This window comes from Clostridia bacterium, from assembly GCA_017410375.1.
Lineage (GTDB): Bacteria > Bacillota > Clostridia > RGIG6154 > RGIG6154 > RGIG6154.
This window is the reverse complement of sequence record JAFQQW010000021.1, coordinates 1-57,671: the sequence shown is the minus strand read 5'-3', so window position 1 is coordinate 57,671 and position 57,671 is coordinate 1. Positions and strand designations below refer to the sequence as shown.

General features: G+C 41.6%; 52 protein-coding genes (1 of these 52 running past the window's edge). 10 read left to right on the top strand and 42 right to left on the bottom strand.

What is annotated here, in order from left to right; genetic code table 11:
* From IJE10_03135 to IJE10_03025, 23 genes are all read right to left on the bottom strand, one after another.
* Nucleotides 1-874, bottom strand: the 5' portion of a protein-coding gene (locus IJE10_03135; GenBank protein MBQ2967103.1) for a stage III sporulation protein AE. It extends 248 nt beyond the left edge of the window; 874 of the gene's 1,122 nt are visible here — the first part of the coding sequence; it begins with the start codon at nucleotides 872-874; the stop codon falls past the left edge of the window.
* A 12-nt stretch (nucleotides 875-886) separates the two neighbouring features.
* Nucleotides 887-1,270 carry a hypothetical protein gene (locus tag IJE10_03130; protein ID MBQ2967102.1) on the bottom strand — a complete coding sequence of 128 codons (384 nt, stop codon included), beginning with the start codon at nucleotides 1,268-1,270 and terminating at the stop codon, nucleotides 887-889.
* Nucleotides 1,267-1,461 carry a stage III sporulation protein AC gene (gene spoIIIAC, locus IJE10_03125; GenBank protein MBQ2967101.1) on the bottom strand — a complete coding sequence of 65 codons (195 nt, stop codon included), beginning with the start codon at nucleotides 1,459-1,461 and terminating at the stop codon, nucleotides 1,267-1,269. The genes IJE10_03130 and spoIIIAC overlap by 4 nt, the downstream gene beginning before the upstream one ends.
* Before the next feature lie 8 nt (nucleotides 1,462-1,469).
* Complete coding sequence (locus IJE10_03120) at nucleotides 1,470-1,970, bottom strand: stage III sporulation protein AB (protein ID MBQ2967100.1); 501 nt, start codon at nucleotides 1,968-1,970, stop codon at nucleotides 1,470-1,472.
* Nucleotides 1,955-2,779, bottom strand: coding sequence for a stage III sporulation protein AA (locus IJE10_03115; GenBank protein ID MBQ2967099.1), 825 nt, complete (start codon nucleotides 2,777-2,779; stop codon nucleotides 1,955-1,957). Before IJE10_03115 ends, IJE10_03120 begins: the two co-directional genes overlap by 16 nt.
* Nucleotides 2,780-2,934: 155 nt before the next feature.
* Nucleotides 2,935-3,135, bottom strand: a complete 201-nt coding sequence (locus IJE10_03110) for a cold-shock protein (GenBank protein MBQ2967098.1) — start codon at nucleotides 3,133-3,135, stop codon at nucleotides 2,935-2,937.
* A 96-nt stretch (nucleotides 3,136-3,231) separates the two neighbouring features.
* Nucleotides 3,232-3,987 (bottom strand): class I SAM-dependent methyltransferase, encoded by a 756-nt coding sequence (locus tag IJE10_03105; protein MBQ2967097.1) that lies wholly within the window; start codon nucleotides 3,985-3,987, stop codon nucleotides 3,232-3,234.
* Between the two features lie 13 nt (nucleotides 3,988-4,000).
* A complete protein-coding gene (locus IJE10_03100) occupies nucleotides 4,001-6,211 on the bottom strand; it encodes a UvrD-helicase domain-containing protein (protein MBQ2967096.1) in 2,211 nt (736 codons plus the stop codon).
* A 41-nt stretch (nucleotides 6,212-6,252) separates the two neighbouring features.
* Nucleotides 6,253-7,710 carry a rhamnulokinase gene (locus tag IJE10_03095; protein MBQ2967095.1) on the bottom strand — a complete coding sequence of 486 codons (1,458 nt, stop codon included), beginning with the start codon at nucleotides 7,708-7,710 and terminating at the stop codon, nucleotides 6,253-6,255.
* A 22-nt stretch (nucleotides 7,711-7,732) separates the two neighbouring features.
* A complete protein-coding gene (locus IJE10_03090; GenBank protein MBQ2967094.1) occupies nucleotides 7,733-9,565 on the bottom strand; it encodes an L-fucose isomerase in 1,833 nt (610 codons plus the stop codon).
* A gap of 32 nt (nucleotides 9,566-9,597) precedes the next feature.
* The gene (locus tag IJE10_03085; protein ID MBQ2967093.1) at nucleotides 9,598-10,539 is read right to left on the bottom strand and encodes a transketolase family protein; all 942 of its coding nucleotides are present in this window, start codon (nucleotides 10,537-10,539) and stop codon (nucleotides 9,598-9,600) included.
* Complete coding sequence (locus IJE10_03080) at nucleotides 10,532-11,386, bottom strand: transketolase (protein ID MBQ2967092.1); 855 nt, start codon at nucleotides 11,384-11,386, stop codon at nucleotides 10,532-10,534. Before IJE10_03080 ends, IJE10_03085 begins: the two co-directional genes overlap by 8 nt.
* A 15-nt stretch (nucleotides 11,387-11,401) precedes the next feature.
* Nucleotides 11,402-12,229: a YitT family protein gene (locus IJE10_03075; GenBank protein ID MBQ2967091.1), complete on the bottom strand. Its 828-nt coding sequence runs from the start codon at nucleotides 12,227-12,229 to the stop codon at nucleotides 11,402-11,404.
* A gap of 46 nt (nucleotides 12,230-12,275) precedes the next feature.
* Nucleotides 12,276-12,692 carry a ribonuclease III gene (locus IJE10_03070; GenBank protein MBQ2967090.1) on the bottom strand — a complete coding sequence of 139 codons (417 nt, stop codon included), beginning with the start codon at nucleotides 12,690-12,692 and terminating at the stop codon, nucleotides 12,276-12,278.
* Nucleotides 12,677-14,062 carry a cysteine--tRNA ligase gene (gene cysS / locus IJE10_03065; GenBank protein ID MBQ2967089.1) on the bottom strand — a complete coding sequence of 462 codons (1,386 nt, stop codon included), beginning with the start codon at nucleotides 14,060-14,062 and terminating at the stop codon, nucleotides 12,677-12,679. Before cysS ends, IJE10_03070 begins: the two co-directional genes overlap by 16 nt.
* On the bottom strand, nucleotides 14,049-14,696 hold the full coding sequence (gene cysE, locus IJE10_03060) for a serine O-acetyltransferase (GenBank protein MBQ2967088.1): 648 nt from the start codon (nucleotides 14,694-14,696) through the stop codon (nucleotides 14,049-14,051). The genes cysS and cysE overlap by 14 nt, the downstream gene beginning before the upstream one ends.
* Before the next feature lie 123 nt (nucleotides 14,697-14,819).
* On the bottom strand, nucleotides 14,820-15,458 hold the full coding sequence (gene trmB, locus IJE10_03055; GenBank protein MBQ2967087.1) for a tRNA (guanosine(46)-N7)-methyltransferase TrmB: 639 nt from the start codon (nucleotides 15,456-15,458) through the stop codon (nucleotides 14,820-14,822).
* A 3-nt stretch (nucleotides 15,459-15,461) separates the two neighbouring features.
* Nucleotides 15,462-17,282 carry a translational GTPase TypA gene (gene typA / locus IJE10_03050; protein MBQ2967086.1) on the bottom strand — a complete coding sequence of 607 codons (1,821 nt, stop codon included), beginning with the start codon at nucleotides 17,280-17,282 and terminating at the stop codon, nucleotides 15,462-15,464.
* Nucleotides 17,282-18,595: a methylenetetrahydrofolate--tRNA-(uracil(54)-C(5))-methyltransferase (FADH(2)-oxidizing) TrmFO gene (gene trmFO, locus IJE10_03045; protein MBQ2967085.1), complete on the bottom strand. Its 1,314-nt coding sequence runs from the start codon at nucleotides 18,593-18,595 to the stop codon at nucleotides 17,282-17,284. Before trmFO ends, typA begins: the two co-directional genes overlap by 1 nt.
* Nucleotides 18,595-20,673, bottom strand: a complete 2,079-nt coding sequence (gene topA / locus IJE10_03040) for a type I DNA topoisomerase (protein MBQ2967084.1) — start codon at nucleotides 20,671-20,673, stop codon at nucleotides 18,595-18,597. Before topA ends, trmFO begins: the two co-directional genes overlap by 1 nt.
* 13 nt (nucleotides 20,674-20,686) lie before the next feature.
* Nucleotides 20,687-21,805, bottom strand: coding sequence for a DNA-processing protein DprA (locus tag IJE10_03035; protein ID MBQ2967083.1), 1,119 nt, complete (start codon nucleotides 21,803-21,805; stop codon nucleotides 20,687-20,689).
* The gene (locus IJE10_03030) at nucleotides 21,798-22,565 is read right to left on the bottom strand and encodes an RNA methyltransferase (GenBank protein ID MBQ2967082.1); all 768 of its coding nucleotides are present in this window, start codon (nucleotides 22,563-22,565) and stop codon (nucleotides 21,798-21,800) included. The genes IJE10_03035 and IJE10_03030 overlap by 8 nt, the downstream gene beginning before the upstream one ends.
* A 204-nt stretch (nucleotides 22,566-22,769) precedes the next feature.
* Nucleotides 22,770-23,591, bottom strand: coding sequence for an AraC family transcriptional regulator (locus tag IJE10_03025; GenBank protein ID MBQ2967081.1), 822 nt, complete (start codon nucleotides 23,589-23,591; stop codon nucleotides 22,770-22,772).
* A 132-nt stretch (nucleotides 23,592-23,723) separates the two neighbouring features.
* Here IJE10_03025 and IJE10_03020 point away from each other — a divergent pair, with 132 nt between their 5' ends.
* The 3 genes from IJE10_03020 to nagB are packed head-to-tail and all read left to right on the top strand — an operon-like array spanning nucleotide 23,724 to nucleotide 26,394.
* Nucleotides 23,724-24,590, top strand: coding sequence for a nucleotidyltransferase (locus tag IJE10_03020; protein MBQ2967080.1), 867 nt, complete (start codon nucleotides 23,724-23,726; stop codon nucleotides 24,588-24,590).
* A complete protein-coding gene (locus IJE10_03015; GenBank protein MBQ2967079.1) occupies nucleotides 24,574-25,644 on the top strand; it encodes an aminoglycoside phosphotransferase family protein in 1,071 nt (356 codons plus the stop codon). Before IJE10_03020 ends, IJE10_03015 begins: the two co-directional genes overlap by 17 nt.
* Before the next feature lie 27 nt (nucleotides 25,645-25,671).
* Nucleotides 25,672-26,394: a glucosamine-6-phosphate deaminase gene (gene nagB, locus IJE10_03010; protein MBQ2967078.1), complete on the top strand. Its 723-nt coding sequence runs from the start codon at nucleotides 25,672-25,674 to the stop codon at nucleotides 26,392-26,394.
* A 44-nt stretch (nucleotides 26,395-26,438) separates the two neighbouring features.
* Here the strand turns inward: nagB and IJE10_03005 are convergent, their stop codons facing one another.
* Both IJE10_03005 and IJE10_03000 read right to left on the bottom strand, forming a co-directional pair.
* Nucleotides 26,439-26,918, bottom strand: a complete 480-nt coding sequence (locus IJE10_03005) for a hypothetical protein (GenBank protein MBQ2967077.1) — start codon at nucleotides 26,916-26,918, stop codon at nucleotides 26,439-26,441.
* A gap of 22 nt (nucleotides 26,919-26,940) precedes the next feature.
* On the bottom strand, nucleotides 26,941-28,707 hold the full coding sequence (locus IJE10_03000; GenBank protein MBQ2967076.1) for an S-layer homology domain-containing protein: 1,767 nt from the start codon (nucleotides 28,705-28,707) through the stop codon (nucleotides 26,941-26,943).
* A gap of 170 nt (nucleotides 28,708-28,877) precedes the next feature.
* On the opposite strand from IJE10_03000, the gene IJE10_02995 reads away from it, so the two are divergent.
* From IJE10_02995 to IJE10_02985, 3 genes are all read left to right on the top strand, one after another.
* Nucleotides 28,878-29,801 carry a LysR family transcriptional regulator gene (locus IJE10_02995; protein MBQ2967075.1) on the top strand — a complete coding sequence of 308 codons (924 nt, stop codon included), beginning with the start codon at nucleotides 28,878-28,880 and terminating at the stop codon, nucleotides 29,799-29,801.
* Nucleotides 29,802-30,028: 227 nt separating this feature from the next.
* The gene (adhE, locus tag IJE10_02990; GenBank protein MBQ2967074.1) at nucleotides 30,029-32,641 is read left to right on the top strand and encodes a bifunctional acetaldehyde-CoA/alcohol dehydrogenase; all 2,613 of its coding nucleotides are present in this window, start codon (nucleotides 30,029-30,031) and stop codon (nucleotides 32,639-32,641) included.
* Nucleotides 32,638-33,387: a phosphotransferase gene (locus tag IJE10_02985; protein MBQ2967073.1), complete on the top strand. Its 750-nt coding sequence runs from the start codon at nucleotides 32,638-32,640 to the stop codon at nucleotides 33,385-33,387. Before adhE ends, IJE10_02985 begins: the two co-directional genes overlap by 4 nt.
* Nucleotides 33,388-33,569: 182 nt before the next feature.
* On the opposite strand, the gene IJE10_02980 is transcribed toward IJE10_02985, so the two are convergent.
* Complete coding sequence (locus IJE10_02980) at nucleotides 33,570-34,343, bottom strand: AraC family transcriptional regulator (protein MBQ2967072.1); 774 nt, start codon at nucleotides 34,341-34,343, stop codon at nucleotides 33,570-33,572.
* Between the two features lie 112 nt (nucleotides 34,344-34,455).
* Here IJE10_02980 and IJE10_02975 point away from each other — a divergent pair, with 112 nt between their 5' ends.
* Nucleotides 34,456-39,753, top strand: coding sequence for a copper amine oxidase N-terminal domain-containing protein (locus tag IJE10_02975; GenBank protein ID MBQ2967071.1), 5,298 nt, complete (start codon nucleotides 34,456-34,458; stop codon nucleotides 39,751-39,753).
* A gap of 37 nt (nucleotides 39,754-39,790) precedes the next feature.
* Here the strand turns inward: IJE10_02975 and IJE10_02970 are convergent, their stop codons facing one another.
* The 12 genes from IJE10_02970 to ruvC form a co-directional block, all read right to left on the bottom strand.
* Nucleotides 39,791-40,201 carry a hypothetical protein gene (locus IJE10_02970; protein MBQ2967070.1) on the bottom strand — a complete coding sequence of 137 codons (411 nt, stop codon included), beginning with the start codon at nucleotides 40,199-40,201 and terminating at the stop codon, nucleotides 39,791-39,793.
* Nucleotides 40,202-40,203: 2 nt separating this feature from the next.
* Complete coding sequence (locus tag IJE10_02965; protein MBQ2967069.1) at nucleotides 40,204-40,575, bottom strand: type II toxin-antitoxin system PemK/MazF family toxin; 372 nt, start codon at nucleotides 40,573-40,575, stop codon at nucleotides 40,204-40,206.
* Between the two features lie 3 nt (nucleotides 40,576-40,578).
* Entirely contained in the window at nucleotides 40,579-40,755 is a 177-nt protein-coding gene (locus tag IJE10_02960) for a hypothetical protein (GenBank protein ID MBQ2967068.1), read from the bottom strand.
* 174 nt (nucleotides 40,756-40,929) lie between these two features.
* Nucleotides 40,930-41,796, bottom strand: a complete 867-nt coding sequence (locus IJE10_02955; GenBank protein ID MBQ2967067.1) for an NAD(P)H-hydrate dehydratase — start codon at nucleotides 41,794-41,796, stop codon at nucleotides 40,930-40,932.
* 1 nt (nucleotide 41,797) lies between these two features.
* A complete protein-coding gene (locus tag IJE10_02950; protein ID MBQ2967066.1) occupies nucleotides 41,798-42,286 on the bottom strand; it encodes a hypothetical protein in 489 nt (162 codons plus the stop codon).
* Nucleotides 42,287-42,663: 377 nt separating this feature from the next.
* Nucleotides 42,664-44,298 carry a chaperonin GroEL gene (gene groL / locus IJE10_02945; protein MBQ2967065.1) on the bottom strand — a complete coding sequence of 545 codons (1,635 nt, stop codon included), beginning with the start codon at nucleotides 44,296-44,298 and terminating at the stop codon, nucleotides 42,664-42,666.
* Between the two features lie 24 nt (nucleotides 44,299-44,322).
* Nucleotides 44,323-44,607, bottom strand: a complete 285-nt coding sequence (gene groES / locus IJE10_02940; protein MBQ2967064.1) for a co-chaperone GroES — start codon at nucleotides 44,605-44,607, stop codon at nucleotides 44,323-44,325.
* A gap of 160 nt (nucleotides 44,608-44,767) precedes the next feature.
* Nucleotides 44,768-46,240 carry a response regulator gene (locus IJE10_02935; protein ID MBQ2967063.1) on the bottom strand — a complete coding sequence of 491 codons (1,473 nt, stop codon included), beginning with the start codon at nucleotides 46,238-46,240 and terminating at the stop codon, nucleotides 44,768-44,770.
* Nucleotides 46,218-48,011, bottom strand: coding sequence for a sensor histidine kinase (locus IJE10_02930; GenBank protein ID MBQ2967062.1), 1,794 nt, complete (start codon nucleotides 48,009-48,011; stop codon nucleotides 46,218-46,220). The genes IJE10_02935 and IJE10_02930 overlap by 23 nt, the downstream gene beginning before the upstream one ends.
* 3 nt (nucleotides 48,012-48,014) lie before the next feature.
* Nucleotides 48,015-49,016, bottom strand: a complete 1,002-nt coding sequence (gene ruvB / locus IJE10_02925; protein MBQ2967061.1) for a Holliday junction branch migration DNA helicase RuvB — start codon at nucleotides 49,014-49,016, stop codon at nucleotides 48,015-48,017.
* Between the two features lie 12 nt (nucleotides 49,017-49,028).
* Nucleotides 49,029-49,616, bottom strand: a complete 588-nt coding sequence (gene ruvA / locus IJE10_02920; GenBank protein MBQ2967060.1) for a Holliday junction branch migration protein RuvA — start codon at nucleotides 49,614-49,616, stop codon at nucleotides 49,029-49,031.
* A gap of 16 nt (nucleotides 49,617-49,632) precedes the next feature.
* Complete coding sequence (ruvC, locus tag IJE10_02915; protein ID MBQ2967059.1) at nucleotides 49,633-50,124, bottom strand: crossover junction endodeoxyribonuclease RuvC; 492 nt, start codon at nucleotides 50,122-50,124, stop codon at nucleotides 49,633-49,635.
* Nucleotides 50,125-50,299: 175 nt separating this feature from the next.
* On the opposite strand from ruvC, the gene IJE10_02910 reads away from it, so the two are divergent.
* Together IJE10_02910 and argH are read left to right on the top strand one after the other, a co-directional pair.
* A complete protein-coding gene (locus tag IJE10_02910; protein MBQ2967058.1) occupies nucleotides 50,300-51,514 on the top strand; it encodes an argininosuccinate synthase in 1,215 nt (404 codons plus the stop codon).
* Nucleotides 51,515-51,571: 57 nt separating this feature from the next.
* On the top strand, nucleotides 51,572-52,948 hold the full coding sequence (gene argH / locus IJE10_02905) for an argininosuccinate lyase (protein ID MBQ2967057.1): 1,377 nt from the start codon (nucleotides 51,572-51,574) through the stop codon (nucleotides 52,946-52,948).
* A gap of 52 nt (nucleotides 52,949-53,000) precedes the next feature.
* Here argH and IJE10_02900 read toward each other — a convergent pair whose 3' ends face one another.
* The 3 genes from IJE10_02900 to dgoD are packed head-to-tail and all read right to left on the bottom strand — an operon-like array spanning nucleotide 53,001 to nucleotide 55,216.
* Nucleotides 53,001-53,231 carry a DUF896 domain-containing protein gene (locus tag IJE10_02900; protein ID MBQ2967056.1) on the bottom strand — a complete coding sequence of 77 codons (231 nt, stop codon included), beginning with the start codon at nucleotides 53,229-53,231 and terminating at the stop codon, nucleotides 53,001-53,003.
* Nucleotides 53,232-53,289: 58 nt separating this feature from the next.
* The gene (locus tag IJE10_02895) at nucleotides 53,290-54,054 is read right to left on the bottom strand and encodes an SDR family oxidoreductase (GenBank protein MBQ2967055.1); all 765 of its coding nucleotides are present in this window, start codon (nucleotides 54,052-54,054) and stop codon (nucleotides 53,290-53,292) included.
* Between the two features lie 10 nt (nucleotides 54,055-54,064).
* A complete protein-coding gene (gene dgoD, locus IJE10_02890; protein MBQ2967054.1) occupies nucleotides 54,065-55,216 on the bottom strand; it encodes a galactonate dehydratase in 1,152 nt (383 codons plus the stop codon).
* Between the two features lie 146 nt (nucleotides 55,217-55,362).
* Between dgoD and IJE10_02885 the strand changes: the two genes are divergently transcribed.
* A complete protein-coding gene (locus IJE10_02885) occupies nucleotides 55,363-56,391 on the top strand; it encodes a hypothetical protein (GenBank protein MBQ2967053.1) in 1,029 nt (342 codons plus the stop codon).
* Nucleotides 56,392-56,418: 27 nt separating this feature from the next.
* Here the strand turns inward: IJE10_02885 and cysK are convergent, their stop codons facing one another.
* The gene (gene cysK, locus IJE10_02880; GenBank protein MBQ2967052.1) at nucleotides 56,419-57,348 is read right to left on the bottom strand and encodes a cysteine synthase A; all 930 of its coding nucleotides are present in this window, start codon (nucleotides 57,346-57,348) and stop codon (nucleotides 56,419-56,421) included.
* Nucleotides 57,349-57,671: the final 323 nt, after the last annotated feature.

Genomic DNA, 57,671 nt, shown 5'->3' with positions numbered 1-57,671 from the left:
CAATCAGATTTTTACTCACGACCAGAGTCGCTAATACAGACTCAAAGGAGTCTGCGGCAATGCCACCGACCAAAGGAACACCGGAGCCGATTGCAAAACGAACAAGCTTTCCTGTGGTCGCATCCATAGTTGTCCCCGATAATCCGTAAATTCCAAACAAACTCCCAAATGCCGCCATAACAAACAGCAAAACCCATTTTATAATTTTATGCAAAAACGAAACAGATTTTGTAAGTCTGATTTTGTCAGACATGTTTCCTGCAACAGACATTCCAAAAGAGCAGTAAATCAAAGGTGCAACAAGATTTTCAACAACCAGAAGAACAACATTTGCAATCCCGATCAGCACAGATGACAGTAATGAACCTGACACAACACCGCCTGACGTTATCAGAAGTGAAATCAGAATCGGCATCAGCGATTTAACCATCACTGACAGATTTTCTGTTATTTCCAACGCTGTGTCTGAAATTCCTGAAAACGCTATTGTCAGAATGCCTGCAAAGACACAATAAGATATAATAAAGCCACATTCCGAAACACCTTTTCCACCGACTCCGCTTTGAATGTTTGAATACAAGCCCACGATGTAGCCTGTTGCAATAACAGTAAAACATAGTCCGACGTTTCTTTTAAGAGTCTTTAACAAAAAAGCGACTATCTCATCGAATACGGACGAAACCGCAAAGCCCTCTCCGGTTGAAAGCTTTTCAATAATTTTATCGGGCGCATTTGATTCAAAAAACGAATTGTCTACGCTTAAAATTTCCTGTGCCCCGGATGCATCATACATTTCCTGCACATTCTCCGGCAAGGCATATACATTGTTGCCGGACAAAAGAAGCATTACTAAAATCATAAGTATTTTTTTCATAAATCCGCCTCATCAAAACGGAAAGATATCCTGAATAATTTTTAACAAATCCGTAAAAATCGGCAAAGATTGACTTAAAATTAAAAGCTTTGCCGATAAATCAATTTTCATTGCAAGCGATGCGTTCCCTGAATCTCTGCAGACCGAGGACGCAAATTCACACAAATAAGAGATGCCGATTACCTTCAGTAACATTTTAATATAAACAGAATGTATCCCTATCCGCTCTGAAATGGATTCAAGCTGAAAAACTGTATCCTCAAGCATCTCAAATACAAATAAGAAGACGATGCATCCCGCACAAACAACAAAGGGAATGACTAAAACATTTTGATATGTATGCAACAAGGATGCCAGCACTGCACAACAAAGCAGAAATGCAACAATTTTTATCATAAGCCAAATGTAGAGCGAACGGCATCAAACAGCTTGTCAATCTGATCAATCATCAGAAGCATAGCAAGTATCAGGCCCGAAATCACAACAATCAGCCCCTGCTCATCCCTGCCTGATTTAACAAGAAGCTGATTAATTATTGCAACCAAAAGTCCGATTGCTGCAAGCTTAAAAATCACATCTGTATCCATTGCTCCTCCTAGAAAAGTAAAATTGCAACTAAAATCCCGATACTAAATCCGATTTTCGGATAAAAAGTTCCTCTTGTCTTCAGAGTCTTTTCCTGATCCTCTTTTATGCTTTGTATTTGTTCCACCGTGCGGCAAATCAGGTTCTTTTGCGAGTCCAAATCGGTGTTTCCAAGAATATTCCCCATTTCCAGTAGTTCACCTTTAACAGCAGAATTGAGATTTTCCAAATCATTTACCGACTCATCCCATAGATTTTTAAACGCACCTTCCTGCTGTAATCCCGTAGCGATTTTTTGAAAAAAATCGGCGGATTCGGTTGTAACATGCACACATTTCTCTAAAACCGCGTCCAGGTATGCTTTGGAATATTGCATTTCATCTTTCATAAAAGTCAGAACTTTTAAAAAAGCTTCTGTTAATTCAAGTTCTTTCTTTTGTTTTTTGTACAAATCAACGCCACTTAAGCCCATTCCTGCCACAATCAGCATCGCACCTATCCATTTAAACATATGAAGGCCTCCGGTTTTTTCTCGCGATTTAAAAGAACAGCATACTTAAAAACGTGCCACATTTCAAACCGCCTTTTAAAATCATCTAAATTTGCTCCATGAAAGGTTGCAATAATCCGTACACCGCATTTAGCGATTTCAGCTACCGCATGTCCCTCCCCGTCACTTCCAATTTCGTCTGTTGCAACAATGTGCGGATTCATTGTTCGAAGTGCCAGCATCATCCCTTGGGCTTTCGGGGCATATTGTAACACGTCAACCCCTTTACCGAATGAAAAAACAGATTTTCCTTTTACTTGCGGTGCAAGTTCGCCTCTTTCATCTACAATCGCAACCATAAATCCGCGCAAAGCATATAAGCGGCATAAATCTCTTAAGTAAGTCGTTTTTCCGCTGTTCGGAGGTGAAATAATCACTATATTTTCCGCCATATTATTCACTTTTTTCAAAATAGGTGCCGCGCAATTCAACACCTCTCTGGCAACACGAAAATTCAGGCTTGAAATATCTGTTATGGTCTCGATTTCTCCTTTATCACAAACGCATCTGCCGCATATTCCAACACGATGGCCTCCTGGTATGGTAATAAACCCCTGCTTAATCTGTTCTTTCAGGGCATATACGGAATTTGAGCAAACTGAAGTGAAAATTTTCTGTACCAATTCGCAGGAAGTTTTATGTTGTGTCACATGTGTTTTTTGTGAATCCGTCACTAAAACTGCACAATCCGCACGCACGCGTATCTCCTGAATCGAATCAAATTTGCTGAATTCATCCAGCATTTCCCTTGGAAAATATCTCTCGAACATTCTTATCTTGCACTCCTTGTCCTTAAACCTAATACAAGATATGTACGAAAAACAAAAATATGCAAAAAAGAGACCGAAATCGGTCTCTTTTTTTAAGTTTCATTCAATTAAAGACAGCTTATATATAATCATATAGAGCTTTTCAAGAGCACGCCTTACGCTTTAACAACGTTGGATGCCTGCGGTCCTTTAGCTCCTTCGCTAACATCAAATGTTACTTCTGCGCCTTCTTCTAAAGTTTTATAGCCGTCCATTGCGATTGCGGAAAAATGTACAAATACATCAGTACCGTCTTCGCTTTCGATAAAGCCATAACCCTTTTCGGCATTAAACCATTTAACCTTACCTTTAGCCATTTTTTTCAGTCCTTTCCTACAGTAAAAACGTACTGCTATTCGTGCTTCAAGCACGATTTCATCATATCATAAACTTTGCACAATGTCAAGGGAATTTTAATTTATTTCCAGTTTTTTTCCTTTTTTATTTGCAACGAAATAAATACGTTCAGTTTTTGCATCCGGAGCATGAAAAGTGTTTTCCGCATAGCAGGTTATATTTATAAATCCCGCTTTCTCCAGCAAGAAAACTATTTTGTCAATTTCGTATACATATTCAGTGTGTTCCTCATAAAAACGTCTGTACATTCCGTTATCGGTTTCCAGAAAAAAATTCAAGTAAAAATGCACACAACCTTCATCCTGCTCATTTTCCCAGACAGATACAACCTTTTCGGTTTCGCGTACAAATGTGTTATTTGACAGTACCTCTCTTAATTTGTAGCCCGAATTAATATCAAAAACAAATGCACCGCCGAATTCCAGATAGTTTTCAACCAAACGGAACATTTTTAAAAGCTTTTCTTCGCTTTCTATGTAGTTTACGCTGTCTAGAAGACATAAAACCGCATCAACAGTTCCGTAAAGTTCAAAATCAGTCATATCCTGATTTAAAAGCAAAACAGAGTCGTCACATTTTTCTCGCGCAACATTGAGCATGTCTTCTGCAAGATCAATACCAATCACATCATACCCTTTGTCTGCCAATCGCTTTGTTATATTACCCGTTCCACAGGCAAGCTCTGCAATCAAATGCGGTTTAAACGCAAGATGCTTTTCTAAAATGTGCTCTAAATACTTTACATTTGAATCATAGTCCACATCCTCGGTCAGAACATCATACACAGATGCAAACTCCTGATAAATATCCAAAATATCACCTCAATCAAAGTTTGGTTAAGCCTGCCAAAGCAGCCATTAAGTTTTTGGTACCGACACTGTCAAACGAAATGGTAACCTTTGCATCCTGTCCTACAGGCAGTACCGAAAGGACAGTACCTTCACCGAATTTTTTGTGCGAAACCCGATCTCCCGGTTTAAAATTTGTATCCCCCGTTTTGCGCAGCGGAGATGTGTTTTTTGCACCCCCAAAAAGTGTGCTAGAGATTTTTGGCATTTCGCTGTCCTTCTTTTTGGATGCAAAATCTGTGCCGGAAAAACTTATTTTGGCAGGTTCTTCAATATGAAGCAACTCTTCCGGAATTTCTTCTAAAAAGCGGGATTTGGGGTTGTGTGTTGTAGAACCAAACAGTGTCCTGCTATTGGTACGAAGCAAGTACAGCTTTTCTTTTGCACGGGTAACACCAACATAGCAAAGTCTACGCTCCTCTTCCACGCCCCCCGGCTCTGTAATAGACATAAACGAAGGAAAAATGCTCTCTTCCATGCCGGTCATGAACACAACCGGAAATTCAAGACCTTTAGAGCTATGCAACGTCATCATAACCACTGCATCCTGCTCTTCATCGTAATTATCAATATCAGATACAAGTGAAACACCATCTAAAAACTCTGCCAAAGTACCGTCCGGATTGTTATCTTCAAATTCTTTGATTAAACCTGAAAATTCCTTTAAGTTTTCGATGCGTGTCTCGGATTCTACGGTATTTTCAGCTTTTAAAGCATCTAAATACCCGGATTCGGAAAGAATTTTTGCTGTAAGCTCCAGAACCGACATATTCTCGGATGCAACCTTAAAATCACGCATCATTTTGCCGAATTTAATCAGTTTTTCAGCTGCTGAACGCAAGTTATCATACTGAATAATGTTGTTGATAACATACAAAATCGAACTGTCTTCGGTCGCTGCAATTGCAGAAAGTTTATCGACTGTTGTAGCACCAATGCCTCGTTTCGGCTCGTTAATAATTCTACGGACACTCACATCATCGCTCGGATTGTTAATGCAACGCAAATAAGCGATAATATCTTTGATTTCTTTGCGATCATAGAATTTAACCCCCGAAAGCAAACGATAAGGAATCGCTCTTTGCAGGAACACTTCTTCCAGTACACGGGATTGGGCATTTGTGCGGAACAGAACTGCCATATCCCCATAATTCTTTCCTGACTCGCGCAAACGCTCTGCAATATCCGCTATGCGATGCGCCTCAATATGCTGATGCTCAACCGTAATCAACTGAACAGGCGAACCATCTGTTTTTCCTGACCACAGTCTTTTTTGCTTGCGTTCTTTGTTGTTTTTTATAATTTCGTTAGCAACATCTAAAATCTGTGTTGTAGAACGGTAATTTTGTTCAAGCTTAATAACCTTTGCATCTTTGAATTGCTTTTCAAATTCAAGAATATTGGTTACATCCGCACCTCTGAAACGGTAAATAGACTGGTCGTCGTCGCCCACAACACAGATATTCTGATGCTTTTCCGCAAGAGCAGAAACCAGTCTGTACTGGCTGTGTGAGGTATCCTGATACTCATCCACCATTACATACAAAAACTTACGTTGGTAAAAATCCAGCACTTCGGGACATTTTTCGAACAAATGCACCGTTTCGGTAATCAAATCGTCGAAATCCACCGCGTTATTTTTACGAAGCTTCTTTTGATACAGACTGTAAATTTTCGACATCTGTTGCGCGTGATAGCCTGCACTTCCCGCTGTTTTTTCATACTGCTCGGGTGATATCATTTTATCTTTAGCTCCGCTGATGTGACTGATAATGCTGTTTACCGGGAACATTTTTTCGTCGTAATTTAATTCTTTCAAAACCTCTTTCACGAGTGTTTTCTGGTCGGCAGTATCATAAATGGTAAACCCAGAACCGATTCCGATTTCTGCGCCAAACTTCATTAAAATACGCATGCCCAAAGAATGGAACGTGCTTGCCCAAACCCCCTCACCGTCTGCACCTAAGGATGCAGAAAGTCGGTCGTTAATTTCTTTTGCTGCCTTATTTGTAAATGTAATTGCCAAAATATTCCAGGGATGAATTCCGTTTGCAATCATATTGGCAATTCTGTTTATTAAAACGGTTGTCTTACCACTGCCCGCACCTGCTAAAATTAAAACAGGGCCTTTTATGGTTTGTACCGCCTCTAACTGTTCTTTGTTTAAAGTACTCACTTTTTCACCTATTAAATCAAAACTGTGGGGAGGATTTCTCCTCCCCTTTTCTTTTATTTCATGAATTTTTTAAATGCATCGTACGCATTATTCCATGCGTCAACATCTTCAGGCAAATATTCTGTGATATTTTCCGAATTGCGGATTACATCACGGATTTCCTGTAAATTCTTCACTTCACCCAATGCATACGCCTGCATCATTAAGTTACCGTAACCGGTAGCCTCGGTAGGACCTGTAACAACCTTTCTGCCGGTTGCATTTGCAGTAAACTGACAAAGCATTTTATCCTTAATACCGCCGCCTACCATATTTACGGTAGAAATCTTCTTGCCGGTTGCTTTTTCAAGACCTTCAATTGCATAGCGATATTTAAAGGCTAAGCTCTGCATAATGCAACGTACAAACTGTCCGTGATTTTCAGGAACAGGCTGACCGCTCTCTTCACAGAATTTTGCAATTCTGCCGGGCATATCTTTCGGAGCCATGAAGCGGTCGTCATCAGGGTCGATAAACGACAAGAAAGGCTTTTCTGCACGAGCCAGGGTTTCAAGCTCAGCAAAGGATTTGCCAACACCTCGTCTGTCCCAATGACGTTTGCACTCCTGCACCAACCAAAGTCCCATGATATTTTTAAGGTATCTGATGTTGCCTTCTGTACCGCCCTCGTTGGTAAATTCCATATCGGATAAAATCGGTTCTTTGGTTTCTACGCCCAAAAGCGACCATGTACCGCAGCTGATGTAAACATAATCGTCACCTTCAGCCGGGACAGAAACAACCGCAGAAGCTGTGTCGTGCGAAGCAACTGCAACAACCGGAATCTCCGCACAGCCAAGCTCATCTGCCAGTTCTTTGGTAAGTTTACCGATAATGGTACCGGGCTTTACAATATCACAAAGAATAGCAGGATTAATCTCAAAGCTATTCAAAATATCTTCAGACCAATCGCGCTTTGCAGGGTCTAAAAGCATAGACGTACTCGCAATGGTATACTCTGCTTTCTTTTCACCAGTTAAGAGATAGTTCATCAAATCCGGCACAAACAGCATTTTTGTTGCATTTTTGTAAGGAATGTAGTTCTGTTTATTAAACGCGTGCAACTGGAAAAGTGTATTGAACTTGCAGAACTGAATACCTGTTTTTGCATAGATTTCTTCTTTGGACAAAACATCAAATGCTTCTTCCGGCATATTATCGGTCATAGAATCTCTGTAATGTACAGGATTGCCGATTAATCTGCCTTTGTCATCTAAGAAACCCACATCAACGCCCCAGGTATCGATACCAATGGAATCAATATCCTTTTCGCCGTTGTTTACGCAATTTAAGATGCCCTGCTTGATTTCAAAAAACAAACGCAGGATATCCCATTGGAAAACGCCTGCCGCTTCAACGGGGTCGTTGCTGAAGCGGTGCATTTCTTTAGTGGTTAATTTTCCGTTTTCAATGGTACCCAAAATCGCTCTGCCTGAGCTTGCACCAAAGTCAAACGCTAACATTTTTTTCATAAACGAAAATCACCTTTCGATATTATTTCTTATAGAGCGGACCGTAAGCGGAGCAAGCACGATAATCCTGACCTTCTTTATCCATACCAAAAGCATTCCATGCTGCAGGACGGAAAATCTGATCTTCGGGAACGTTGTGCATGCAAACCGGAATTCTGAGCATAGAGCACATGGTGATAAGGTCGGCACCAATGTGACCGTAACTGATTGCACCGTGATTTGCGCCCCAGTTCTGCATTACTTCGTAAGCGGTCTTGAACGGGCTGCCTTCTTTGCCGTCACATCTGGGAGCAAACCAGGTGCAGGGCCAGGTAGGATTGGTTCTTTCCATCAGGGTGTCGGATACTTCATCCGGCAGGTTCACAGTCCAACCTTCAGCAATCTGAAGCACAGGACCTAAGCCTTTTACAAGATTCAATCTGATCATTGTGCAGGGCATTTCCGCTTTTGTGGTGTAATGGCTGGAGAAACCACCGCCTCTGAAGTTATCAAAGCCTGCTTCGCACCATACGGTCGCATCGGTCATCTTCTTGATATCTTCATCGGTAACTTCCCACCATTTCTTCATGATTGCATTACCGTTTTCATCCTTGCATTCACCGCAAGCATCTAAGCATGCTGCACCGGAATTCAACAGATGGATAATACCGTCGCTTTCTTTCGCTTTGCCTTCCAGCTTATAGCCGGTAACTCTTTCGGTTGCATCGCCGGACCAATATGTACGAACGTCAGCAAAAATCTGTGCTCTGTGGGTAAGCAATCTCATAAACAGCATACCCAAACCGTTCAAAACGTCATTTTCTGTAGCTAAAGTATAGGGTTCACGCGCGCCTTCATAGTCAAAGGTAGAGCTGAGTAATGCTTCGGGATAGTCGCAGTTCGGCCAATGGTCTGTCCATTGTCTCTGACCCTGGAAACCGCCTGCGATTGCGTTATGACCAACCATCTCTTCTTCAAAGCCTGCAGGAAGGTTTTTGTTGCCTGCCATAAGATCTTTGATGATGCAATACATCTTAACAGTAAACTCCCACTGTTTTTCTTTTTCTTCGGGAGTAAACTTAATTCTGCGTTCTTCACCGAGGAATTCAACAGATTCGGGGTTGTCGTCTCTGCCTTCCTTGCAGTGTTCTTTTGTCCACTTGAGAGCCTTCTGATATTCTTCTTCGTTATAGATACCTTCTTCCATTCGACGGAGAATTTCCACCTCGTCAACAGATTCAACACGCATACCAAGGTAAGATTCCATGAAATCCTGATCCATGATAGAGCCGGCAATACCCATGCACTGCGAACCAATCTGCAGATAGCTCTTACCACGCATGGTTGCAACAGCAAGTGCCGCTCTACCGAATCTTAACAGCTTTTCCTTAACGTCCTCGGGAATTTCAGAAACCTGGTCTCTGTCCTGTACTTCGTGGCCATAGATGCCAAATGCAGGCAAACCTTTTTGTGCATGTCCGGCTAAAACTGCAGCAAGATAAACCGCACCGGGTCTTTCTGTACCGTTAAAGCCCCAAACACCTTTGATGGTATTTGGATCCATGTCCATGGTTTCGGAGCCGTAGCACCAGCAAGGTGTTACAGACAATGTGATGTCAACGCCTTCCTTTTTGAATTTATCAGCGCATGCTGCAGCTTCGGGCACACGACCGATGCTGGAATCTGCAATGATAACCTTTACCGGGTCACCGTTTGAATAAAAAAGATTTTCTTCAAATAATTTCTTTGCAGCCTTTGCCATGGTCATAACCTGGTCTTCAAGGCTTTCACGAAGTCTCATGGGTCCGCGACGACCGTCTACAATCGGACGAATACCGATTACCGGATAATCACCGACATATCTGTTCTTTGCCATAATAAATCCCTCTTTCTTTTTTAAAAATTTGTTTATTTTTTAAGTGCAATTGCACATTTCGCCTTGTTTACAATGTTTTCCGCGGTCAGGCCGTAAAGCTCAAACAATTCAGCAGGCTTACCGGATTTGCCAAACTTATCTTCGGTACCCACACGCAATACCGGAACCGGTGTGCCTTCGCAAACAACCTCAGCAACAGCACTGCCCAAACCACCGTAAATATTGTGTTCTTCCGCAGTAACTATTGCACCGGTTTCTTTTGCCGCTTTCAGTACCAGTTCTTTGTCAATCGGTTTAACGGTATGCATATCCAAAACTCCGGCAGAAATGCCCTCTGCTTCCAGAAGCTTAGCTGCTTCAACCGCCTTTTCAACCATCAGACCATTTGCAATCAACGTTACGTCAGTACCCTCTTTTAAAGTGATACCCTTGCCGATTTCGAACTCAAAGTTTTCTTTATCGTACATAACCTCTGTTGCGAGTCTGCAGAATCTTAAGTACACAGGACCGTCATGCTTGATTGCCGCTTCCACAGCTGCTCTCGCTTCCACATCGTCAGCGGGATTGATGACAACCATATTCGGAATGGTACGCATGATACCGATATCTTCTAAGCACTGATGTGTAGCACCGTCTTCACCAACAGAAATACCGCCATGGGTTGCACCGATTTTAACATTTAAATTCGGATAGCAGATGGAATTTCGGATTTGTTCAAAAGAACGACCCGCTGCAAACATCGCAAAGGAGCTTGCAAACACAGTCTTACCGCAGGTTGCAAGACCTGCTGCCGTGGACATCATGTTACCTTCTGCGATACCGCAGTCGAAAAAACGATCGGGACATGCCTTTTTAAATATGCCTGTTTTAGTCGCTGCCGCAAGGTCAGCATCCAAAACAATAATATCATACTTATCGGAGAATTCAGCTAAAGCTTTGCCGTAAGATTCTCTTGTTGCGATTTTGTCAGCCATTGCATATTTCCTCCAATTCCTTGATTTTTGCATCCAGTTCTGCTTCTGCTACCGCATACTGTTCCGCATTCGGTGCTGCACCGTGCCAGGATACATTATTTTCCATAAAAGATACGCCTTTGCCTTTGGTGCTGTTTGCAACAATCACAGTTGGCTTACCCTTTACGGTTCTTGCTTCGTCCAGAGCATTTTTGATTGCTTCCACGTCATGGGCATCAATCGAAATCACATGCCAGCCGAAGGCTTCAAATTTATTGGTAATCGGCTCGGGAGACATAACTTCGGTAATCGGGCCGTCAATCTGCAATCCGTTATGATCAACAAAAGCCACAAGATTGTCAAGCTTGTAGTGTGCCGCAAACATAGCCGCTTCCCAAACCTGACCTTCCTGAATTTCGCCGTCACCTAAAATGGTATAAACTCTGTAGTCTTTGTTGTCTATTTTACCCGCAAGTGCCATGCCGTTTGCAGCACTGATACCTTGTCCTAATGAGCCGGAAGACATATCCACGCCCTTGATTTTTTTCTTATCGGGGTGTCCTTCCAGATAGCTTGCAGTTTTACGCAAGGTTTTTAAATCCTCTTTTGGTATGTAGCCCCGTTCTGCCAGGGTTGCATAAAGTGCAGGCGCACAATGACCTTTTGAAAGTACAAAACGGTCTCTGTCTGCCCAATCGGGGTTTTGAGGATCGATTCTCATTTCGTCAAAATACAAAACAGCCATTATATCCGCAATGGATAAAGAGCCTCCCGGATGTCCGGAACCTGCGTGAAATACGGCACTTACTGCATTTTTGCGAATATTATAAGCAGTAAGATTCAATCTGTTTTTCACTTGAATGTCCATAGCAAATCTCCTTCGTTATTTTTTGTTATTAAAGCCTTCACCGATTACCTCGCTGACGCTTGAGACAATCACAAAGGCGTTTATATCATACTTTTTTACAATTTCCTTTACTTTTGCAATCTGATTCTTTTTTACAACTGTCATCAGCATCAGGGATTCTTTGCCCGAATATGTTCCGATACTGCGGATTCCTGTCACACCGCGTTCAAGCTTTTTCAGAATTTCTCTGGAGATATCAGGTGCAAATTTACTGATGATTGTAACCTGCTTTGCAAAATCGCCGCCGACCGTAATATAGTCAATAAGCTTTGCAGAAACAAACAGCGCGATGCATGCATAAATCATCTGTTCAAAGCTTTTGAACAGTATACCGGAAAGCAGAATAACCACGCCGTCCGACAGCATCACAAGTGTTCCGATAGGCATATGACTTTTCTTCTTTTGTAAAAGCCTTGCAACCACATCGGTGCCTCCGGTTGTGCCATCTTTGAAAAACACCATTCCAAGTCCAACGCCAACCAGCAAGCCCCCGGCAATTGCACACAAAATCTTATCATCAGAAACCGGAGCGATAAACCCGAAAACCTGCAGAAAAACCGACAACATAGTTGTGCCAAAAAGTGTATACCAAAATGTTTTTCTTGACAGATATAAAAACGCAAGTACTAAGATGGGAATGTTTAACACAAATACGGTTACGGATGACGGAATTTGAAATAAGTTTTCCAGAATGGTTGCGATACCGCTGATACCGCCGATGGCAATTCTTTGCGGGATTAAAAACATATCTAATCCCAACGCCATAATTGCCGTACCTGCTAAAACAAATAAAACTGTTTGCAATTTAAGCCACCGCCTTTTCCGTTAGTATTCGGAAAAAGCAGGTATTTTATTCGATTGCTGAAAAAGCTTTCTGCATCAGCAATTCAAGACGCTCTGTTTGTTTTGTTACATAAAGATACCCAATCAAAGCTTCAAAACCGGTCGCTTTTTTGTACTCGGCAAGACTAGCATTTTTTGCTTTGGTGTTTATTTTGGCATTCCGCCCGCGCTTAAACGCATCTGTTTCCGCTTCGGTCAGAAGCGGAAGAATTGCATCCATTGCAACACACTGCCCTTGCGCACGAACATAATGTACACATCTCTTATGCAGTTGGTTTGCGGGTGCATTTGTGTTCTTTACAATCTGTGTACGTACAAAAAGCTCATACACACCGTCACCGATAAACGCAAGTGTCAGAGGCGAATACGCACGGATATCCTCGGTTACCTCGGCGCTCAGGTCAAAAATTAAGCCTTCTTCCATTTTACGCCCTCTTTGGTATCTTCTAAGATGATGCCCATTTCAGTAAGCTGATTGCGGATTTCATCGGCACGCGCAAAATTCTTTTCTTTTCTTGCGTTCTGACGCTCTTCAATCAACGCTTCAATATCTGCATCCAAAAGTTCTGTTTTCTGTTCGGTAATGATACCTAAAACATCACACAAAGTGCAGATTTTATCCAGAACATATTTTATATCCGCATTGGAAGATGCTTCAGAAACATTCACGTTTGCAAATTTAACAAGCTCAAAAATAGCAGATACAGCATCAGCTGTATTGAAATCATCTTCCATCGCCTGCTCGAATTTTTCTACAAATGCATCTGCATCTTTTGCAAGAACTGCTTCACCGTCAGAGCCTTTTAATTCTTTCAGACGACTAACCGCATTTAAAATACGTTCTAAGCCGTTTTTGGATGCTGCCATCAGGTCAGCGCTGAAATTCAGCGGGCTTCTGTAGTGTGCCGAAAGCATAAAGAAGCGAAGCACCTGCAAGTCATACTGTTCCGCAATTTCGCGAACGGTAAAGAAGTTGCCGAGCGATTTACTCATTTTTACATTGTTGATGTTCAAAAAGCCGTTATGCAACCAATATTTTGCAAAAAGCTTGCCGTTTGCAGCTTCAGACTGTGCAATTTCATTTTCATGATGCGGAAAAATTAAATCTTCGCCACCTGCATGGATGTCAATTTCTTCACCCAGATATTTTTTGGACATAACAGAGCATTCAATATGCCAACCCGGTCTGCCGTCAGACCAGGGAGAGGTCCAGTACGGTTCACCGTCCTTTTTGGGCTTCCATAGTACAAAATCAAAATAATCCTCTTTGCCCTCTTCGCCCGTTACCTGAATTTCTCTGTGACCTGCCTGCAATTCATCAATATTCTTCTTGGAAAGCTTACCGTATTCCGAAAAAGCACGGGTTTTAAAATATACAGTGCCGTTTGCATTATACGCAAAACCTTTATCAATCAAGGTCTGAATCATTTCGATCATACCGTCAATCTCTTCGGTTGCTTTCGGGTGCACGGTTGCTTCTTTTACATTCATACCCGCCATATCTTTTTTGCACTCTTCAATATAACGCTCGGAAATGACAGAAGAATCCACACCCTCTTCAATTGCTTTTTTGATAATTTTATCGTCTACATCGGTAAAGTTGGAAACATATTTCACATCATAGCCCTTATATTCAAAATAACGGCGAACCGTATCGAATACAATCATGGGACGCGCATTACCGATATGGATGTAGTTGTAAACGGTAGGTCCGCAAACATACATGCTGACCTGCCCTTCTTTTACGGGAACAAATTCTTCCTTGCTTCTGGATAATGTATTAAATATTTTCATGTTCTTTTTCCTCCAATCGCTTTTCAAGATGCTCAATTCTGACCAAAAGCTTACAAAGCTCCTGAGACACAGGGTCAGGTGTATGAATATGGTCAAAGTTATTTGTCTCAACCTTTTCGTTATTACGGCGCACAATTCTTGCAGGAATACCTACGCATGTACAGTTTGGCGGCACCTCCTGCAAAACAACCGCATTTGCCGCAATCTTACAATTGTCACCAACCGTAAAAGGACCTAATACCTTCGCACCGCAACCAATCAGGACGTTGTTTCCAATGGTGGGATGACGTTTACCTTTATCCTTACCCGTACCACCCAAGGTGACGCCCTGGTAAATGGTACAGTTGTCACCGATAACTGCGGTTTCACCGATTACAATGCCCATACCATGGTCTATGAAAACACCATTGCCGATTTTTGCCGCCGGATGAATTTCAATGCCATACTTTTTTCGGGTCATTTTAGCATACCTTTCAGCCAGAAAGAAGTGTCCGCTATTATATAATTTATGTGCAATACGATGTCGCATAATGGCTTTAAACCCCGGATACAGAAAGAACACTTCCCAGAAGCTTCTTGCAGCAGGGTCACGATCCATGATCGTACGAATGTCGTTTTTTAGCTGTTTAAACACGTTACACCTCTTCATGATATAATTAATTCATTTTATTGTACCACAATTTTACGTATTTAGCAACCTTTTTTAGAAAAAATAAATAAAAAAGTATTGCGATTTACGCAATACTTTTTAGCCGGATTAAAATTTACATACGCATCGGTTGATGGTAAAACCTTTTTCCGAAAAAGTCTTTTCATATTCGGTCATAATATTCCCCTCGTTATACTCGCTGTTATGCAAGTCAAAGGTCAGTTCAGAAACCTTTACACCGGTATCTTCAAACTCTTCCAGAGAAAAGTCGAAAAGCGGACGGTTATCGGTTTTAAAATGAATTTCCCCATTCTCACAGAGAATCATTCTATACTTTTCCAGAAACCGCCTGTGTGTCAGCCGGCGTTTTGCCTGACGCGCTTTTTTCCAGGGGTCGCTGAAATTCAAGTAAATGCGTTCTACCTCATCCTTTTCAAACATATCGGGAAGCTTTTCCGCATCATCACAGATATAAATAACGTTTTTGAGTTCATCGCGTTTTGCTTTTTCTAATGCCAGAATCAACGCGTCCATGCATTTTTCCATAGCAACATAATTGATGTCGGGATTTCGTTTTGCAAGCTCTAAAATAAAACCGCCTTTACCGCATCCGATTTCCAGGTGTACAGGATTGTTGTTGCCAAACAACGTTTTCCATTTTCCTTTATTTTCCAAAGGCTCAGTCGCTACAAATTCTATACAATTTTCGAACCGGGAATCCCGATTCTTTTTTCTTCTCATTCTCATGTTTTATTGTCCTCTGTTTCTGGATTTTGCACGCAGATTGTTATCCAAAATTCTCTTTCTGACTCTGATGCTTAAAGGTGTAACCTCAATCAGCTCGTCCGAACCGATAAATTCAATCGCTTCTTCCAAACTCATTTTTTTAGGCGGAACCAGTCTTAAAGCTTCATCAGAGCCTGCCGCACGCATATTGGTAACATGCTTTTTCTTGCAAACATTTACATTGATATCTTCAGCTTTCGGGGAAACGCCGACCACCATGCCTTCATAAACATCCATACCGGGTTCTACAAACATCATACCGCGTTCCTGTGCATTAAAAATGCCGTAAGCCACCGCTTCTCCGGTTTCAAAAGCAACCAGCGAACCGGTTGTTCTGCCGGAAATTTCACCCTTTTCAGGCTTATAACCGCTGAATACGGAATTTAATATACCTTCACCTTTGGTATCGGTCAAGAATTCGTTTTTATAACCGAATAACCCTCTGGACGGAATGGAAAACTCAAGGCGCATTCTCGAACCCATAGGTGCCATGGTTACCAGTTCGCCTTTACGGGTACCCATCTTTTCCATAACAGAACCCACGCAATTTTCGGGCACATCCACCAAAAGACGTTCCATCGGTTCGCACATTACACCGTCAATTTCTTTCATCAAAACTTTTGGCGCACCAACAGAAAACTCGTATCCCTCACGTCTCATGTTTTCAATCAGGATAGAAAGATGCATTTCACCACGTCCCGAAACCTTAAAGGAGTCGGTAGACTCGGTATCTGCAACGCGTAAAGAAACGTCTTTTAAAAGCTCTCTGTAGAGTCTGTCTCTTAACTGTCTGGAGGTTACAAACTTGCCCTCTCTGCCGGCAAAGGGACTGTCGTTAACGTTAAAGGTCATTTCAACCGTAGGCTCACTGATTTGCACAAAAGGCAACGGCTCAGGGTTCGATACCGAGCACAGAGTTTCGCCGATTGTGATTTCGTTCAAGCCGGAAAAACACACAACATCTCCAACCTTTGCTTCGGTAGCAGATTCACGCACTAAGCCTTCTATCTGATAAAGATTTACAACTTTACCCTTATAACGCTTGTTCTCGTCATGCCAGTCACAAACAACCACTTCCTGATTTTGCTTAATCACACCGCGTTCTATGCGTCCAACACCGATTCTGCCTACATATTCATTGTAGTCAATAGACGAAACAAGAAGCTGTAATTCACCTTCATCATCCCCTTCGGGTGCAGGAATGTGTCCTAAAATGGTTTCAAAAAGTGGAATCATGTTTTCCCCTTCTTCGTTCGGGGAAATGGATGCCGTACCCTGTCTTGCAGAACAGTAAATAATCGGGCTGTAAAGCTGTTCTTCTGTCGCATCCAACTCCAACAGTAATTCTAAAACCTCATCGCCTACTTCGTTTAAGCGCGCATCAGGTCTGTCAATCTTGTTTACAACAATAATCAGCTTGTGACCAAGTTCAAGTGCTTTTTCAAGCACAAAACGTGTCTGTGGCATTGGACCTTCCGCTGCATCCACCAGTAAAACAACCCCGTCAACCATTTTTAAGACACGTTCAACCTCACCGCCGAAATCTGCGTGTCCCGGGGTGTCAATCACGTTAATTTTTACATCCTTGTAGTAAATGGATGTGTTTTTTGCCAAAATCGTAATACCGCGCTCACGCTCGATATCGTTTGAGTCCATAACACGTTCTTCTACAACCTGATTTTCACGGAATGTACCGCTTTGCTTTAACATTTCGTCCACCAGGGTGGTTTTGCCATGGTCAACGTGTGCAATAATTGCAATGTTTCTTAAATCGTTTCTTGTAATCATACTGTCTCCATTCTGACATATTCGTCCATTTTGTCTAAAGCACGTAACGCAATCTGCGTATTCTTTTCCCGCTTCTTGCCTTTTACACGGTAGCCAAGAGGCGGAACAATACCAAAATTAATATTCATGGGCTGAAACTTTGTTATACTTTCATCCGAAATATAATTTGCAAGAGATGCAATCGCAGATTCAGCTGGAAGCTTTTTAACCTCTCCGTTTAAAAGCAACTGGGATAGATACAGACCAACCGTAAGTCCCGATGCCGCCGATTCAATATAGCCCTCCACACCTGTAATCTGTCCCGCAAAATAAATATCGGGATTGGATTTCATCCGATAGGTATCGTCCAGAAGCATTGGAGAATTGATATAGGTGTTACGGTGCATGACACCGTAGCGCACAAATTCCGCATGTTCAAGCCCTGGAATCATAGAAAATACCCGTTTCTGCTCCCCAAATTTCAGATGTGTCTGAAACCCTACAAGATTATAAAGGGTTGCATCCTTATTATCCTGACGAAGCTGTACAACAGCATATGGCTCTTCGTCTTTTCTCGGATCTTTTAAGCCGACGGGCTTCAAAGGTCCGAAAAGGAGTGTCTGCTCTCCTCTGCCTGCCATAATTTCAACCGGCATGCATCCTTCAAACACATTGATTTTTTCAAATTCTTTCCAGGTCACACATTCAGCAGAAATCAGTTCCTTATAAAACGCCTCATATTCCTCTTTGTTCATGGGGCAGTTTAAGTAAGCCGCTTCCCCTTTGTCATAACGGGATGCTTTAAACACTTTTTCAAAATCCAGCGATTCCGCGGTTACAACAGGTGCTGCCGCATCAAAGAAATGTAAGTATTCTTCGTTGCCTGTCAAAGTTTTAATATGTTCAAACAAACCGTCGGAGGTTAAAGGTCCGGTTGCAATAACCGTGATTCCCTCTGGAAGCGCATCTGTTATTTCCTGCGGAATAACGGATATGTTCTCATGATTTCGAATCACATCTGTGATTGCTTCCGAAAAACCGTTGCGGTCAACCGCAAGCGCACCGCCTGCAGGCACAGCCGTCTGATCTGCCGCACGGATAATAAGCGAATCTAACTTTCGCATTTCTTCTTTCAATAGCCCGGGTGCGGTTTCAATGCCGGCACCACGGAGCGAATTAGAGCATACAAGCTCCGCGAAAGAATCTAAATGATGCGCCGGCGAAGATTTGTCGGGCTTCATTTCATATAAATTTACATGAATGCCTCGTTTTGCGAGCTGATATGCACATTCACAGCCTGCAAGACCGGCTCCTATGACATTTACCGTCATTATTTCTCCTCTTTCTGTACAAAATCACACTGTTCATTTGCGCATTTTAATTTTCTCGCGCCACGGAAAACGTTTCTTAAAAGCATACTGTCGCATTTGGGACATTTTTGTACGGTAGGCTCATCCCAGGTCATAAAATCACAGGTGGGATTGTTTTCACAACCGAAATATTTCTTACCGCGTCCCGATTTTTTAATCAGAATCTTGCCGCCGCACTTCGGACAATCTATGCCCAGTTCAACCGCAATACTCTTGGTATTTCTGCAGGATGGGAAGCCCGGGCAAGCTAAGAATTTACCGAATTTACCCTGTTTGATGACCATCATCCGACCACATTTTTCGCAGGGAATATCCGTTTCTTCGTCTTTGATTTCAACCTTTTCGATAGAATCTTCTGCCTTCTTCAGAACCTCCGCAAAGGGATCGTAGAAATCGCGTAAAACCTCTGTCCATTTTCTGCCTTCTTCAATTTCATCCAGTTGTTTTTCCATGTTTGCAGTAAAATCAACGTCAACAATATCTTCAAAATTCTTTGCCATCATATCATTAACAATACCGCCAAGCTCTGTAGGCACAAGGGCTTTGCCGTCTTTTTTTACATAACCCCTGTCTAAAATGGTAGAAATGGTCGGTGCATAGGTTGAAGGTCTGCCGATACCATACTCTTCCATTGCACGAATAATTGTTGCTTCGGTATATCTGGAAGGCGGAGCAGTGAAATTCTGCTTGGGCAAAAGCTCTTTTAAGCAAAGCTCATCTCCATCTTCAAGGCTTGGCAACACACCGGTTTTCGCTTTTGCTTCGTCACCGGATTCTTCATAAATGGCTGTAAAGCCGGGGAATTTGATTTTAGAACCGTTTGCACGGAACAGACAATCGCCCGCTTCAATATCTGCGGTTGTTGTTTCATAAACCGCGCTTGTCATCTGGCTTGCCACAAAACGGGACCAGATCAGTTTGTACAGCTTATACTGTTCAGGCTTTAATGCATCTTTAACAGATTCAGGTGTAATAAACACATCTGTCGGACGGATTGCTTCATGTGCATCCTGTGCACCTTTTTTTGTTTTATACTGAGGCAGATAATTCGGAATATATTCTGCATCATAGTTTGCTTTCAAATATTCTTTACACGCCATACCCGCTTCTGTTGCAATACGCAATGAATCGGTACGCATGTAGGTAATCAGACCCAATGTGCCTTTACCTTTGATTTCAAGACCTTCATACAAGCTTTGGGCAATTCGCATGGTTCTTCTGGAAGCAAAATTTAATTTTCTGGACGCTTCCTGCTGGAGCGTACTTGTAATAAAGGGCGGCGCCGGTTTTCTTTCCTTTAAGCCTTTTTTAACAGTCTGCACCTTATAACTTTTATCTTCAAGATGCTTTAAAATTGCCTGCATCTCTTGTTCGGTACCAATTTCTTCTTTTCCCTTTTTCGTACTTACAAACTTAGCCTCGAAAACCTGTTTTGCTTTTTCTTTGTGCAGTTTCGCATTAAGAGTCCAGTATTCTTTCGGACAAAAAGCATTAATTTCAGCTTCTCTGTCACAAATCATTTTTGTAACAACCGACTGTACACGTCCGGCACTTAAGCCTTTGCGCACATTTTTCCAGAGCAACGGGCTGATCTGATAACCTACAATACGGTCAAGGGCACGTCTTGCCTGCTGTGCATCCACAAGCTGTGTATCAATCTCCCGCGGATTCTTCAGACCTTCTTTAACCGCATTTTTGGTAATTTCATTGAATGTAATTCTGTTCTTTTCTCCCGGCTTTAAAGACAGCACATTTGCCAGATGCCAGGAAATTGCTTCACCTTCGCGGTCAGGGTCAGTTGCAAGATACACTTTTTTAACTTCTTTTGCATCTTTTTTCAGTTTAGACATCAAATCGCCTTTTCCGCGAATGGTAATATATTTAGGCTCAAAGTTGTTTTCAATATCAATACCCAGCTGACTTTTTGGCAAGTCCACCAGATGTCCCATAGACGCAACAACCTTATAATTTTTCCCAAGGTATTTTTTTATGGTTCCCGCTTTGGACGGGGATTCCACAATCACTAAATAATCTGCCATTTTATCCTCCTAATTACTTTAACATATATAAATTGTTATCCATACGGACAACCAAATCTTCCATTTCAAGCTCGGAAAGTGTTGCATTCACAACCGAAATATTCAGTCCGGTGCGCATCGCAATCTCATCCGCATGCATCCGCTCTCCGCTAATACATTTCAAAATTTTAACCGCGTTATCATCCAAGTCATCATAACGGCTGTCACCTAAGTCCAGCACGCCTGCATCCGGCTCGGGTGCTCTGCTTTCATCCATACGGATATCCTCATAAATATCTGCGTACTCTGCGACAATCTGCCAGGGCGAAGTCACCGCTGTTGCGCCGACATGTATCATTTCATTCGACCCGCGATAGCTCGCGTCATAAATCGAACCGGGCACCACATACACAGGTCTGCTGAATTCGCCTGCCGAGGTTGCGGTAATGGATGTACCGCTGTTTTCGCCTGCCTGTGTTACCAACGCACCATAAGACAAGCCTGCCAGAATACGGTTACGCAAATGAAAATTGCCTTTATACGCCGCCGTATCATGCATAAACTCTGTTATAACCAAACCGCCGTTTTCCACAATTTTGCGTTTCAGACCTGCATTTTCGGTGGGATAATTCAAATTAATGCCACATGGCAACACCGCAACCGTATTTTTAAAGTTACGATGCATATATGCCTCTGCACCGATTGCAAAACCTGCAACAATGGTAAACCCGGCTTTTTGAAGCACAGGTACAAAATCATCCAGTACCCGACGGCCTTCAACCGTCATACCGCGTCTGCCTACCACAGTAAAAGTTCTGCGGTTTAACAAATCAATGTTACCCCGATAAAACAAAACCGCAGGCGGATTCGGAATTTCCTTTAACAGATGCGGATACCGCTCATCCTGATAACACAAAATTTCAATGTCATCTTCTTTACAACAGTTATAGATGTACTGTGCATATGTCAAATCGGGATTCTTAAACGCTTCCTGTGCCGCAGCTGTCTTTTTACCAAAGCGCAGTTCATCCTTCCCCATTGCCAAAACATTATATGCAGAACCGTATTTTTCAATCAACTCAACCGGATATTTTGAGCCATAACCAAAAACGGTTGTGAGCCAGATATTTAATACAACCTCAGTTTCAACCATCGGAATTCCTCCTGATCGCTTCATACAGTAATACAGATCCGGCGATTGCAACATTTAAAGACTCTGCATTCCCGGGCATCGGTATTTTAACCTTTGTAACGCCTTTTGAAACCAACTCGTCCGACACACCGTGCGCTTCATTACCCAGACAGATTACGGTCTTTTGATTTGCGAAATCCACATCCGATGGAGCTGTTTTTGTATCAAGGCTACCCGTAACAATCTCAAAATTCTGCTCTTTAAATAAAGAAATCCATTCAAGATACACATTTTCACAAACCACAGGCAAATGATACATCGAGCCCATAGTTGCCCGAACGGTTTTAGGGTTATACAAATCCGCACATCCTGCCGAAAGCACAACCATATCCGCACCGAACGCATCCGCAGACCGAATCAGTGTGCCGACATTTCCGGGGTCTTTTACACGGTCAAGATACAAAACCCGTTTCATTTCAGAAACATCGGGGTTGACATGCTCCATTTTACCCACAAGAATTATTCCCTGCGGGGTTTCGGTTTCCCCAAGACTCAGCATGACCTTTTCAGAAACCACATAAACATTGTCAATACCTTTTGCCAAATCTTGCTTTTCAGGTGTAACAACCGCGGAAGAAATCAAATCCGGACGGTATGCAATACACTCCTGACAAAGGTTTACACCTTCAATTAAATATTCACCTGTCAATTTGCGATATTTCTTATCCTTCAGTTTTTTTAAATTTTTCACCAAAGGATTGGAAGGACTTTCGATGACCATTCACACACTCCCAAGCATCAATATAAATAAAACGGGCAGAGAAAAACAAAGTACCCGCCTTTCTACATGAAAAACACAGCAAGCACCTTGCTTTAAAAATAAAGAAATTTTCTTTCTCCTTTATCAATAATAATTCAGAAAATTCAATCTGTCAACACTTTTTTTAAAATTTATGCAAATATAATAGTAAAAACTCATTCCAAATCACTTGTATTTTGCAGGCGAAACGCCAGTTACACGCTTAAAAACGGTACTGAAATAATTCTGATCGGTAAACCCTAAAAGATTCGCCGCTTCCTTAATCGCCATGCCGGCCCCGATCAATTCAGCCGCTTTTTTTATTTTTATGGTGTTAAAATAATTCATAACACCACGGTTAGCATATTTGAAAAAAATTTTCTTCAAATTGGATTCGCTGGTATTACAAAGCTTCGCGATTTCCGAAACGGTCAGTTTTTTATAAAGATTATCTTCCAGCACTGCTAAGACATTCATATAATTTTTTGCACTTTGGGACTGGTGAACAGAAAGATTAGCCTTTTTTTCCATCAGAATCATCTGAATCAGACTTTCAAGCTCTGTAAAAATAAGGCTCGCATCCCGTTCCTTCCCATGCAACACGTTTGTGATTTCTATTTGACTGTTCTCGTAAGAAAACACAGTCTTTGCCTTAAGTGCAAGACGCCTTAAGCGTTCGGTCACTTCAGTATTCAGATTAAAAAGACGACCGTCAGTCTCGGGCATTTTTTCGGCATAAAAGGAGAAAATAACCACTTCGGGTGCAGTACCGCTTTCAGACCAGATGCTATGAAATTCCAAGGGTTCATGCACGACTGCGTTTCCACCCTCTAAAAGATATACGTCTTTTCCGGCGGTTATACCCACTTTGCCGCTTAAAACGCACACGATTTCCCAGAAATCATGCGTTTCGCCCGAAAAATAGTGATCCTTTTCCAAAAGGCAGTTAAAAAAAGTCAGCACAGAATGAAGCTGTACATTTTTATCCGCTTTGCACGCACTATACATATTTTCCCTCCGTGTAGCTGAATTTAAATAAAATAGAGCCAAATTCCTATTTAAATTTAAAATCAGATATAGTATAATTAAGTATATTATAAAATGACATTTTTATTTTGTCAAGTTCAGGAGTGATTTTTTATGAAAAAAAATAATGTGGCACTCGCCATTATGGCAGCAGGCATGGGTAGCCGTTTCGGCGGTTTAAAACAAATCACCCCCATGACCAACGACGGAAGAACCATCTTAGATTTTTCCTTGCATGATGCTTTGGAGAGCGGATTCAACAAATTTGTATTTATTATCAAAAAGGAAATCGAAAAGGATTTCAGAGAAGCAGTTGGTAAACGTGCCGAAAAAATGGCGGATACCGAATACGTGTTTCAGGAAAAGGATGCAAAAATTCCGTCTGCTTATCAGCATTTAATCGCTGACAGAGCAAAGCCCTGGGGTACAGGTCATGCAATCCTTTGCGCAGAGGATGCATTGAAGGATATGCCCTTTGCGGTAATCAATGCCGATGACTATTACGGCAAAAACGGTTACAAAGCACTTTACGAACACTTAACCACAAGTGATGAATTCTGCATGTGCGGATTCAAACTCAAAAACACCCTTACCGATAATGGTACCGTTGCGCGCGGTGTTTGCGAAGTGGAAAACGGATATTTAAAATCCATCACAGAGCATACGGCGCTTGACAAAAACTCCCCCTTTGCACCCGACACGGTTGTTTCCATGAACCTATTTGGTTTAAACCCCAGAATCTTTACTTATCTGAACGAAAACTTTGAGCCTTTCCTTCAGAATTTACAAAATCCCGCAAAGGACGAATTTTTCCTGCCTGCCGTAATCGATAAAGCGCTTAAAAATAACGGTGAACATTTAAAGGTTCTTGAAACAGATGACAAATGGTACGGCGTTACCTATAAAGAAGACGCCGATTATGTAAAATCGGCTTTAAAAGCCATGATTGAGAAAGGAATGTATCATGCAGACAGATCTTAATGAAATTTTTTCACATTTTGACATCGAGACCAACTTTGCACCCTATGGAAACGGTCATATCAATGACACTTATGTAACCTCCGGTAAACCGCGTTACATCTTACAGCGCATCAACACAAAAATTTTCACAGACCCGAACGGCTTGATGAATAACATTCAGCTTGTTACCAAATATCTGCGAGACATCATCAAAGCAGAAAACGGAAATCCGGATCGCGAAACCTTAACAGTTGTGCCTACTGTAGACAATAAGCCTTACTACAGAGCTAAAGACGGAAACTGCTATCGCCTTTATATCTTTATTGAAGATACGGTTACTCTGCAGCAACCCGAAAACCGCAAACAGCTCGAAGCAGTGGGCAAAGCGTTCGGCAGATTCCAGAAGCAGTTAAAAGACTTCCCCGCCGAAAAGCTTGTGGAAACCATTAAAGATTTCCATAACACCCCCAAACGTTTTGAAGATTTTAAACAAGCGGTAGAAAACGACGCATTTGGCAGAGCTGCATTTGCAAAGGAAGAAATTAAGTTCGCGTTAAGCCGTGGTGAATCCTGCGGAATTATTCACGAAGGCATTTTAAACGGCTCTATTCCGCTTCGCGTTACCCATAACGACACAAAAATCAATAATGTGCTGTTAGAACCCGAAACCTTTTCTCCCGTTTGCGTAATCGACTTAGATACTGTTATGCCCGGTTCTATGCTGTATGACTTCGGCGATGCGCTTCGTACCGGCGGTACACCTGCTGCTGAAGATGAACAGGATTTAGATAAGGTTTACTTTGACTTAAGACTGTTCAAATCCTTTGCCCAAGGCTTTTTAGCAGAAACAAAGGATTCTATTACAGAAAGCGAATTCAAACTGTTGCCCGAATCCGTTAAAATTTTAACCTATGAATGTGGTATTCGTTTCTTAGGTGACTACTTAAACGGCGATACATATTTTAAAACCAAATACGCAACCCACAACTTAGACCGTGCAAGAACGCAGTTTAAGCTGGTTGCGGATATCGAAAACAAACTTTCCGAAATGCATTCCGTATTGGAAAGCCTTTAAAATATCAAATGAACAGGAGCGGTTTTAATGCAATTGATTTTATGTGACAACTATGCAGACATGTCTGAAAAATGTGCCGAAATTTTTGCCGAACAAATCCGTACAAAGAAAAACAGCGTATTGGGTCTTGCAACCGGCTCTACACCTATCGTTGTATATGAAAAGCTTGCAGAGCTTTATAAAAAAGGCGAGCTTGATTTTTCAGAAATAACCACCTTTAATTTAGACGAGTATTACCCCTTAGCGCCCGATAACGACCAGAGCTATCATTATTTCATGAACGAACATCTTTTCAGCAAGGTCAACATCAAGCCTGAAAATACAAACATCATTGACGGACTTGCCGATGACCCCAATGCCGAATGTAAAGCTTTCGAAGAAAAGATTGCTTCAACAGATGGAATTGACTTACAGCTTTTAGGTGTAGGCGTAAACGGTCACATCGGTTTTAACGAGCCGGATGATGCCTTGATTGCAGATACGCACATCACGGACCTTACCCAAAGCACCATTGAAGCAAACGCCCGTTTCTTCAATGATATTTCGGAAGTGCCCACCAAAGCACTCACCATGGGTATCGCGTCCATCTTAAAATCCAAAAAGATTGTAATCTTGGCAAGCGGAAAATCCAAGCATGAAGCGGTAAAAGCGATGCTGAACGAAAAAATCACCACCGCCACCCCCGCAACCATGCTCAAAGTTCATCCCGACGTTATCCTCATCTGCGATAAAGAAGCTTATAACGGTTAAACAAAATGCCCCGTTACCAAAATGGTAACGGGGCATAAATTTTTTTATAATGTTCCGCAATACAAAATTGTACCGGTATATTTGTTCATAACAACAGCTGCGATTTCACCTAGCACATCCTTATCTGTAAATCCAAAATTCACGACAAACACACTATTATCTACACAATCATATACAATCGGATGATAGATCTCTTCCAAACTCCAGTATGCACCACAGTTTTCATCTACTGCATTTTTAGCAATGCCAACTGCGCGCTCATAAGAAATACACGTTCTGTCTTCTTCCGCCATAGGATAAATGCCTAAAGGAAACGGTGCCGAACACCCATAATTCCACTCAAAATAATCCTTATTTCCTTTAACAAATTTTGAATTACCGTCTTTATCTACCGTCCCGACCGTAATCTCTCCCCTGTATATGTTTCGGGTATCACACGAATTCTTATTCGCAAACGCGAAAATCACTATTGTTTCAAGTGCAAGTGCAACAACCAAACAACATATCAGAATATTCTTTTTCATATCATTCACTCCTATAATAAAATTATTTAATATCTAAATCTGATGCCAGCACTTCGGAAGCATAATTACTGATTGCAGGATAGCCTTCCTCAAATTTAATCCAGGTGTTTCCGCTTAAAACATACTTCACGCTGTTGATATAACGCGCGTTGTCGGACAAAGTTAACGAAGATCCGTCATAAACCAGGCAATCGCCTTCTTGTTCATTTTCAATATCAAAAAATGCCACTTCTGTGCGGTTGTCGCGTGTCGCTTCTTTGTAAATGGCATAATGCTTTTGTGTTACATCCGGAAAAGCGGGATACCCTTCAATTTTCCAAGATTCCTTTTCCTCGTATGGTACGGTGTAAAAATCGGACGTGCTGATTGTTTCAAACTGATTAGCAGTAATAACACCTTCATCAAGCAAATTTTCTGCGACTGTTTTGCCATTTGCTGTAACCACATTCAAGGCACGGGATGCAATTGCTGCCATATGACCGCGTTTTAAATCCTGCACGTCATAAAAATCTGTATTAAAACCGACTTTTTTAGCGATTTCACTCGCATTTTCCAAAGTCAGTGTTTCCCCCTCGTAACTGTCATATCCCATCGCACGAAGCAACATTACCATAAACTGCGGTGCAGACAATTTCTCTTCCGGAGAAAATGTAGTTTCGCTTGTTCCTTTGGTCAAGCCTTCTGAATACGCATACGAAATGTTATCAAACGCCCAATGACTTTCGTCCACGTCCGAAAAAATATTCATTGTCTGTGCTTGGCTTGCGTTTTCCTCTTCGCCAATCATACGAAGTAACATTGTAATGCCCTCGGCGCGGGTTAGATTATCAAATAACATCAAATCTTCGCCATTTCCCTTTATTAAGCCAACCTGTTTCATTTTTTCTGCCATTTCACCGGATGTTGCCGCAATATTTTCTTTAGGGGCTTCAAAATATTTATCATATGCCAACTTAATATTAGATTCCACATAAAGAGGATTCAATGACATGATTTTTACATGATTTTCCCGCAGTTGCTCCAGCATGATGGTATACATATCTTCTACGCGATACAAACTGCCGTTATCTAATTTGAATGTAATCGTGGAAGCATATCCAGGATAGCGGAGGTCGTCTCTTCCGCAAACATAAGGAATTGCATAATCAACACCATCTGCTTTAATGTACAGATACAGTATTTTCCCATGACGAACAAAACATGCTTTTTCGATATTGTTTAATCCTTCAAATACTTCTAACTTTGAAATTTCCTCCACAAAAGAAAATGTATTGTAACTATCATAATAGGATACTGGATTCACCACATTTAGCTTTTCATCGTCAATCCATGCTGTGGTAACAGGACCCCAAACCAAATCACCTGTTGAGGTCATCTGCCCACCCATATATATGGGCACTTCCCAATAACCTTTTTCTCCTATCAGCAAATCAAATTCTCCGTTTTGAGCATAATGAATCGCATCATAAAGCGTATAATAATTATGCTTTTCTGTTCTATTCTCACAAAAATCTACCACATAAGTAAAATATATATATTCATATGCAACCTTTGTTTTATCACCATATTGAGTACGAGCACTCGGGAATTTTTTCATCATGTATTGCCAAAGAGGGTATTCGTCAATCGTACTATTTGATATTATATTTTTCACATTTGTCTGCACCTCGTCAGGATAACTAAACAAAAATTGCTTAGTAATTTCATCCTTTAGTGTTACAGCAGACACAGGAACATATAAGGTTATAATCAAAGCACCCAAAAGAAACATTGATAAAACTTTTTTCATCATTCCCATCCTTTCTGATTAAATTATATCAAACACAAAACATGCTGTCAACCCTCACGGCACAAGCGTTGCGTTTCAAGGAACAAACGTTTATAATATTTAGTTAAAAGAGAAATTCTTGCATTTTCATATCAAATGTGATATACTCAAAACAAAGGAGGCTTAAATGTATGAACACACAGTATTTTAAATATGTCATCGAGGTCGAGCGCACCCGTTCCATTACCCAGGCGGCAGAAAACCTTTACATGGGTCAACCGAACCTGAGCCGTGCCATTAAAGAGATTGAAGAAACTTTAGGCTTTCCTATTTTCGAGCGCACCACAAAAGGCGTTGTGCCTACCGCCAAAGGTACTGAATTTTTGACCTATGCGCATAACATTGTTCAGCAGTTAGAGAAAATGAGCCATCTGTCTATTCAGGATGTAAGTGATGCGCAGGTTTTTAATGTGTCTATTCCCCGAGCCAGCTACATTTCTGATGCTTTGGTTTCCTTTTTAAAAACGTTAGACCCAAGCCAGACGGTAGATGTTGACCTGCAGGAAACCAATTCCATGCAATCTATCAGTAACGTGGCAGAGGGCAGACACAATATTGCCATCATCCGCTACCGCTTAACCAACGAGCGTTACTTTGAGGACTATTTAAACACCAAAAAGCTGACTGCCGAAACGGTGTGGGAATTTGAAAGACGGATTATCACTTCGGTAAACAACCCCTATCTTACAGACGGCTTACTGCACCAGGAAGATTTACAAAACTGCATCGAAATCGTGCACGGTGATACCATTGTGCCTTATCATCAGCCGGGTCAGCAAAGTCAGACCAAAAAGCCGGTTAAAAAATTCCACTTATACGAGCGCGGAAGCCAGTTTGAAATATTAAGCAGTATTCCCCATTCTTATATGTGGACCTCGCCTATCCCGAAAGCACAGCTTGACCGTTTTGGTCTTTGTACTGCAAAATGCACCAAGCCCGGCAAAAAATACAAGGATGTCTTAATCTATCAGGAGGGTTATAAACTCTCTGAGTTGGATAAAAAATTCTTAGATGAAGTTTACGAAGCGCAAAAAAGAGTCATGACCGAAGAATAGACATGTAAATTTCGCATGCCCTTATATCAAAATTGAATGATCACCCCTTTTTCGGGGGTGATTTTTTATACTTTTACGCTTTTTCTCTGTTTTTTCAGTATTTTTTGTTTAGGTCATATCAAAAGTGATATGACGAAATGACAAATTTATATTTCAAATTTATGCAACCGTTTGGTATAATGATACCGAAGCAAGAAATTTCCAAATCTTGTAAGGAGGCATTTTAAATGAATGACAAAAGAATGACAGTAGACAGTATTGAAGCCTTGGAAAACGCGCTTGAAAATTTACGCAAAGCGCAGAAAAAATTTGCGACCTATTCCCAGGAACAAGTAGACAAAATCTTCTTAGCGGCGGCAACAGCGGCAAACAAAGCTCGTATTTCGCTTGCAAAGCTTGCGGTTGAGGAAACCGGTATGGGTGTTGTAGAAGACAAGGTTATCAAAAACCACTATGCAGCTGAATACATTTACAACGCATATAAAGACACCAAAACCTGCGGTGTAATTGAAGAGGACAAGGCGTTCGGAATTCAGAAAATCGCAGAGCCTATCGGCGTTATTGCGGCGGTTATTCCTACAACCAATCCCACTTCTACTGCAATTTTCAAAATTCTTCTGGCACTTAAAACAAGAAATGCTATTATCATTTCCCCGCATCCGAGAGCAAAGAATGCTACTGTTGCGGCGGCAAAAATCTTACTGGAAGCGGCGGTTAAAGCCGGCGCGCCCGAAGGCATTGTGGACTGGATTGATGTACCGGGACTGGATATGACCAACACGGTTATGAAAGAAGCGGACATCATACTCGCAACCGGCGGTCCGGGTATGGTTAAGGCAGCATATTCCTCCGGCAAGCCCGCTCTTGGCGTAGGCGCAGGCAACACCCCTGCAATTATAGATGACACAGCGGATATTCTGCTTGCGGTCAATTCCATTATCCATTCTAAAACTTTTGATAACGGCATGATTTGTGCTTCCGAACAAAGCGTTTTAGTACTTGAAAACGTTTACGATGCAGTAAAGGCAGAATTTGCAACACGAGGCTGTTATTTCCTGAATCCGGAAGAAACAGAAAAGGTACGCAAAACCATTTTGATTAACGGTGCGTTGAATGCTAAAATCGTAGGACAATCCGCCCATAAAATTGCGACACTTTCAGGCGTAGATGTTCCCGAAACCACAAAAATCCTGATTGGCGAAGTGGAATCTGTTGAGATTTCCGAAGAGTTTGCCCACGAAAAGCTCTCCCCTGTTCTTGCAATGTATAAAGTCAAAACCTTTGAAGAAGCCCTTCAAAAAGCTGAACAGCTAATAGCAGACGGCGGATACGGACATACAGCATCGGTATATTTAAATCCCGGACTTGCAAAAGATAAATTTGATGCTTTCTGTGCGCGGATGAAAACCTGCCGAATCTTATTAAACACCCCCTCATCGCATGGCGGTATTGGCGATTTGTACAACTTTAAGCTGGCTCCCTCGCTGACATTGGGGTGTGGCTCCTGGGGCGGCAACTCGGTATCCGAAAACGTAGGTGTTAAGCATCTTTTAAACATTAAGACGGTTGCAGAAAGAAGGGAAAATATGCTGTGGTTCAGAGCTCCTGAAAAGATTTATATCAAAAAAGGCTGTCTGCCTGTGGCACTTGACGAGTTAAAGACGGTTATGGGCAAGAAAAAGGCTTTTATTGTAACCGATTCCTTTCTTTATGAAAACGGTCACACAAAGGCAATTTGCGATAAATTGGATGCGCTTGGCATCCAACACACCACTTTCTTTGAAGTGGAACCCGATCCAACCTTAGCATGTGCAAAAGCAGGCGCTGAGCAGATGCAGGCCTTTAAGCCCGACACCATCATCGCACTTGGCGGCGGTTCTGCAATGGATGCGGCAAAAATCATGTGGGTGCTTTATGAACATCCCGAAGCAGATTTTATGGACATGGCAATGCGCTTTATTGACATTCGTAAACGTGTATACACATTCCCGAAAATGGGAGAAAAGGCGTATTTCATCGCAATTCCCACCTCGGCAGGTACCGGCTCTGAGGTTACCCCCTTTGCGGTAATCACCGACGAGCAGAGTGGTGTAAAATATCCTTTGGCGGACTACGAACTTTTGCCTAACATGGCAATTGTGGACACCGATTTACACATGACAGCACCCAAAGGGTTAACTGCAGCATCGGGCATTGATGCTGTGACCCATGCAATGGAAGCTTATGCTTCTATGCTTGCCACAGACTACACAGACGGGTTGGCATTGCAGGCGCTTAAAATCATTTTCAAATATCTCCCCCGCGCTTACGAAAACGGTCTTACCGATGTGGAAGCCAGAGAAAAAATGGCAAACGCGGCAACAGTTGCCGGTATGGCATTTGCCAATGCATTTTTGGGCGTATGCCACTCCATGGCGCATAAATTGGGTGCATTTCACCATCTGCCTCACGGTGTTGCAAACGCGTTGATGATTAATGAGGTTGTTCGTTTTAACGCTTCCGAAGCCCCTGCAAAAATGGGCACATTTTCCCAGTACGACCATCCGCACACCCTTTCGCGCTATGCCGAAATTGCAGATGCCTTGGGCTTGGGTGGTAAAGACGATAACGAAAAATTAGAAAACCTGCTTCAGGCTCTTGATGCGCTTAAAGAAAAGGTTGGCATTAAAAAGACAATACAGGATTATGGCATTGATGAAGATACATTCTTAAAATCTCTGGATGATATGACGGAGCAGGCATTTGATGATCAGTGCACAGGTGCAAACCCAAGATATCCCTTGATGCGTGAAATCAAGGAAATGTATTTAAATGCTTATTACGGAGGGAAACGAGCATGAAATTAGAAACCATTATTGCAAAAAGACCTGATAAAACCATTTATCGTGTAGGTGACAAAGCGGTTAAGGTATTTGAGGAAAACTATTCCAAAGCCAACATTTTAAACGAAGCTTTAAATCAGGCGCGCATTGAAGAGACAACACTTAATGTACCAAAATTGTTGGAAGTAACCAAAATTGACGGCAAATGGGCAATTGTTTTAGAATATGTAGAAGGCAAAACCCTTGCTGAGTTGATGGAAGAAGATCCCGAAAACAAGGATGTTTATATTCAGCGACTGGTTAAAGTGCAGGCTGACATTCTTTCTATGCGAGTAAGCATGCTGAACAAATTAAAGGATAAAATGCATGCAAAAATCAATTCTACCGATTTAGATGCAACTACGCGGTACGAGCTTCACACCAGACTTGACGGGATGCCTAAGCACAAAAAGGTATGTCATGGAGATTTGAATCCTTCCAACGTGATTATTACTCCCGATGACAAGGAATATGTGATTGACTGGTCGCATGTGACACAAGGCAATGCTTCCGCAGATGCGGCGCGCACCTACCTTTTGTTCTGGTTAAAAAAAGACATTCAGGGTGCGGAAAAATATTTAAACGCTTTTTGTCTGAAAAACGACATTGCAAAACAGTATGTACAAAAATGGATTCCGATTGTAGCAGCATCTCAGCTTTCTAAAGGCAAAGAAGAAGAACGGGAGTTTCTGCTTAGCTGGATTGACGTTGTCGATTACGAATAAACAAAACAGAGTGCAAAAAAGCAAGCAATGGAGCGGAATCCTCGATGGATTCCGCTCCATTCAACATCTGTTCAAACCGGAGATTCTTCGCTTCGCTCAGAATAACAAATAGTTCTTTGCTTGCGGTTAAGCGACTTTTTCGACAGTCTGACAGACCGCCTAAAATGGCGGTCTGTTTTATTTTAAAGCATTTGTTTTGCCTGCTTGCGGTAATCCACGGGCGAAACGCCGTAATGCTTTTTAAAAGCTTTTGAGAAAATGAACTGATCGGTATAGGACAGTGCAGAAGCCGTCTCGCCTACCGACATACCATGTTTTAAGCATTCGACAGCATATTTCATGCGTATATCCGTTAAATATTCCTTCATACTCATGCCGGTTTCTTTATGAAAAATACGCGAAAGATAGTTTCGGTTCAAATTTACAATTTCGGCAAGGTGTTCAACCCGGATGGGCTGATTAAAATACAACTCAATGTAGTTTTTGATTTTTAAAACCGGATTGTCTGCTTCTTTATCTTTAAAAGCTTCCCGGTACAGAGAAAAAAGTCCCGAGGCTAAATGTTCTTCCTGTAAGGAATCTAAAGAAAACACTTTAGACATGTTTTCAAAAACATAAGACGGACAAGAAAAGACATGCTCCATTTCATGAAAGCGCCTGCTCATTTCCCCGTCAAAAATAATCCAGTAATAGTGCCAGGGGTTCTTTTCATCGGCGGTATAAATGACATCCTCATGCGGTCGTTTGATAAAGGCTTGCCCTGCAGAAATTTCATAGGTTTTATCACCTGCAAAAAGTGTTCCTTTGCCCGAAATCACATAATGAATCAGCAAGTAAGACGGTGATTCGCCATTTGAGGAATGTCCGGGCGGACAGATGTGTTCCCCGAAAACCAGCGGATTCAAATCCTTAAAATGTTTGTTTTGCAGTCTTGTTGTTCTGTTTAGCTCTTTCAACTCACTTCACCTCAAGTCACATTTTAACATAAACAAGTCACAAAATGCAATAGAAAACAGAATATTTTTTTATTATAATGAAAATAAGAATAAAAAAGAAAGAGGGATTAAAATGAAAAAAAGTGTTGCGTTACTTCTGGTCGTTTGCTTTTTGACATCTTTACTTTGTATTCCTGCGTCTGCAAGCGATGAAACCACTATTTTCATCAGAGGTAATGATTTTAAAGAGAGTCTTGGAACCTGGCGCATTTTGAACGAAACAGACAAAGGGGCCATGTTGGAGGTTTTAGTCGGAACGCCGGACAGGAAGCCTGAAAAAACAGAGCCTGCCACCCTTCGGTTTGAAGCACCGAATCCCGGCACATATACTCTTTGGGCATTAACCCGCGATTTTACCGAAGCACCCGATACCAGATACTGCAATATTGAAGTAAACGGCACGCTTCTGGACACAAAAATCGGAAACACCGGCTCGAATACATGGAGCTGGATAAAAGCCGGTACAGTGGAGTTGAAACCCGGAGAAAATATTCTTAAGATTGCTGACACCGGTGCATACTGGGCACGCGTACAGGGGATTATCCTTTCCACAAACCAAGGCTTAACGCCACCCTCCGACCACGCAGGCATGAAGGCTTTGCTTGATGCAACCGATATAACCATTATTGATACGTTGGAAAATCCGCTCACTTTTAAGGATGATAAGACGTATATTACCGTAACACCTGACAATTTCGGCGAGCTTGGCACCTGGACGAAGGTTGGCGTAAATGATGCAGGCGGTTATGTGGATTTTTACTTAAAAGGTAAGAGTGACAGAAACACCGCACCGGCTTCCGCAAAAACAAAAATTGTCATTCCAAAAGACGGAAACTACAAATTACATTGCTTAAGCCGGGATTACACATCAGAGCCGGGGTCCCGTTATTTTGATTTTAAACTCGGTACAACGGAATACACTTTCGGAGCGCATACCAATGACGGCTGGTTTTGGGAAACCTCGGATTTTATTCCGATTTTTGGCGATGAATATGAATTAGAACTTGTGGACAGTTCAGCACACTATGCAAGATGGTCCATGCTGATTATTACAGATGATCCGGATTTTTCGCCTATTGATACTCCTGAGGCGTTTAAATATCTGAAAAAGAATAATTACAAAGACGGCATGTATGAAGCACCTCAAAAATCCTCTGTTCCGGATGCTGACAGACCGGATAGTGAGATTGCGGTTAAATTAAACGGAGAATATATGCACTTTGATGTAGATCCTTTACTGATAAACGACCGTACCATGGTACCTTTCCGTGCCATTTTTGAAGCATTGGGATGTACAGTTTCATGGGATGACGAATCTCAGACTGCAACCGGATATCGAAACGGTACACCCATCCGTCTTACTATTGACGACACTCAGGCGCAGGTTAAAGACAAGTCAGTTACACTGGACCAGCCTGCAACCTTAGTAAATTCCAGAACAATGGTTCCTCTCCGCTTTGTTTCGGAAGCTCTTGGAGCATCTGTTGACTGGAACGGAAACACAAATACAGTAACCATTTTAGCGACAATCCCCGAAGAAATGCTGTGGTTCAGACCTTCCTCTTTTACAGAGCTTGGAACATGGACATTTGATTTAAACGCAACCGGTGCCTTTGAAACCACTGCTTTCCAAGGCCTTGCAACCGGCTCAACCATTAAAGATGCTGACGCTTCCAGCGCTAAGCCTGCAAAAGCGGGATTTGAAATTACAGACGGCGGCGAATACAATGTATGGGTGCGCTCCAGAGACTTTTCCACCAATCAGCAGGGCGACAGATTTTTCAACGTTGGCATTGATGACAAAGTTGTTTCACACAAATTCGGTACCCACGGTGGTGACGGTTACAGATGGGCAAAGGCACCTGAAAAAGTAACACTTACACCCGGTAAGCACACTTTATCCTTAATTGACAGCTCGGGCTTTTACGCAAGATGTGATTCTATTTTGTTGTGTAAGAGTGACACCTTCCTGCCTCCCGAAAACTTTACGACCTTAAAAACAATGGCTGCTCCCGTATCTATGGTCAACAAGGCGGTTCTGGCATTCCCGAAATACGCGACCGAACAGAATCAGCCCACCGAATCGGCTGTTTTAGAAAATGATAAGGTTAAGGTTGTATTTTATAAGGTTCCCACCTCTAAAGGTCAGGTTGTGCAAAACGAAATTTACAGCAAAGCCCCTGACGGCAGTTGGGTTATGACTAATGCAAGAAATGAAGAGCTCGGACACTATGTTTTGCGTGCAGACAAAGCTAAAAGCAACGGTGCTTCTGATTTGATTTCGTTTGAAACAACACGCAATCTGCCCGACGGAACAAGCGAACATTATTTCGGTTTAAATCCATATCAGGCGGGAAACGGCAAATGGTATGTACCCACCGATTACACACAAAACGGAAATTACGTAACATTATATTTTGGTGAAGAAAACGGTGCTACACTTTCCTCCACATGGACTTTAGATGAAACAGAAGCTCCTTTGGTCAGTGTAAGCATCACAGCAAAGGATGATGGTTTTTATTCGGTTGCTTGCTGGGAAGGCGGCGATTTCGGGTACGAAGAGTTTACCGATGCAGTTGCGCCGTTCCGTACCATCGAAAAACGAATTCACGACGAAATCAGTCTGATTTCCGAACAGTTTTTGTTTACACCTATGGGGTGTTATACTTTAGCTGAAAACAACAAATATGGTGCTTTGCCCATAACCAAAGGTGTTGTGGTTGAACCTGACTACATACCGCTTCGCTGGATTCGTCCCTTTAATAATCTGTTTGGTATCAACATGAAAACGCCGAGCAATACCTTTAAGGGTACACTTTTCGCACCGCTTTTGGGCAGCGAAGCATCAAATCTTTCGGCAGGCGAAACACATACTTTAAAATACCGTGTCATCAGCTCGGTTTCGGATTGGTTTGAAAATTACAGATTCATCACCGAAAGCTTATATGATGTGGACGATTACCGTCAAAATACCTATTTTACGTTGAATGATGCCATTTTCAACACCAGAAACTTAATGCTTGACGATAAGCAAAGTGGTTGGGATAACGAAATGAAAGGGCATTATAATATGGAATCGGTTACAACCGTTTCAGAAGCTAATCCTATGATTGCCCTGCAGGCATATCTCCTTTCCGAGGACGAAGAAATGCTCGAAAGAAGAGCTATTCCAACTTTAGCGGCATTTTTAACCAGACCGTCTCTGCATTTTAACAACGGTACAGTAAAGTTTGGCTCTAACAGTAACTGGGAGCGAATTGAAAAAGATCCGGATGTCATCGGTACACCGCGAAACGGATACAATTTAAACGTTACAGCCGGCTTGTACGAAATGACGAGAGGTAACGTTCCTTACCTTTACAGTATAGGTTTGGAAAAAGGCAAAAGAGGCGTTGTGAACGAATACGGCTCGGTTGCAAACTTCTCTAACGATTTAAATCTTTATATTTTCACAGGTGACAAACAGTATTTGGATAATGCCATTGAAAAAGCGGATACATTTATAGAGAAAAATGTATACAGCACTTCGGAAACTTTGCCTGCATGGGAATCGTTTATTTATATTTCCTACTATCCAAACATCGCATCCTTAATGGATATTTACGATGTGACAAAGGACAAAAAGTATTTAGACGCGGCGGAACATGTGGCGCAAAAAATGTTAACCGCGTTATGGGTTCCCGGTATTGACGGTGAAAAACGCAATACAGAGCTTATGACAAACGACATTGACCATCCCGAGATGGTTGTGCACGTTGGTGGCGGTATTGAATACAAAGAATCCGAAAGTATGTTCTGGTATGATGACAAACATTATCGTGTAGGCAGTGAACGCGGTGCAGAAGGGTTTAACACACCTTTGCGCGAAAAGAAAGCCTTAAAGCCTGCGTGGATTTCCTCAAGAGTCGGCTTAGGTCTTGAACAAAGCTCTACCTTTGACAGAGATTCTGCTAACATCATCATGCAATATTGGGCAGGTGATTTTGTGAGACTTTCCGCATACACCGGCAATGACATTTACGAAACCGCTGCAAGAAATGCGATTATCGGCAGATTCGGCACATATTCGGGCTATTACCGCACATTCTACTCTGACTACGAACAGTTCCCCGAGTATATGTACGAAGGTCCTGACTTCACGTCCATTTACTGGCATCATATTCCGCCATTCCTGGCAATGCTGGAAGAATTCTTAATTTCCCAGACCATGGCATGGTCTGATGGCAACATCAGCTTCCCTGCTCTGCGCCAGCAAGGATATGCTTACTTCAACTCACATCAATACGGTCATGCGCCGGGCACATTCTACGGTGAAGACAACATGTGGCCCTATCTTGCAGAAAACACGATTGATTCCGGCAATCTTCAGATTGACTGGATGGCGGCTAAAAAAGACGGATTGTTAGGCGTCGCCCTCATGAATGAGAGCAACAAAGACGTCACAACCACCGTTTCACTGCTTGAAGGCATTCCTGGCGGTACAGCATACAGCGGTAAAGCAACCTTATTCAACGAAAAAGGCGAAAAATCCGGAATTACGGTTACAGACGGCAAATTTGATGTAACTGTTCCTGCAAAGGATCTGGTTGCTGTAACCATTGCATTGCCCGATATCAAAGCACCTGCATTTGCAAAGAGCAGTTATACTTTAGACGGCACTTATGAATTAGGTGCAACCGTATCGACACATAAATCAGGAAAAGGGTATGTTCTGCAGATTCATCCCGAAAGTTATTATGCTTATGTTTACATCACAAGCTTACCTAAGGATGTGAAATCTGTAACACTCACATACACTGCAGACGGCAAAACCGAAAGTGCTACAACCACCCAGTACCCTTATGAATTTATTGTTAAGGTTGAGAATGCCGATTCGGAATTCAAATACACCATTGAAGCAGAAACAGTTTCAGGCGAGAAAAAAGATATGGGCGGCAGTATGCTGATGACCCGTGCGCTTTCTGATGAAAAAGAAATTAAATTCACTGAAACGGCTGAATCTGAAGAAGCAGAAGCTGTTGAAATGCCCGAATACAAAGGGTCATTAACAAATTTTGATCCTTTTGACCTGAAATACACCTTCCAGGGCTCGAAAGTTCCGCTCAACAAAATACGTTTTGTGGTTAATAAGTCCGCAATTCCAGTTTCCTGTACTGCACAGGACATGACCGGACTTCCCGTTCGTGGTGTTCTGAAAGACGGCGACAAGGAAATTAAAATAGAAACATTTATTACTGATGTGGAAAACCGGGACGAAGCATCGGTTACAATTGTAATTGAGAACCCGTCAAACGTCCCCCTTTCTAACTATGCTACATCCGATAGCGGATCATATAAATTCGAGCTGAAAATTTATCCTGCAGAAAAATAAATAAAAAAAAGAACCACTTTGTGGTTCTTTTTTTTATTTATTGAATTTGATACGTTCCTTTAACCATAAAGATGCAGTCAGCGGTTGCAACAACACCTCTTCCGTCATCACGCGGAACAATGAGATGATGATTTGCCGGAACAGCAACGCCACCCGAAAGATCATAGCCTAAAGTGACATCGGATATGCCTCCTAAATCTGTTGCAATCACATTTGCGCTTCCCATGCGAAGAATCATTTCTGCACCCATACCGCCAACCAACTTCTGTCCCGCGGAAAGGTTAACAAGCTGATACTGTGTTTCCTGCCTGATTTCCGGCTTAAAAACCTCGGTCAAGTAGCTTAAAGAGATAACCGGATCAGAATCACTGCCGGGAGTTGCCGCAACAGCATATGTAACGGCAAGACCTGCTACCACCAATCCAATAAGCACATTTCTTTTTTTCACATTCATTCCTCCTTGGTTCGCAGTATTCCCTCGCTTAAGCCGAAACTGATTTCAAGAGCAATATCTACTTTTTCCATCATCTTTAAGTCTGCAGAACCGATTTTTTCTTTTAATCTTTTTTTATCCAAGGTTCTTACCTGCTCCAGAAGAACCACAGAATCTTTTGCAAGCCCATATCTTACAGCATCCAGCTCCACATGCGTCGGCATCTTATTTTTGTTGATTTGTGAAGTGATTGCTGCTACAATAACTGTCGGGCTGTACTTGTTGCCGATATTGTTCTGTATAATAAGCACGGGACGTACACCACCCTGCTCCGAACCGACAACCGGACTTAAGTCCGCATAATAAATATCGCCACGCTTAACATTCACGCTTTACTCACACTCCGAAAGTTTTTCCTCACAGGTTGCAAAAGCTTCATTTTCAGCAACCAAACACATTTCGGCATATTCTAAGTTAACAGCGCCGGATTCAATATATCCCTGTTTTAACGCTTGCTGCATTTCTTTTAAAGATGCAGCTTCTGTTTTCTTTTTCTTTCTGCTGCACATATCCGGGACCTCTCAAATTATAATTTGTGATAAAACCACAATTCATTATACCATTTTGAAAGGACTCGGTCAATACCAATATTATGACAATTCTTGAAAAATGTTACATAGGAAACTCACCTCACAACATAATCTTCAAAGATATTGTTTACCGCAAGTTTCCAATTCATACATCTAAAGTAAAATTTCACGGAATGCTTCGGGCAGATATGTGATTAAATCACAAGCCGTAAGAGAAAAATATGTCTTTTCCTTTAACGCAATATCTCCCGCAAGTCCATGCAGATAGCATCCGCAGAATGCGGCGTGAAGCGGCGTAATTTTCTGTGCTGCCAAACCGCCGATAACACCTGCCAAAACATCTCCCGAACCACCTGTTGCCATTCCCACATTGCCCGTAGGATTCAAAAAAAACTTCTCACCGTCCGATATAACAGTGCCTTCTCCTTTTAAAACCAAAACCAGATTGTTCGTTTGTGCGTATTTTTTTGCGTTATTTTCACGTTCTGCCTGCACGAAGGAGATTTCCAGATTCATCAACCGAGCCATTTCTCCGGGGTGTGGTGTTAAAATCAACATGCATTTTCGTTTGATGTGAAAAAGCTCAGGATTTTCCGCCAGTACATTCAACGCATCCGCATCCAAAACCAACGTGCCGGTAAAAGTCTGCAGTAAAAATTCAAGAATGGCGGCTGTGCCTGCACATTTTCTTGCACCCATACCAAACACAACGGTATTTACTTTCGGTAAAAAACTTTTTATTGTCTGTCTTGCCGAAGCGGAAAGCATACCATTTTCATCCGGCAATGGCAAAACCATACACTCTGTCAGCTTCACAGAAACGATGTCCGCAATTCTTTCAGGAACTGCGACAGTCACAAGCCCTGCACCGGATTTCAGGGCGCTTTGTGCCGTCATACAAACAGCACCTGCCATTCCGTAGCTGCCGCCAATTACAAGAACATGTCCGAAATCACCTTTGTTCTGGTGCGAAAATCGCACAGGAAGATTGTTTTTAATCAGTTCATGCGTTAATTGCATTTTATCTCACCTTACCCGGCATAACACGTTTTAAATGTGCCAAAACGCGTTCATCACCTTTTATCACTACGCTCATAGCTACTCCGCCCTTGTTCGCTTTTACAACATAGTTATCCGAAGCGTTCATGAACTCGGATGCCATATAAATTTTTGTGTTTTTCAGTTCACTTTCACCCACATCAGAAAGCTTAGCAATGTATTCAATTTCATCCCCTTCAACACGGATGTAATCTTTTCTTTTTTTCTTGCTCAAAATTTTATCTACACGAATTTCTTTATCCACAAGGCAATATTCAAATTCCATATCAAAAGAAAGCAAAAGACGATATGCGAGATAAATAATCAGAGCAACAGCGATTACACTGAAAGCGCCAAGATATTTTGCGGATACAGCCACCAAAATAAATCCTAAAAGCACTACAAAAAACGATTTCAATTCATCTGTTCCGTTTTTCTTTTTCTTTACCAAAACTTCTGTTATATTTTCCATTGTTTTTCTCCTTGATTTTACTTTTTATTCAGTATATCATATTTTGACAAAATCTGCAAGAACTTTGTATATAAAAAACGGAAAGCAAATACTTTCCGTTTCAGACTGTCGAAAAAGTCGTTCTACCGCAAGCAAAGAACTATTTGTTATTCTGAGCGAAGCGAAGAATCTCCGGTTTGAACAGATGTTGAATGGAGCGGAATCTATCGAGGATTCCGCTCCATTGCTTGCTTTTTGTCAATTTGAACTCTACCGTACCTCTGTACGCCGACGAATTCAAATTGACAAAATATAACTTCCTTTTTCGCGCTCTGACAGCGTGTCGATAGGTTTATCGACACGCTGAAACGGAAAGCAAATGCTTTCCGTTTAATTTTTTAATACATACCCATTCCGCCGCCGGGCATACCGCCACCTGCCGGCATAGGTGCTTCCTTCTCAGGCTGATTTGCAACAACACTTTCGGTTGTCAGAACAACGGATGCTACACTTGCTGCGTTCTGCAATGCGCTTCTGGTAACCTTTGCAGGGTCAACAATACCTGCCTGAATCATGTCTTCATACACTTCGGTTAGTGCATTAAAGCCAATACCTTTGGGGCTGTTGATGATTTTATCCACGATTACACTGCCTTCGAGACCTGCATTTGCAGCAATCTGCTTTACGGGTGCTTCTAATGCTTTCTTTACAAGCAGTACACCGGTTTTTTCATCGCCTGCAGTTTCTTCAAGCATTTTGTCAAGGGCAGGAATTGCATTAATATATGCGGTACCGCCACCGGGCACAATACCTTCTTCAACTGCTGCGCGTGTTGCAGCAAGAGCATCTTCGATGCGCAGCTTCTTTTCTTTCATTTCCACTTCAGTTGCTGCGCCTACGCGGATAACAGCAACACCGCCGGAAAGCTTTGCAAGTCTTTCCTGCAGTTTTTCTCTGTCAAAATCAGAGGTAGTTTCTTCAATCTGAGCCTTAATTTGTGCAACACGGCTTGCAATTTGCTGAGAATCGCCTGCACCATCAACAATGATAGTGTTTTCTTTCTGCACTTTAACCTGCTTTGCACGACCAAGCTGTTCAACCGAGGTTTCTTTCAAATCGAGACCTAAGTCATCGGTAATTACCTGACCACCGGTAAGAATAGCGATATCTTCAAGCATTGCTTTTCTCCTGTCACCAAAGCCCGGTGCTTTCACTGCAACGCAAGTAAAGGTGCCACGAAGTTTGTTTACAAGCAAGGTAGCAAGTGCTTCGCCTTCAATATCTTCAGCAATGATTACAAGCTTCTGACCGGACTGAACAATCTGTTCCAAAACGGGAAGAATTTCCTGAATATTGGAGATTTTCTTATCTGTAATCAAGATGTATGCATCGTCAATTACAGCTTCCATCTTATCGGTATCGGTTACCATGTAAGGAGAAATGTAACCGCGGTCAAACTGCATACCTTCAACGATATCTGCTGTGGTTTCTGCAGTTTTGGATTCTTCAACGGTAATTACGCCATCGCTGGTTACCTTTTCCATTGCATCGGCAATCAACTGACCGATTTCATCATCTGCAGCAGAAACAGCGGCTACGCGGGCAATATCTTCCTTGCCCTTCACCTTTTCGCTGTTTGCTTTAATGGTTTCTACAACCTGATCTACAGCTTTGGAGATGCCTTTTCTGAGTACCATCGGATTTGCACCTGCTGCAACGTTTTTGATACCCTCATGAATAAGCGCCTGTGCCAAAAGTGTAGCGGTTGTGGTACCGTCACCTGCAACGTCGTTGGTTTTGGTCGATACTTCTTTTACAAGCTGTGCGCCCATATTTTCAAAAGGATCTTCCAGTTCAATTTCTTTTGCGATGGTTACACCGTCATTTGTAATAAGCGGTGCACCGAATTTTTTATCCAGTACAACATTTCTGCCTTTAGGGCCTAATGTTACTTTTACGGTGTCAGCAAGCTTGTTTACGCCGTTTTCGAGGCTTTTTCTTGCTTCTTCACCAAACAAAATGTCTTTTGCCATTTTTTACTCCACCTTTCATTAAAATTAGTCAACAATTGCCAAAATATCACTTTGTTTTAAAATGGTATATTCTGTGCCGTCAAATTTCACTTCAGTACCTGCATATTTGCTGGTAATTACTTTGTCGCCCACTTTAACTTCCATAACCACTTCTTTACCGTCTACAACACCGCCGGGGCCTACTGCAACAATTTCAGCCATCTGCGGTTTTTCCTTTGCAGAACCGGGAAGAACAATACCGCTTGCGGTAGTTTCTTCCGCTTCAATCATTTTAATTACAACTCTGTCACCTAAAGGTTTAATGTTCATGTTTTTTCCTCCTTTTAGCCGTTTAGCACTCTACACTCTTGAGTGCTAATAATACTATTTTACACTATTTTACAAATTTGTCAATACCTTATTGAAAAATTTCCCAAAAAATATACACATCTGCAAATAGATATGCAGGTGTGTATAACTTTATGCTCTGTTATTCCGTTTCAGAATCATGTGAAGCGGTGTTTTCAAGTTTGTTTTTACGATAGTTCGCAGGCGAAATATTCATATGCTTTTTAAACAGTTTACTGAAATGGAAATAATCTTCATATCCGACGTTGGCGCTGATTTCATAAAGAGAAAGATCGGTATTTTCCAAAAGCTCCTTAGCTTTTTTTAAGCGACACTCTACGAGATACGCAGTAAACGATTTGCCGGTTTCCACTTTAAACAGATTGCTTAAATAACTCGGATTTAAAAAGAATTGCTGTGCCAGATCATTTATCATGATTTTGCGGTCATAATTTTCCTGAATATAGTCTGCAATTTCTTTCACAATAGCACGAGAGCTTGTTTTTCCGGAGCGTTTTCTGTTTGTTTCACCCAGACACTGTGTAAGATACGCAAAATACGCATCAAGCGAGCCGAATTGGATTGCCAGGTTTTTGACATCAGCATCTTTTAAGTCATCATCCAGTTCAAAGTGTATCGCGATATTTTTTAACACCTCCGAAAGTTTATCTCCGGTTACGCGCTGTTTGCGAAATTCGTCAGGTAAAATTTTAAGCAACTCATTTTTGTTCGCAATTGACTTCTGTCTGGAAACCATATTTAATATTTCCTGAACGTTGACATCATTGAAATAATAAGCATTCAGTTTTTGGTTTGTAACAAACGCGGCGTCCAATGCGTTTTCAGCCTGGATAAATGCAGAACGGAATTTTCTTTTCTGTCGCATAATCCGACTTAAGCCCAAATACACGGAATGAGCTTCACAGAAATCTCTCAGGTAAGCAAACATGTTTTTGTAGGTAATCAGATTAAAAATGCCCGATTGACTTTGAATATAAAGAAGACATTGTTTGCCAGACAGCGGTAAAACCGTCAGGTGCATCGGAAAATCCGACAGCAGATTCTGCATGGTTTCGGACGGTTCTTTTGCAATCGCCAGAACAAAGGCATCAGAAACATGGGGAACGCCAATATCGTTAATCAGTTCTTTTTGCGTTTGTTCATCATCGGCACCGTCTAAAAGCAGATACAGCTTTTGCGCTTTGTCCCACTTGCGCATCTGATCTGAAACACCGGCCTGTTCATCCAGTTGCTTTTTGATTTTGTTCAATGTCGACACAAGTTCTTCTGACTCGACAGGTTTTAACAAATAGCCATCTGCACCAAGATCGAGTGCTTTTTTGGCATATTCAAATTTGCCGTAAGCGGTTACAAAAACACTTTTAAACGAAATATCTGACGATGCATAGCTTTCAAGCAACTGTATGCCACTTAAGCCCGGCATACGGATATCACTGATTACAACATCCGGTCTTTCGGATTCTATCAGTTGTTTTGCGCTTTCAGCGTCATTTGCCTCGCCGACAATTTTAAAGCCTAGCTTTTCCCAGTCCAGGAGGCTTTTTATATCCTCCAAGACCCAGGATTCATCATCAATTAAAAGTACGGAATACATATTCATCACTTCTTTTATAGGGTATTTGTATCGCAACTGCGGTGCCTATATTTTTCCAGCTTCTTACCCGGACACCGTAGCCATCTCCGTAAAGGGAACGTATTCTGTTCTGAATATTTACAAGTCCGATACTGTTTTTGGCATCATTTGTATCATAGATGCTCTTTTTCTCTTTTAAGGATAAACTGAGTTTTTCCATCTCTTTTGCAGACATGCCACAACCGTTGTCGGTTATCAGTATCGTAAGATTGTCGTCCTTTCGCTTTGCGGAAACGCGGATACTCCACTCTCCTTTTTTAGTATTAAACGCGTGCAAAATAGAATTTTCAACAACAGGTTGTAAAATCATTTTAGGCACTTCGCTGTTCATTATATCATCATTTTCATCAAAAATCAACTGTAATTGTTCTCCAAGTCGCATTCTTTGGATGTATACATAATGCCTGATATTTGTAAACTCATCCTGAAGCACCGTCTTGTCCTGCATATTGGAAGCATAACGGAGCATATGCACAAGACTGCTGATCATATTTGACACCTCTTCGGTTGCCCCTTTACGGGACATCGCCCGAATACAGCTTAAGGTATTGTACAGAAAATGAGAATTGATTTGTGACTGCAGAAGGCTTAATTCAAATTGCTTACGTTCAAGCTCTGTTTCATACAGACGTTGTTGTGTGGAGAAAATCTTTTTTGTAAGGCCTTGAATCTCATCGACCATATTGTTAAAATTATCTGCGATAAATGTAACCTCGTTTTTTGCCGAAAAAGCGATTTTGTGCTTAAAGTCACCGGATGCAACGCGGTCAATTGCCTCTGCAAGGCGTGTAATGGGTTTTGTGATGCTCATGTTGGTGATGGTTGTAAAAATCATACCCAAAACAATAATAATGATAATATACACTAAAATAGTGTTCCCGACCGTTACGCTATGACTGTAAAGCACCTCTTCCGGCACCATAACTACAACCTCCCAGCCACTTTCGGCTGAGCGTTTGATGTTATACTTATATGCGTCACCATCAATCTCAATGGTTGAAACATAGGAATCCGTACCCTCGGGCATACTTTCATGCATGGATAAGACAGGAATCTTTTCATCGTGTTCCGGTTGAAAAACAAGATTTCCGGAGGAATCGAGCAGTAAAAAACGTTCTTTTCCATCATATAAATCTGTCTCGAAAATCTGAAGTAATCTTTGCTTGTCCGCAAGCATAACGACATATCCGAGTTTTTTACCCGTGTCAAAGCTTTTTATAGTCTTAACAGCCGCTATCTGATTCTGATTATTTTTACTTTCAATCGCAAGAAACGCGCCGTTATCAAAATCCACCTGTTCTTTCTTTAAAAGATTGTGTAAAAAGCTTGTATCCGCCCCGTTTGAAGCACTGATAATTTCGTTACGGTTGGTTACCACATATCCTTCGCGAATGGTTGGGTTCAGCAAAATGACATTCTGAAGCTGTGCACTGAGCATTTCCGAGTCGGAATCTGCAATAAACATATCCGTCTGGCTTAAAACAGACTGAACCTCTTCATCTTTCGAAAAAACGTCGGTGAGTGTGTTTACGGTATTAAAATATTCATCCATACGGTCTGCCATCAGCTCGAAGTTGGATGTTAAGGATTCGGTCACAAGCTCATTACTGTCCTGCTCGAACACATGATATGTAATAACACTGAAAAGAACAACCGTTAAAATCGCAATCAGCGTGTTGGTTACGGTCATCTGAATACGCAATTTGTATTTTTTCAGATTGATTTTCTTCATATATTATTCTCCGTTATAAGGAATTCCGAAATAATCATAGGCAAGCTTGGTTGCGACTCTCCCTCTGGGAGTGCGACTGATGAAGCCCAGCTGGAGTAAATACGGCTCGCATACATCTTCGATAGTATTGCTTTCTTCGCCAATAGATGCAGAAATGGTTTCAAGTCCTACGGGACCACCACCAAAAGAATGAATGATGGTATCCAGCATTCTTCTGTCCATAGTGTCTAAGCCAAGCTTATCCACTTCCATGCTGTTTAAAGCTTCGTCTGCCACCTGCTTTGAAATGATTGAATTGGATTTGATTTGCGCAAAGTCGCGTACACGTTTTAACAGGCGATTTGCAATACGAGGAGTACCACGGGAACGCTTGGCAATTTCGATTGCACCATCCTCCTCCAAAATAACATCTAAAATAGATGCAGAACGTTTTATAATATCGGTAAGTTCTTCGGTGGTATACATTTCCAAGCGACTGATATACCCAAATCGGTCACGAAGAGGTGCAGATAAAAGACCTGCTCTTGTGGTTGCACCAATTAAAGTGAATTTCGGCAAAGCGACACGAACGGTTTTGGCAGAAACGCCTTTGCCGTACACAATATCAATGACAAAATCCTCCATTGCGGGATAGAGAATTTCTTCCACGCTTCTGGAAAGTCTGTGAATTTCGTCAATAAACAGAATATCGTTTTCATTTAGATTTGAAATGATTGCCGCAAGGTCACCGGGGCGTTCGATTGCAGGACCAGAGGTTACACGGATGCTGACACCCATTTCGTTGGCAATGATACTCGCAAGGGTTGTTTTGCCGAGTCCGGGCGGTCCGTAAAGCAAAACATGGTCAAGCGGTTCGTTACGCATTTTTGCCGCCTCAATAAAGATTTTTAAGTTTTCCTTGGCTTTACTCTGCCCCACATATTCGTCCAATTTCCGTGGGCGAAGAGAGACTTCTATGTCCTGGTCATCCGTTGTATATGTAGATGTGATGATTCTGTCTTCCATTTATTTTTCTCCTTATCTGTTACGCATTAAGTTTCGCAGAGCTGCACCTACAATCTGCTCTACCGTACCTTCAAGACCAACAACAGCTTTTGCTGCTTCACTTTGGGTATACCCCAGTGCAGTTAACGCTTCAATCGCTTCATTATTGACAGAAGCTGTTTCAGGCTCGCTTTGCAAAACGACACCTTCTACTCCGAAGCCTTTAAATTTATCTTTCAGCTCTAAAATGACTCTTTGTGCAAGTTTAGGACCTACCCCGGGCGCTTTGGTTATGGTTTTAACATCGCCACTTAATACTGCTGTAATCAATGCATTGGGTTCAACTGCCGAAAGAATGGCAAGTCCGACCTTCGGACCGACACCCGATACGGAAATGAGAACTTCATATATTTCTTTGTCGTCCATAGAAAGAAAACCGAACAATTCCATTGCATCCTCGCGGACATGATGATATGTATAAAGCTTCACGAGCTTTCCGATGGACGGAAGCTTTGAAAGCACCGATGCAGGAACGTGGATTCTGTATCCGATTCCGTTATTGTCTAAAATAACATATCCGTTTCCTGCATATTCAAGAGTTCCACTTATAAATGCGTACATAAAAACCTCCTATTTGTTAAAGACCAAGCTTATTTGAAAGAGATGCAGAGTGCGCATGGCAAATTGCCACCGCCAATGCATCCGCTGTGTCGTCGGGCTTTGGAATTTCATTTAATTTTAAAAACATTTTCACCATTTGCTGAACCTGATTTTTATCGGCTCTGCCATATCCGGCTACCGCCTGTTTTATCTGAAGCGGTGTGTATTCTGCCACTGGCTTGCTTGCGTTTTCTGCTGCTAAGACCAGCACGCCTCTTGCATGACCGACTGCAATCGCAGTAGTAACATTGGTATTAAAGAAAAGCTCTTCAATGGCAACCACATCCGGATTAAAGGTTGCAATCAGCTGTGTCATGCTGTCGTATACCATTTTTAAACGCTTGGGCAAGGGAGTGTGTGCAGGTGTTGTGATTTTGCCGTAATCAATCACTTTAAACTGATTACTTGTATATTCTATCACACCATACCCCACAATTGCAACCCCGGGATCAATTCCTAATATTCTCATTTATGCACCTCGAGTGTATATTTTTTCAAAAAATGTATAAAAAATTAAAATTAACCCTTGATTTTTTGTAAAAAGTGTTGTATAATCATCTTTAGACAATTTAAAAAATGTCGAAAGATATTAAAAAGGTAAAACATCAATTACTATTTTACCAAAAAATCGGAGGAAATGCAATATGTCAAAAGAAAAAGTTATTCTTGCGTATTCAGGCGGTCTGGATACTTCTATTATCATTCCGTGGCTGAAAGAAAATTACGACTATGAGGTTATCGCAGTTTGCGGTGACGTTGGTCAGGGTAAAGAAACCGAAGGCCTAGAAGAAAAAGCACTCAAGACCGGTGCATCCAAGCTTTACATCGAGAATCTGCAGGAAGAATATGTTAAAGATTTTATCTGGCCTACTTTAAAAGCAGGTGCAGTTTATGAAGGAAAATATCTTTTAGGTACCTCTCATGCCCGTCCGTGTATTGCAAAGCGTTTGGTTGAAATTGCAGAAGCCGAGGGCGCAACCGCAATTTGCCACGGCTGTACCGGTAAAGGGAATGACCAGGTTCGTTTTGAACTGACCATTAAAGCACTGGCACCGCATCTTAAGATTATAGCTCCCTGGAGAATCTGGGATATCAAATCCCGTGAAGAAGAAATTGATTATGCGGCAGCACGCGGTATTCCGGTACCTGTTACCAAAGAAGATAACTACTCCATGGACAGAAACATCTGGCACCTTTCCCACGAAGGTATGGATTTGGAAAATCCCTGGAACGAGCCCCAGTATGAAAAGCTGTTAAAGCTTATGGTTTCTCCCGAATCTGCTCCCGACACTCCTACATACACTGAAATCGAATTTGTAGAAGGTGTTCCGGTAGCAATCGACGGTGTTAAATATGACTCCCCCGTTGAGCTTTTGAAAAAAGCAAACGAGCTTGCAGGTGCAAACGGTGTTGGTATTGATGATATCGTTGAAAACCGTCTGGTTGGTATGAAGAGCCGTGGTGTTTATGAAACTCCCGGTGGTACACTTCTGTATGCTGCACACAAAGAGCTTGAATATCTCTGCTTAGACAAGCAGACTCTTCACTATAAAGCAGACGTTGCAAACAAGTTTGCAGATTTGGTATATGACGGTTTGTGGTACACACCTTTACGCGAAGCGCTTTCTGCCTTTGTGGATGAAACCCAGAAGACTGTAACCGGTACCGTTCGCATGAAGCTTTACAAAGGCAACTGTATGCCTGCCGGTGCAAAATCTCCGTACTCTCTGTACGATGAAGATATCGCAACCTTCTCTGAAGATGAAGTTTACGATCAGAAGGATTCTGCAGGCTTTATCAATCTGTTTGGTTTGCCGCTTAAAGTCCGTGCAACCATGCTTAAGAGAAATAAAAAATAATAGCTTTGAAAAGCGGAACCCTTTCGTTCCGCTTTTTTATTGAAAGGAACGATTGTTATGAAACTTTGGGGCGGTCGGTTTAACAAAGCAACCGATAAAAAGGTGGATGATTTTAATTCCTCTATCTCCTTTGATGCTCGCCTTTATAAGCAGGATATCACAGGGTCGATTGCACATGCTACCATGCTTGGCAAAGTGGGCATTATTTCCGAAGACGAAAGTGCTCTGATTTGCAAAACGTTAAAAGAAATTCTTGCAGATGTAGAAGCCGGTAAAGTAGAATTCATGATTGACGCTGAAGATATTCACATGAACGTAGAAACCATTCTGATTGAGCGCATTGGTGATGTGGGTAAAAAACTGCACACCGGCAGAAGCAGAAACGATCAGGTAGCTTTGGATATCCGTATGTATGTAAAGGATGAAATTGTTGAAATTTCAGGGATGCTTAAAAAGCTTTTAGAAACCATTCTGGATATGGCAGACAAAAACAAGGACACCATTATGGCAGGTTATACCCATCTGCAAAAAGCTCAGTCCATCACATTTGCCCATTATTTAATGGCATATTTTCAGATGTTCAAGCGTGACCTTGAACGGTTGCAGGATGTGTATAAAAGAACAGATGTTATGCCTTTAGGCTCGGGGGCGCTTGCAGGAACAACCTTCCCGCTCGACCGTTTGTTTGTGGCAGAACAGTTGGGGTTTGCTTCCATAACCGAAAACAGCTTAGACGGTGTTTCGGACAGAGATTTTGCCATTGAATTGCTTTCTGCTTTGTCTTTGATTTCGGTTCATTTAAGTCGTATGAGTGAAGAAATGATTCTGTTTAATTCTCATGAATTTTCTTATGTAGAAATGGACGATGCATTTTCAACCGGCTCGTCTATTATGCCGCAGAAGAAGAATCCTGATATTGCAGAGCTTGTACGCGGCAAATCGGGACGCGTATTTGGTGATTTAATGACACTTCTTACGGTTATGAAAGGCATTCCGCTTGCATACAACAAAGATATGCAGGAAGACAAGGAAGCAATTTTTGATGGTGTAGACACCATTAAAATGTGTCTGCCTGTGTTCACCGATATGCTCGCAACCATCACCTTAAAGAAAGATAATTTAAGAAAAGGTGCGGCGGGCGGATTCACAAATGCCACCGACTATGCGGATTATCTGGTAAAAAAAGGTATTCCGTTCAGAGAAGCACACAGCATTTCAGGAAAAACTGTTTTTTACTGCATTTCAAAAGATAAAGCTCTAGAGGATTTGACCATTGACGAATTTAAAGAATTCTCCCCTCTGATTGAAGAGGATGTGTATGATGCCATTTCGTTGGAGACTTGTGTAAATGAAAGAAAGATTTACGGAGGTCCCGCAAAAGAAGCAGTTGAAACAGCTATTCAAAACGGTAAAGCGTTTTTAAGTAAATTTTAACTTAAAAAAGGTCGTAGCAAAATGCTACGACCTTTCTTGTATAAAGTTTACTTTATTGTTTTTTGTTAACGCCGGTATGCTTTTTACCTTTGCGTTCCACTTTCTTTTTGTTGCCATGTTCGTCCATAATATAGACACTTTCCATGGTATTTGTAAAACCCTGACGGAATGCCTGAATGTATTTTTGGCGAAGCTCTGCTTGTTCATCCTTTTCCGTTTCGGTTAACCCTTCTTCTCTGGACTTTTTAGCCAATTCATTGATTCTTTTAATCAGTTCTGTCATAAAAATCACCTCAAACTATGTTTAGTTTAGTATAACACAATTTAATTCGAAAATCAAGCTATTGGTTATTCAAATTCGGCGTAAGCTGTGCGAGCATACCACCGTCAACCACAAGCTCAGCACCGGTAGTATTACGGGACATATCGGATGCAAAGTACATAACAGCATCTGCGATATCCTGAAACTCTGCTATATCACGAATTGGTGTTTTGTTTGCAAGTGAGTTTTTTACATCGTTTTCATTGTTGTACCACCGACTTGTTTTTATCATGCCGGGAAGCACGCAATTGGAGCGAATACCATATTTCCCCCAGTCCACTGCAAAGGATTTGGACATAGCAAGAATAGCGCTTTTAGATGAACAGTACGCACATCGGTTTTCGGTTACGCGCAAAGCAGAATTGGATGTAATAAAAACAATAGAACCTTTTTGCTTTTCTTTCATTTGTTTTGCTGCTTCTCTTGACATCATAAAATTCCAGGCGACATTGATGCGGTAAACATCCATAAACGCTTCGATATCCACTTCAAGGCTGTTTTGTCCGATACCAAGATTTGCAGCATTCAATACCAAAACATCCAATAAAAAGCCGTTTTTACGGATGTCTTCAAATATAGCGGTGGTTTCTTTCTGATCAAAGGTAATGGTTTGATATCCTTTTACATACACACCATAGGTATCTTTTAATGTTTGTACTGCAGAATCTACTTTTTCCGAAACTCTGCCACTGATAAAAACATTATATCCTTCTTTGGCAAAGGTTTCTGCGATTGTATATCCTGTGCCGTATGCTGCTCCTGTTACAAAAACTGATTTATTCATATGTTTCTCCTTACCACTCAGCGTTGCTGCCGTCTTCATAATATTGACGCGGCGTTGTCCATTTTCCGTCGTACAATTTGTCTTTCAAAGCATCTTCATCAAGCTCAACACCAAGACCGGGGCCAACCGGCACATCAATATATCCGCCTTTAACTTCAAAGGGCTTTTTAATGTAGCCAACACCCAAATCGGATTTATCCGGATTGCCCGGATGCTCCTGTACAAGAAAATTCGGGACGCAGGCATCTAACTGTAAGCACGATGCAAGCGAAATAGGTCCTAATGGGTTGTGCGGTGCAATGGTGCCGTAATACATTTCAATCATGGATGCAAGCTTTCTTGCCTCAAATATGCCGCCAACATGGCACAAATCAGGCTGAATGACACTGACTGCCTGCTTTTCAATCAACTCTCTGTACTGCCATTTCCCAAACAGGCGTTCTCCAGCCGCAATGGGAATAGAGGTTGAACGGGCAATTGTGACCATACTGTCCACATTTTCAGGCAGACAGGGTTCTTCGATGAACATGGGATAATAAGGTTTCAATTCTTCCGCCAAGCGAGTGGAAAGTGCAGGAGATACTCTGCCATGGAAATCAATTGCAAGGTCTACACTGTTTCCGATTCTTTCGCGCACTTTTTTAAAACGTTCTACATGCTTTTGCATGTTTTCGGGTGTTTCGATTTGTTTGATAGGTGGAATAATAGAATATTTTAGTGCGGTATATCCTTCTTTTAATCGTTCATCTGCCATGGAAAGCATTTGCTCAATAGGAAATTCTCCTGCAACACCTGCAAGCTTGATGTGAGTATACATGCGGATTTTATCGCGACATTTTCCGCCTAACATTTCGTAAACGGGACAATTGTAATATTTTCCCTTGATATCCCACATTGCTTGTTCAATACCGCTAATTGCAGAAAGCATCAAAGGACCGCCCCGATAAAAACCACCCCGGTATAATGCTTGCACATGGTGTTCGATTTGCATCGGGTCTTTCCCGATGAGGTAGTCTTCAAATTCATGTATAACCGCTTCTACTGAATGTGCATGTCCTTCTAAAATCGGTTCACCAAGACCAATAATATCTTTATCTGTATGCATTTTAAGAAACATCCAGCGCGGCTTAACATGGATGAGTTCCAGCTTTGTTATTTTCATGATATCACTCCTTAATTTATCTCTATAATATAGAGTAACGCATATATTTACAAGAAACAATACTATTTTTCAGCAATTCGCAACAAACTTTTTCGCCTTGACGAACTTTTTTGTATGTGATAAAATAGAAAAGAGGCGGTGATACCATGTTCAGAATTATATGTGAGACGCCTTTCCGTCAAAGCGTATGGTGCGAAGAGATTCTGAGTGGATTGCTTTCCGCACTGAAAAAAAGAAGAAAAAAATACACAGAAATACAATCTGAATCCGGTTTGATGAAAAAAGATACTCTTTTTGTTTTAGGAACAAACCCGGTTTGGCTTAACAACATTGTCTGTTACGCTAATTCGCTTGGCGTAACGCCTGTTCTTTTTGCACCGCGCACACAACAAATAAACGGAAAGTATCACAGTGTATATACGGATTTAAATTGTCTGATGGAGCACCTTTTGCAATGCTTTCCCGGAAATGTTGCGCTTTACGGTGTAAACCCGGATTCTGTTTCTGACACGGTGCGTTTAGAAGGTTTTAACCGATTTTCACCGGATGCTCCTGTTTTTTATAACTTGGGTTCGCTGGATAAATGCTTTGCTTCTTTTGTACCTTATATTGGTAACGTGAATACCGTGATATGCGTTAACGGTTTGGCTGCGACCTCGCTTGCACAAAAGCTGAATGCATCATTTCCGGAGATTTCAGATAAAATTACAATTATTTCCTGTACAAAAAATTTTGAGAATGCAGAGCTTTCAAAGCAAATTATATCGATTGATACGCAGTATGATACATTAGGACAAGCAGCGCTTTTAATAGCAGATGCATGTAGAAATCAGAACAATATTTCATGTATGACCATTACACAAAGCTACAAAACTGATATATTTCCAAGCACACAAACGGCTTCTGTTTTAAAAACAGAAGCACCATCTTTCCCGTTTTACCAGGATGATGAGATGATGAACTTGCTAAAAATAGATAATCTGTTGAAGCATTGCGATGAGCTTGATATTCAGATTTTAAGACTTGTATTAGATGGAAAAAACTATGCGCAAATTTCAGAAAAATGTTTTATTTCGGAAAGCTCGGTAAAATACCGTGCAAAGAAATTTTTGGAGATTACCGGAAAAGTTTCCAAGCAAGAGCTTGTTAAGTCTTTAAAAGAATATTATAAATAAAAAAACGAAGGCATATGCCTTCGTTTTTCAATCTTCAAAAAGTGGTGTAGAGAAATATCGTTCAGCGGTATCGGGAAGAACGGTTACAACGGTTTTGCCTTTGCCTAATTTTTGGGCAAGCTTCATTGCTGCCGCCACATTTGTGCCGCTGGAGATGCCACACATTATTCCTTCTTTGGATGCTAAATCCTTGGAGGTCTGAATGGCTTCTTCATCTTTAATAATACAGATATCGTTATAAATTTCCTGATTTAAAATGGCAGGAATGATACCGTCGCCGATGCCCATTTGCAAATGGGTACCGATAGATCCACCCGAGAGCATTGCAGCATGCTCAGGCTCAACTGCCCAGATTTCGATATCAGGATTTTTGCTTTTTAACGTTTCGCCAATGCCGGTAATGGTACCGCCTGTGCCGATGCCCGAGCAAAAACCGTGAATCGGCTTTCCAACCTGTTCTAAAATTTCAACACCGGTTCTTTCTCTTTGTATCGCAACGTTTGCAGGATTTTCGAACTGCTGAGGTACAAATACATTTTTATTCTCTCTCTGCATACGGAGTGCTGTCTCTAAACATTCTTCGATACATGCACCGATGTTGCCTGCATCATGAATCAGAACCACTTCTGCGCCGTAATGCTGAACAAGCTTTCTGCGTTCTTCGCTTACAGAATCCGGCATAATAATTTTGGTTTTGTATCCCCGAACCGCGCCAACCAACGCAAGTCCGATACCCTGATTTCCGCTTGTAGGTTCTACAATAATTGTATCTTTATGTATCAAGCCCTTTTTCTCGGCATCCAAAATCATATTATATGCCGTTCGGGTTTTGATGGAGCCACCCACATTCAATCCTTCAAATTTGACTAAAATCTCAGCACTTTCGCCATCTGTCATATTTGAAAGACGAATGATGGGCGTATTCCCCATTGCTTCTAGAATATTATTGCATATCATGTTGCTGTTCACCTCATTAAATATATATACTATATTCTAACACACAAATCTGCTTTTGACAACAGAAATTTTTAAAAAAGGGAATGTAAAAAAAGTCCGGACCGCAAAAACGCGAGTATAAAGGCAAACAAAGTTTGTACAAACTTACAAGAACAACACCAAATGAAGAAAACACGCAAAACTTTGCGTGTTTTCTTTTGATAAATGCGTTTTTGCTATGAACAAACTTCGCCTCTCGACGTACCTTTGTACGCCTTCGGGTAACCCCAAACCGCGCTATATCGCGGTTTGGGCTCAGTTTGTCCATTCCAAACATTTTTTCC

What these genes read in the sequence shown, in the direction of transcription:
- adhE (MBQ2967074.1), top strand. Translation starts at nt 30,029, where the DNA reads ATGAATGACAAAAGAATGACAGTAGACAGTATTGAAGCCTTGGAAAAC.
- IJE10_03085 (MBQ2967093.1), bottom strand. Translation starts at nt 10,539, where the DNA reads ATGGCTGACAAAATCGCAACAAGAGAATCTTACGGCAAAGCTTTAGCT.
- IJE10_03015 (MBQ2967079.1), top strand. Translation starts at nt 24,574, where the DNA reads ATGCAGACAGATCTTAATGAAATTTTTTCACATTTTGACATCGAGACC.
- spoIIIAC (MBQ2967101.1), bottom strand. Translation starts at nt 1,461, where the DNA reads ATGGATACAGATGTGATTTTTAAGCTTGCAGCAATCGGACTTTTGGTT.
- IJE10_03005 (MBQ2967077.1), bottom strand. Translation starts at nt 26,918, where the DNA reads ATGAAAAAGAATATTCTGATATGTTGTTTGGTTGTTGCACTTGCACTT.
- ruvA (MBQ2967060.1), bottom strand. Translation starts at nt 49,616, where the DNA reads ATGTACGCATTTATAAGTGGAACTCTTGAATATGCAGGAAACGGATAT.
- IJE10_02955 (MBQ2967067.1), bottom strand. Translation starts at nt 41,796, where the DNA reads ATGCAATTAACGCATGAACTGATTAAAAACAATCTTCCTGTGCGATTT.
- cysK (MBQ2967052.1), bottom strand. Translation starts at nt 57,348, where the DNA reads ATGATATGCAATAATATTCTAGAAGCAATGGGGAATACGCCCATCATT.
- ruvB (MBQ2967061.1), bottom strand. Translation starts at nt 49,016, where the DNA reads ATGGAAGACAGAATCATCACATCTACATATACAACGGATGACCAGGAC.
- IJE10_02900 (MBQ2967056.1), bottom strand. Translation starts at nt 53,231, where the DNA reads ATGACAGAACTGATTAAAAGAATCAATGAATTGGCTAAAAAGTCCAGA.
- cysS (MBQ2967089.1), bottom strand. Translation starts at nt 14,062, where the DNA reads ATGAAAATATTTAATACATTATCCAGAAGCAAGGAAGAATTTGTTCCC.
- topA (MBQ2967084.1), bottom strand. Translation starts at nt 20,673, where the DNA reads ATGGCAGATTATTTAGTGATTGTGGAATCCCCGTCCAAAGCGGGAACC.
- IJE10_02995 (MBQ2967075.1), top strand. Translation starts at nt 28,878, where the DNA reads ATGAACACACAGTATTTTAAATATGTCATCGAGGTCGAGCGCACCCGT.
- IJE10_03000 (MBQ2967076.1), bottom strand. Translation starts at nt 28,707, where the DNA reads ATGAAAAAAGTTTTATCAATGTTTCTTTTGGGTGCTTTGATTATAACC.
- IJE10_03115 (MBQ2967099.1), bottom strand. Translation starts at nt 2,779, where the DNA reads ATGTTCGAGAGATATTTTCCAAGGGAAATGCTGGATGAATTCAGCAAA.
- IJE10_03025 (MBQ2967081.1), bottom strand. Translation starts at nt 23,591, where the DNA reads ATGTATAGTGCGTGCAAAGCGGATAAAAATGTACAGCTTCATTCTGTG.
- IJE10_03080 (MBQ2967092.1), bottom strand. Translation starts at nt 11,386, where the DNA reads ATGGACATTCAAGTGAAAAACAGATTGAATCTTACTGCTTATAATATT.
- IJE10_02895 (MBQ2967055.1), bottom strand. Translation starts at nt 54,054, where the DNA reads ATGAATAAATCAGTTTTTGTAACAGGAGCAGCATACGGCACAGGATAT.
- dgoD (MBQ2967054.1), bottom strand. Translation starts at nt 55,216, where the DNA reads ATGAAAATAACAAAGCTGGAACTCATCCATGTTAAGCCGCGCTGGATG.
- argH (MBQ2967057.1), top strand. Translation starts at nt 51,572, where the DNA reads ATGAAACTTTGGGGCGGTCGGTTTAACAAAGCAACCGATAAAAAGGTG.
- nagB (MBQ2967078.1), top strand. Translation starts at nt 25,672, where the DNA reads ATGCAATTGATTTTATGTGACAACTATGCAGACATGTCTGAAAAATGT.
- ruvC (MBQ2967059.1), bottom strand. Translation starts at nt 50,124, where the DNA reads ATGAGAATATTAGGAATTGATCCCGGGGTTGCAATTGTGGGGTATGGT.
- trmFO (MBQ2967085.1), bottom strand. Translation starts at nt 18,595, where the DNA reads ATGACGGTAAATGTCATAGGAGCCGGTCTTGCAGGCTGTGAATGTGCA.
- IJE10_02975 (MBQ2967071.1), top strand. Translation starts at nt 34,456, where the DNA reads ATGAAAAAAAGTGTTGCGTTACTTCTGGTCGTTTGCTTTTTGACATCT.
- IJE10_03110 (MBQ2967098.1), bottom strand. Translation starts at nt 3,135, where the DNA reads ATGGCTAAAGGTAAGGTTAAATGGTTTAATGCCGAAAAGGGTTATGGC.
- IJE10_02960 (MBQ2967068.1), bottom strand. Translation starts at nt 40,755, where the DNA reads ATGTGCAGCAGAAAGAAAAAGAAAACAGAAGCTGCATCTTTAAAAGAA.
- IJE10_03120 (MBQ2967100.1), bottom strand. Translation starts at nt 1,970, where the DNA reads ATGTTTAAATGGATAGGTGCGATGCTGATTGTGGCAGGAATGGGCTTA.
- IJE10_02985 (MBQ2967073.1), top strand. Translation starts at nt 32,638, where the DNA reads ATGAAATTAGAAACCATTATTGCAAAAAGACCTGATAAAACCATTTAT.
- IJE10_03130 (MBQ2967102.1), bottom strand. Translation starts at nt 1,270, where the DNA reads ATGATAAAAATTGTTGCATTTCTGCTTTGTTGTGCAGTGCTGGCATCC.
- IJE10_03070 (MBQ2967090.1), bottom strand. Translation starts at nt 12,692, where the DNA reads ATGGAAGAAGGCTTAATTTTTGACCTGAGCGCCGAGGTAACCGAGGAT.
- IJE10_03035 (MBQ2967083.1), bottom strand. Translation starts at nt 21,805, where the DNA reads ATGGTTGAAACTGAGGTTGTATTAAATATCTGGCTCACAACCGTTTTT.
- IJE10_02885 (MBQ2967053.1), top strand. Translation starts at nt 55,363, where the DNA reads ATGTTCAGAATTATATGTGAGACGCCTTTCCGTCAAAGCGTATGGTGC.
- IJE10_03095 (MBQ2967095.1), bottom strand. Translation starts at nt 7,710, where the DNA reads ATGAAAAAAATGTTAGCGTTTGACTTTGGTGCAAGCTCAGGCAGAGCG.
- groL (MBQ2967065.1), bottom strand. Translation starts at nt 44,298, where the DNA reads ATGGCAAAAGACATTTTGTTTGGTGAAGAAGCAAGAAAAAGCCTCGAA.
- IJE10_03020 (MBQ2967080.1), top strand. Translation starts at nt 23,724, where the DNA reads ATGAAAAAAAATAATGTGGCACTCGCCATTATGGCAGCAGGCATGGGT.
- IJE10_02930 (MBQ2967062.1), bottom strand. Translation starts at nt 48,011, where the DNA reads ATGAAGAAAATCAATCTGAAAAAATACAAATTGCGTATTCAGATGACC.
- groES (MBQ2967064.1), bottom strand. Translation starts at nt 44,607, where the DNA reads ATGAACATTAAACCTTTAGGTGACAGAGTTGTAATTAAAATGATTGAA.
- trmB (MBQ2967087.1), bottom strand. Translation starts at nt 15,458, where the DNA reads ATGAGAATGAGAAGAAAAAAGAATCGGGATTCCCGGTTCGAAAATTGT.
- IJE10_03030 (MBQ2967082.1), bottom strand. Translation starts at nt 22,565, where the DNA reads ATGGTCATCGAAAGTCCTTCCAATCCTTTGGTGAAAAATTTAAAAAAA.
- IJE10_02950 (MBQ2967066.1), bottom strand. Translation starts at nt 42,286, where the DNA reads ATGGAAAATATAACAGAAGTTTTGGTAAAGAAAAAGAAAAACGGAACA.
- IJE10_02935 (MBQ2967063.1), bottom strand. Translation starts at nt 46,240, where the DNA reads ATGTATTCCGTACTTTTAATTGATGATGAATCCTGGGTCTTGGAGGAT.
- IJE10_03090 (MBQ2967094.1), bottom strand. Translation starts at nt 9,565, where the DNA reads ATGGCAAAGAACAGATATGTCGGTGATTATCCGGTAATCGGTATTCGT.
- IJE10_02910 (MBQ2967058.1), top strand. Translation starts at nt 50,300, where the DNA reads ATGTCAAAAGAAAAAGTTATTCTTGCGTATTCAGGCGGTCTGGATACT.